We start from the raw sequence: 55,026 nt of genomic DNA, 5'->3' as shown, positions 1-55,026 counted from the left end.
GCGGGCAAGAAGCTGCGGCCCGCCAATCCGCGGCTGCTGCGCCAGCGCCTCTTCGTGTTCGTGGTGGTGACGCTGCTGGTGGCGCTGGTGATCGCGGCGGCGCAGAGCCTCTGACGGGCTCGGTTCAGAGTTCGGGGCGGCCGGTCGCCACCGCGTAGAACGCGACGGCCGCCGCCGCGCCCACGTTGAGCGAGTCGACTCCGTGGGCCATCGGGATGCGGACCCATTCGTCGGCGGCCATCAGGGCCTTGGTGGACAGTCCCTCGCCCTCCGCGCCGAGCAGCAGCGCGACGCGGTCCATGCGGTGCGGGGCCACCTCGTCCAGGGACCTGGCCTTCTCGGCCGGGGTGAGGGCGAGCAGGTTGAACCCGGCCTCGCGGACGGTCTGGAGCGACCTCGGCCAGGCGTCCAGGCGGGCGTAGGGGACGGAGAAGACCGCGCCCATGGAGACCTTCACCGAGCGGCGGTAGAGCGGGTCCGCGCAGTCGGGTGAGAGCAGGACCGCGTCCATGCCGAGGGCGGCGGCCGAGCGGAAGATCGCCCCGATGTTGGTGTGGTCGTTGACCGACTCCATGATCACGATGCGGCGGGCCGTGGTGAGCAGGTCGTCGGCGGTCGGCAGCGGCTTGCGCTGCATGGAGGCGAGGGCGCCGCGGTGCACGTGGTAGCCCGTGACCTGTTCGGCGAGGTCCGGGGCGACGGCGTAGACCGGGGCCGGGACCTCGTCGATGACGTCGCGCATGACGTCGACCCACTTGGCGGAGAGCAGCATCGAGCGCATCTCGTAGCCCGCGAGCTTGGCGCGCCGGATGACCTTCTCACCCTCGGCGATGAAAAGGCCCTCGGCCGGTTCGCGCTTGCGGCGCAGCTCGACGTCGGTCAGGCCCGTGTAGTCGCGCAGGCGCGGGTCGTCGGGGTCCTCGATGGTGATGAGACCTTGGGGTTCAGCCACGGGTCGATACTGCCTTGTCCTGGGAGTGGTGCCAACGGCTCGGAACGCGTTCTGTTACCGCTGGTTACGTGTGGGGCTCTCGTGCACCACGGGGCCGACGACGATGACGGCCGGGGGCTTCACGCCCTCCGCGACCACCTTCGCGGCGACCGTCGCGAGCGTCGCGTCGACCCGGCGCTGGGCGGCGGTGGTGCCTTCCTGGACCAGCGCGACGGGGGTGTCGGGGGCCTTGCCGTGCGCGACCAGCGCCTCGGCGATCTTCCCGATCTTGTCGACGCCCATGAGGATCACGAGGGTGCCGGTCAGCTTGGCGAGCGCGGCCCAGTCGACGAGCGAGCGCTCGTCGTCCGGCGCCACATGGCCGCTGACCACGGTGAACTCGTGCGCGACACCACGGTGGGTGACCGGGATACCGGCGGCGCCCGGTACCGAGATCGAGCTGGAGATGCCGGGGACGACGGTGACCGGGATGCCCTCGGCGGCCAGCGCCTGGGCCTCCTCCATGCCGCGGCCGAACACGAACGGGTCGCCGCCCTTGAGCCGGACGACGGCCTTGCCCTGCTTGGCGTGGTCGATCAACGCGTTGTTGATCGCCTCCTGCGCCATGAACCGGCCGTACGGGATCTTCGCGGCGTCGATGACCTCGACGTGCGGGGGAAGCTCGTCGAGCAGGTCGCGCGGGCCGAGGCGGTCGGCGATGACGACGTCGGCCTCGGCGAGCAGGCGACGGCCGCGCACGGTGATCAGGTCCGGGTCGCCGGGCCCGCCGCCGACCAGGGCGACGCCCGGGGTGTGGGTCCGCTCGGTGCTGACCGTGCCGTCACGCAGCGCCTCCACGAGGGCGTCGCGGACGGCGGCGGTGCGGCGCGGGTCGCGGTCGGCGGCCTCGGTGGACAGGACCGCGACGGTCACGCCCTCGGTGCGGCCGGTGGCCGGGGTCCAGGCCGTCGCCGCCTCGGCGTCGTCGGAGCGCACGCACCAGACGCGGGCCGCTTCGGCCTCGGCGGAGGCCCGCTCGTTGGCGGTGCGGTCGCCGGTGGCGACGAGGACGTACCAGGCGCCTTCGAGGTCACCCTCTTCGTAGCGGCGCCTGACCCAGGTGAGTTCACCGGCGTCCGCCATGGCTTCCACGGAGGGGGTCGCAGAGGGGGAGATCAGGGTGAGGTCCGCGCCGGCCGCTATGAGCGCCGGCAGGCGGCGCTGGGCGACCTGGCCGCCGCCGAGGACGACGGTCTTGCGGCCGGTGAGGCGGAGTCCCACCGGGTAGGCGGGGTGCTGTGCGGCGGGCATGGCTTATGGCTCCTGGGCGGCTGGGCTCTGGGGGCTGCGTCGTTGGAGCCCTGTGACGTGCGGGTTCTGGTGCGGTCAGCTTATTGCCTGGCCCGGTGTAGGGGCTCGCCGGTGCTGTGATGCTGTGCCCACCCGTCCCGCCGTGCGGGACGCCTGCCCACAGCGGCGAGGAGTGGGCAGGCGTCCCGTTGCTTGCTGCTCGGGGGCTACTTCTCGGTGACGCCCGCCGAGTCGAACGTGGCGACCTCGTGCATCGCGCGGGCCGCGCTCTGCACGATCGGCAGGGCGAGCAGGGCGCCGGTGCCCTCGCCGAGCCGCAGGTCCAGGTCGACCAGGGGGCGCAGGCCCAGCTTGTTGAGCGCGGCGACGTGGCCGGGCTCGGCGCTGCGGTGGCCCGCGATGCAGGCGGCCAGGACCTCGGGGGCGACGGCGCGGGCCACCAGGGCGGCGGCTCCGGCGCTGACGCCGTCGAGGATGACGGGCGTACGCAGCGAGGCGCCGCCCAGGAGCAGGCCGACCAGGGCGGCGTGCTCCAGGCCGCCGACGCTCGCGAGGACGCCGATCGGGTCGGCCGGGTCGGGCTGGTGGAGGTCGAGGGCGCGGCGGACGACCTCGACCTTGCGGGCGTGCGTCTCGTCGTTGATGCCGGTGCCGCGGCCGGTGACCTCGGCGGGGTCGGCCTCGGTGTAGACGGAGATCAGCGCGGCGGACGCGGTGGTGTTCGCGATGCCCATCTCGCCGGTGAGGAGCGCCTTGTTGCCGGCCGCGACGAGGTCGCGGGCCGTCTCGATGCCGACCTCGATGGCCGCCTTGACCTCTTCGCGGGTCAGGGCGGGACCGGCCGTCATGTCGGCCGTGCCCGCGCGGACCTTGCGGGGCAACAGGCCAGGTGTCGCGGGGAGTTCGCTCGCCACGCCGACATCGATGACGCAGACCTCGGCGCCGACCTGGTTGGCGAACGCGTTGCACACCGCGCCGCCGCCCAGGAAGTTCGCGACCATCTGGCCGGTGACCTCCTGCGGCCAGGGGGTGACGCCCTGGGCGTGCACACCGTGGTCACCGGCGAAGATCGCGACGGCCGCGGGCTCCGGGATCGGCGGCGGGCACTGCCGGGACAGGCCGGAGAGCTGCGCGGAGATGATCTCCAGCATGCCGAGCGCGCCCGCGGGCTTGGTCATCCGCTTCTGCCGCTCCCACGCCTCGCCGAGCGCCTTGGCATCCAGCGGACGGATGTTGGCGACGGTCTCGGCGAGCAGGTCGTGCGGGTCCTCGCCGGGCAGCGCGCGGCGCCCGTACGTCTCCTCGTGCACGACCCAGGACAGGGGGCGCCGCTTGGACCAGCCCGCCTGCATCAGCTCGGGCTCCTCGGGGAACTCGTCGACGTAGCCCACGCACAGGTACGCGACGACCTCGAGGTGCTCGGGCAGGCCGAGGGCGCGGACCATCTCGCGCTCGTCGAAGAAGCTGACCCAGCCGACGCCGAGACCCTCGGCGCGGGCGGCGAGCCACAGGTTCTCCACGGCGAGGGCGGACGAGTAGGGGGCCATCTGCGGCTGGGTGTGGCGGCCCAGGGTGTGGCGTCCGCCGCGCGTCGGGTCGGCGGTGACCACGATGTTGACCGGGGTGTCGAGGATGGCCTCGATCTTCAGTTCCTTGAACTGCTTCGCGCGGCCCTTGGGAAGCGACTTGGCGTACGCGTCCTTCTGGCGCATCGCCAGTTCGTGCATGCTGCGCCGGGTCTCGGCGGAGCGGATGACGACGAAGTCCCAGGGCTGCGAGTGGCCCACGGACGGCGCCGTGTGGGCGGCCTCCAGGACGCGGAGCAGCACCTCGTGCGGGATGGGGTCGCTGCGGAAGCCGTTGCGGATGTCGCGGCGCTCGCGCATGACGCGCAGGACGGCGTCGCGCTCGGCGTCCTCGTAGCCGGAGGCGGCGGCGACGCCCGGCTGGGGCTCCGCCGCGGGAAGCGGTTCCGGCTCGGCCTGCGGCTGCTCGGCGGCATGCTGCTCGTCGGCGGGCCGCACCGGCTGGGGCGCGGGAATGGGGGCGACCTCGATCAGCTCGGGCTCGTCGGCCTCCTCGAAGGGCGGCTCGAACGGCTCGGCGGATTCGGCGTGGGGGGCGGGTTCGGGCGCGGGCGCGGCGGCGACGACCTCGGGCGCGGCGGGCTCCTCGACGGGGGCCTCGGCGACCGGGGCCTCCATGACGGGCGCCTCGACGGGCGGGGCCTCCTGCGCAGCCTCCTCGGCGACCTGGGCGACCGCGACGGTCTCGACAGGGGCGGCCATGGGCTCGGCCTCGACGACCTGAGGCGGCAGGGGCTCGGCGGGCTGCTCGGCCACCGGCTCGGCGTGGGCCACCGGCTCCGCGACCGGTTCGGCGGCAGGTTCGGCGACGGGTTCCGCGGCGGGTTCCGCCGCGGCGACCGGCTCATCCTCGGCGGCCGGTTCCTGCTGTTGTCCCTGCGCCTGCGCCTGAACCTGCTCCTGCTCCTGCTCCGCGAAGTGCGGTTGCTCGGCGGCGGCCACCGGCTCCTGCGGGGCCTGCGGAAGCTGCTCGGTTCTCTCCGGGGCCGCGGGCTCCTCGGGCGCCGGTTCGGGCAGCGGCGGGACGACCATGGCCTGCGGCGGGGTCGGCGCCAGGTGCGGCGTCGTGGGCACCGTGCCCTCGACGGGCACGAACTGGCCGAGGGGCTGCTCGGGCGCGGGCTCCTGCGGGAAGTCGTGCGGCTGCGGCTCGGGCGCGGCGTACGGGTCCTGCTGCTCGGCCCGGACGGCGTACGCGGCGTCCGGGGCCTGCTCGGCGGCGGGCGCGAACTCCTGGACCGCGCCCGGGAAGTGCGGGGCCTGCTCGGCGTAGTAGGGCGACTGCTCCGCGACGGCCGCCTCCGCGGGCGCCTGCTGCTGCGCGGCAGCGGCGGGCTCCCACGGGGCGCCGCCCTGCGGCGGGATGTCCAGGTACTCGGGACCGGTGGTCGGCGGGCCCGGGCGACGGGTCGGCATGGCGGGCGGCGGGGTCTGCTGCGCGGGGCCGCGGTCGGCCAGCGAGCGCACGGGACCCGCGCCGGTCTCCGGGGTGGGCGGGCCCATGTGCAGCGGGCGGCGCCCCGCGGCCTGCCCGGCCTGGGTGGCCTGCGCGGGGACGGGCGCCTGCATCGCGCCCATGTCGTGGTGACCGCTGTCGCGGCCGGCCATCTCGTGCGGGCCCGGCTCGTGCACGACGGGCGCCTGCGGGTACTCCTGGTACTGCTGCTGCGCGGGCATCGCGGCCGGCGGCTCACCCCAGGCTCCCTGGGAGCCCGGCATGAGGAGCATCTCGTCGTCCTCGACGGGGGCTTCGGGATCGAGGTAGGTGTACGCGCCCGGGGCGGGAGCGCCCGGCTGTCCCACCACACCTGCGTTCTCCGGCAGCCCTTCGCCCGGAACCTGACCGGTGTCGGTCATGCCTACCCCTCGCCCATCGATGAGAACTTCTGGCCGCCCCCGGCCGTCCGCCGGTGATGCGAGCCCCTTGTGCGCCGCCGTCCGGAGTGGCACGTCGTCCGCTCTCCATGAAGAACGAGCCCGCGTGCCACGCGGCACGAACCGCCCCGGACACCACGTATTGTCCCGGCCGGACCGCGACCGTGGCACCTGGATCGGCCACGGGCTTCTGTGGACTGCGCCACGTTGCGCGTCCTCCGGTCGCCGCTGTACCACAAACGCTCCAAGAGTGGTGCGTTTCCCGGACATCGGCCGACGAATCTGCGCATGTCCCGGTGCGGTACAACGATCGGCCAGCCTACCGCGCGCGTTGGGCCGTCAGGGTCACGGGTGGCGGACCGGAAGGTGCCCCGAGAGCAGGAACCCCACGGTCCGCTCCTTCTCCGTCCAGGCACGGGTGTCCAGTTCGACGGATTGCAGCAGGGCGCATTCGACGTCGTACCCGTGCTCCGACAGGTCCCTGCCGACGAGTTCGGCGGCGTCGCGTGTCGCGGCGTGGGTGACGATCCGCGCGGGCCGCCGGTCGGCGACGGCGGAGACGACCGCGGCTCCCCCGCCTCCCACGCGTACGACGTCGGGTTCGGGCAGGTCCTCCAGGACGTGCGGGGCGGTGCCGTGCACGATCTGGGCCTGGACGCCGAAGCGGCGGGCGGTGGCGAGGGTGCGGGCGCAGGCGTCGGCGTCCCGGTCGACGGCGATGACGGCGGCGCCGAAGCGTGCGGCCTCGGCCGTGAAGGCGCCGCTGCCGCAGCCGATGTCCCACACCAGGTCGCCCGCGCGCGGCCCGAGGCGGGCGAGTTGGGCGGCGCGCAGTTGTTCGCTCTCGCCCTCGTTGAAGGGGCCCGCGTACTCGGCGGCGGGCAGCGCCCAGCCGCGCGGCCCGGTGTCGGGGTCGCCGCCGGCCAGCCAGCCCCCGTTCTCCGGGGCGCCGACGGTGACCGGGCCGCCGATGACGATGACGACGTTCGGGTCGCGCCAGGTGTGGTCGGCGGCCTTGTCGGAGGTGACGACGGTGACCTGTTCGCGGTCGGTGCCCAGTTCCTCGCAGATGACGAAGGTGCGGTGGACGCCTTCGAGGAGGAGGCCGAGTTCGGCGGGGCCCGCGCCGGGCGAGGTGAGGACGGCGACCTTGGGGTGGGCGCGGCACACGTTGACCGCCCGGCGCAGGGTGCGCCGGTGGGCGACGACGACCTGGGCGTCGTCCCAGGGCATGCCGGCGCGGGCGAAGGCCTGGGCGACGGCGGAGACGGCGGGCACGACCTCGACCTCCAGGCCGTACTGCGGGGCGCGCAGGGTGCGGACGACGCCGAAGAAGCCGGGGTCGCCGTCGGCGAGGACGACGGCGGTGCCCCGGTGTCCCGCGATGCGGCGGGCGGCGAGCGCCACGCTGCCCAGCCGGATCCGCTCGGCGCGCGGGGGCACCTCGGGCAGTGCCAGGTGGTGGGCGGCTCCGGCCACCAGGGTGGCCGCGGCGAGCGCGGAGCGGGCTGCCTCGGTCGGCGGTGAGCCGTCCCAGCCGATCACCGTGACCCGGTCGGCCATCGTCGTCAGTCTCCAGGGTGTGCTCGGGTGCGTACGCGGGTCGAGCGCGTACACGGGTCAGGGGGAGCCGCCGGGCGGGATGGGGCCGGGCGGGGCACCGAGAGCGTACCCGCTGGGTCTGTCGGCCGCCCGTGGGGTCAGTTCCAGTCGGAGAAGGCCGTGAAGCCGCCGGCCTCGGCGAGCTGCTCGGTGACGCCCTCGATGTCCTCGGGCAGCAGGCTCCACACGATGAAGTCGGTGCGGACCTCGGCGAGGGTGCCGTCCTCGGTGCGCGTGCGCGCTATGCAGGCGTTGCGCAGGACGCCCTCGCTGATGCAGCCGATCTTCTGGGCGACCTGCTGGGAGGCGGTGTTGTCGGCGGCGGTCCGCAGTTCGATGCGCTCCAGGCCCTGGTCGCGGAAGAGCCACTGGGCCATGGCGAGCGCGGCCTCGGACGCGTAGCCCTCGCCGCGGGCCCAGGGGGCGATGATGTACGACAGTTCGGTGGCGCGGACGTGCCAGTTGGTCTTGGTGAGCTGGACGACGCCGACGAGGCGCTGGGTGAGGAACTCGGTGACGGCGAGGTCGAGTCCGGTGCCCGCGGCCCGCTCCCGGGGCGCGTTCTCGGTGATCCAGCGGTGTGCGCCGGCCTCGTCGAAGGGCTGCGGCACGGAGGTCCAGGCGGCGACGAGTTCGTCGTTCATCATGGCGGCCAGAGCGGGGGCGTCGTCCTCGTCGAGCGGGCGCAGCACCAGACGCTCCGTGCTGATGGAGATCTCGGGGAAGGTGTTCGTCATACGCCGCTCCGTAACCTTCGTGGCCGCCTTCACAGCATCGTGCGGGCCGGGTGAAGTGCCCAGCATGCAGCATGCAGGCACGTAACTGCACACAGGGGCCGCCCCCGTCGCCGGGAGTGGCCCCTGTGTGCGGTGCGCGGTTCAGGCCCCGGTGACCGGGAGGACGGAGCCCTTGTAGGTGTCCTCGATGAAGGTCTTCACCTCGGGCGAAGTCAGCAGGTGTGCCAGCTTCTTGACGCGCGGGTCGTCCTCGTCGCCCTTCTTGACGGCGAGGACGTTGTTGTACGGATTGTTCTTCGCGCTCTCCAGGAGGATGGCGTCCTTCTTGGGGCTGAGGCCCGCGTCGAGTGCGAAGTTGTTGTTGACGGCGGCCACGTCGACGTCGTCCAACGAGCGCGGCAACTGGGCCGCTTCGAGCTCCTTGAAGGTGAGGTGCTTCGGGTTCTCTGCGACGTCCTTGGGGGTCGCGTCGACGCCGGCGCCCTTCTTGAGCTCGATCACGCCTTGTGCGGCGAGGAGTTCGAGCGCCCTCGCCTCGTTGGTCGAGTCGTTGGGCAGGGCGACGGTGGCTCCGTCGCGCAGGGCGGTGACGTCGCGGGTCTTCTTGGAGTAGAAGCCCAGCGGCGGCAGGTAGACCTGCGCGACGGCGGTCAGCGTCGTGCCCTTGGACGCGTTGAAGTCGTCCAGGTACGGCTTGTGCTGGAACAGGTTGGCGTCGAGCTCGCCCTGCTGGAGCGCGGTGTTCGGCAGGACGTAGTCCGTGAACTCCTTGATCTCCAGGTCGAGTCCGGCCTTCTTCGCCAGGTTCCGCTGTACGTAGCCGAGGACTTCGCCGGCCGGGGTCGGGGTGGCTCCGACGACGAGCGTGCCGCTCGCGCCGTCACCGGAGCCCGGCCCCGTGCCGCCGGAGCCGCAGGCGGTCAGCGTGAGCGCGAGGGCTCCGGTGACGACCGCGGCGGGAAGCGTGACAGTGCGCATCGGGGTTCCGCGGGCGTCTCAGAAGGAGGGGAGCACGGAGCCGGCGTACTTGTCCTCGATGAACTTCTTCACCTCGGGGGACGTCAGCAGCTTCGCGAGCTTCTTCACGCGCGGGTCGTCCTCGTTGCCCTTGGTCACGGCGAGGACGTTGTTGTACGCGTTGTTCTTCGTGGACTCCAGGGCGAGGGCGTCCTTGGCGGGCTTGAGGCCGGCGCCGATCGCGTAGTTGCCGTTGATCACCGCGGCGTCGACGTCCTGGAGGGATCGGGGCGTCTGGGCCGCCTCGACCTCCTTGAACGTGATGTTCTTGGGGTTCTTCTCGACGTCCTGCGGGGTCGCGTCGCTCTCCGAGCCGGCCTTGAGCGTGATGATCTTGCTGGCGGCCAGGAACCGGAGGGCGCGGCTCTCGTTGTCCGCGTCGTTCGGGAGGGCGATGGTGGCGCCCTTCTTCAGGTCGGCGGTCTTCTTGGCCTTCTCGGAGTAGAGGCCGAGCGGCTCCAGGTGGACGGTGGCGACCGACTGGAGGTGCGTGCCCTTCTTCTCGTTGAAGTCCTCCAGGTAGGGCTGGGTCTGGAAGTAGTTGGCGTCGACGGACCCGTCCTCGGTCGCCGTGTTCGGCGTGACGTAGTCGGTGAACTCCTTGACCTCGAGGTTGAGGCCCGCCTTCTTCGCCAGGTGGTCCTTGACGTACTCGAGGATCTCGGCGTGCGGCACGGGGGTCGCGGCGACGACGAGCGGGTCGGACGCCTTGGCCTTGGTGTCGCCCTTGTCGGAGCCGCAGGCGGTCAGGCCCAGGGTGAGGGCGCCGGTGGCGAGGACGGCTGCGGTGATCTTGGTGGTGTTACGCACGAAAAGTGCCTTTCTCCATGGGTGGCGCAACCCGCCGGGTGGGGCGGGGAGTCAATGGGGTCAGGGGCCTGCGGGGCAGGGGGCCCGTGGGGTCAGGGGTTCTTCGAGAGCTCGGGCTCGGTCGACGGCGCCGTGGCGGGCGTGGCCGCGGCCGGGCCGCCGGGCAGGAAACCGCCGAGGGCGCGGAAGCGGAGCGGTTCGCCGCCCTTGCCCGCGCGGCGGTGCAGGACGCGGGCGCCGCTGTCGCCCAGGAACTGGATGAGGGCGATGACGACCGCGAGGACCGCCACGATGATCCACATCATCTCGGTCTCGAAGCGCTGGTAGCCGTAGCGGATCGCGAGGTCGCCGAGGCCGCCCGCGCCGACCGTGCCGGCCATGGCGGAGTAGCCGATGATGGCGACGATCGTGGTGGTGGTCGCCGAGATCAGCGACGGCAGCGACTCGGGGACGAGTACCTTGCGGACGACGGTCCAGGTGTTGCCGCCCATCGACTGCACGGCCTCCACGAGGCCGCCGTCGACCTCGCGCACGGACGTCTCGACGAGCCGCGCGAAGAACGGTACGGCGCCGACGGCGAGCGGCACGATGGCGGCCTCGCGGCCGATGGTGGTGCCGACGATCCAGCGCGTGAAGGTCATGAGGGCGACCATCAGGATGATGAAGGGCATCGAGCGGACGATGTTCACGATCTGCCCGATGACCTTGTTCGCCACGACGTTCTGGAGCAGTCCGCCGCGGTCGGTGAGGACGAGCAGGACGCCGAGCGGGAGGCCCGCGACGACGGCTATCAGCGTCGACCAGCCGACCATGTAGAAGGTGTCCCAACACGCCTGGGACAGCAGGGGCTGCATCTCCGACCAGGTCACTTGGTGACACCTTCCTTGAGCGGTACGGACGCGCGGTCGCCGTGGCCGTGGAGCTCGACCTGGAGGCCCTGCTCGCGCAGGAAGCCGATCGGGACGACGTTCTCCTCGTAGCGGCCGGGCAGTTCGATGCGCATGCGGCCGACCTGCTTGCCCGCGACGGTGTCCATCGCGGCGCCGAGGATCGAGATGTCGATGTTGTACGTGCGGGAGAGCTGGGAGATGACCGGCTGGGTCGCCGACTCCCCGTGGAAGGTGACGTCGATGACGGTGCGGTCCTCGCCGGAGGCGTCGCCGCTGACCGGGAACAGCGCGGCGGCGAGTTCGGAGCCGGGCGTCGCGAGGAGTTCGCTGACGGTGCCGGACTCGACGATCTGCCCGTGCTCCATCAGGGCGGCGGAGTCGCAGACCGTCTTGACGACGTCCATCTCGTGCGTGATCAGCAGGACGGTGAGCCCGAGGCGGCGGTTGAGGTCGCGCAGGAGCTGGAGGATGGAGCGGGTGGTCTCGGGGTCGAGGGCGCTGGTCGCCTCGTCGGAGAGCAGCACCTTCGGGTCGCCGGCCAGGGCGCGGGCGATGCCGACGCGCTGCTTCTGGCCGCCGGAGAGCTGGGCCGGGTAGGAGCCGGCCTTGTCGGCGAGGCCGACGAGGTCGAGCAGTTCCAGCGCCTTGGTGGAACGTTCCTTCCCCGACTTGCCGAGGATTTCGAGCGGCAGCTCGATGTTGTCCTGGACGGTGCGCGAGGACAGCAGGTTGAAGTGCTGGAAGACCATGCCGATGCGGCTGCGCGCCTGCCGGAGCTCCTTGCCGGCGCGGGGTCCGCGCCCGACGAGAGCGGTGAGGTCCTGTCCGGCGACCGTGACGGTGCCGGAGGTGGGCCGCTCCAGGAGGTTGACGCAGCGGATCAGCGAGGACTTGCCGGCGCCGGACTGGCCGATGACGCCGTACACCTCGCCTTCGCGGACGTGCAGATCGACGCCGTCGAGAGCGGTGATCTCGCGACCGCGCGAGCGGTAGACCTTTGTGAGGCCCTGGGTGGTGATCACGTGGGTTTCCGTCACTGTCGAGTGCGCGGCACGGTTGGCGCCGGGCACGGGGCATTCATCTCGGGAACTTGCGGAGTTTCCGGGCGCGGCAGGCTCTCGCTCCTGAGCGGAGCGGTACTGGTGTCAGTACGGGGAGTCTGTGCGCGGGGCAGGCCCGGTCACGTAGGCGGACTGGCTTCTCCCTGCGGAGTCACTCCCTACGGACGGGCTCGCGGGCACTCGCTTCGGGGCGCGAGTACAGGCAGTGCGGGGGCCCTCAGAAGGCGCACATTCGACACATACAACGAGCACCGGGCGTCATCGTCGCCTCGGTCGCAAGGGTGCGGTTGCTCGTCGTGGTCATGCGGGCAAGTAAAGCAGAAGTGAGGGACGGACCCCACCCCCGTTGTCCGAATAGCGGACAGTGCTGGACGGGTGGGTACGGGTGCCCGCGCCCCGGCGGCGATCACCTCACCGGCCCCGCTGACCAGCGCTGCCACGGCCGACGGGTCCCGCACCCCGGCCTCGGCGGGGGCGCTCGGGTCTCGCGCTTTGTGGCCAACGCCACGGCGGCGGCACCCCGGGGTCGAGCGCGGCGCGTCTTTTGGCCCGTAATAGGGTCGGCCCATGCTTGATGCCCTGACCCTGGTGACGGGTCTCGCCGCGCTCGCGCTCGCCGCGTGGTGCGGTTTCGCCGCCTCCCGCGACCAGCCGACCAAGGACTGGCACTTCATCGGTATGGCCGTGGTCTCGGTCCTCGCGCTGGCGCAGCTCGTGGTCGGGATCGTGCAGCTCGCGCGCGGGGAGAAGCCGGAGCAGGGCACGACGATCTTCGTCGCGTATCTGATCGGGGCGTTCGCCTGTGTGCCGGCGGCCGGGTTCATGTCGCTGGCGGAGCGCACGCGCTGGGGTTCGGTCACGGTCGCCGCGGGCGGCGTGGTCCTCGCCGTCCTCGAGGTACGGCTCTATGACATCTGGGGAGGATGAGGTGACCGTGACCGCAGAGAACACAGAGGACACAGGGAACCCAGAGAACGCGGAGAGCGCGGAGAACGCGGAGAGCGCGGAGAACCGGGTGGGCGCGGAGCGCTCGTCGCGGCGGCTCACGAGCGGTCCCGGCACGTTGCTCGTGTGGTTGTACGGCGTGATGGTCGTCGGCGCCGTGTCGCGCTCGGTGTTCCAGATCGCGACGGACTTCGACAAGGCCCCGCTCGCGTACACGCTCTCCGCCGTGGCGGGTGTCGTCTACGGCTTCATCACGTACTCGCTCGTGCGGGGCGGGGAGACGGCCCGCAAAGCGGCGCGGGTGTGCTGCGCCGCCGAGCTGGTGGGCGTGCTGGCGGTCGGGACCTGGACGCTGGTGGAGCCCTCGGCCTTCGCGGACTCCACCGTCTGGTCGGACTACGGCATGGAGTACCTGTTCATCCCGGTACTCCTGCCGGTCTCCGCCCTGTTCTGGCTACGCCGGACGCGGACCGCTACGCGCTAGCGGCGAGCGCCCCGGCGGGCGCCTTGACCTGGACCTCCTTGGCCAGCGTCACCATGGTCAGCCGGTCGTCCACGCGCTTCGTCGTGACCACCGTGTAGCCGTGCTTGCGGTAGAGGCGCAGGTTGTGCTCGCTGCGGTGGCCCGTGGAGAGTTCGAAGCGCTTTGCGGTGCCCGCCGCGCCGAGCGCGGATTCGACGGCGGACAGCAGCCGCCCGCCGAGGCCGTGGCGCTGCATGCGCGGGTGCACGATGAGTTTCCCGATGCGGACGGTGCCCTCGGCGTCGACCGTGCCGCGCACCGACGCCACCACTTCGTCGCCGAGGCGGGCCACCAGGACGGTGCCGGCGGCCAGTTCGGCCCTGATGGAGTCGAGGGACTGGGTGAGGGGCTCGATCGCGTAGTCGCCGTAGAGCTCGGCCTCGCTCTGGTAGCAGAGGTACTGGAGTTTGAGTATCTGCTCGGTGTCCGCTTCGGTCGCCGCAGAGATGGTCACGCTCATGCCCATGTGTGCATGCCTCCCGCTCACCTGTCCGCTGTTGTCCCCCGACCTTTTCCCCTGCGGGCCACGGGCGCAACCTCGGACGCCAGGATTCTGCGCAGGCATCCCAGACATCTGGAACGTTCCGGCCCAAGGCTGCCCTGTGAGATACCCAACTCGCCTGCGATTTCACGGTAAGTGAGGTCTTTCGGGGACAGCAGCGCACCGATGAGGCGCGGGCAGCGTCCGGGGAGCCGGCGGATCGCGGCGTGCAGCGCGCGGTCGCGTTCCCGGTCCAGGGTGCGGTGTTCGGGGTCCGATCCGGCCGCGCCGTCGGCCGGGTCGGCGGCGTACGGCGTCTCGCGCAGGGCCGGGTCGCGCTGGCGGCTCGCCTCCGCGCGGACCGTCGCGGTGATCCAGGCCGCCGGGTCCTTCGGCGGGCCCAGGGCGGCGAGGTGTTCCAGCAGACGGACCCAGACGGCCTGTTCCAGGTCGCGGGGTTCGGCGGCGCCGGGGAGTTCGGCGCGGACCTCGGCCGCGAGCAGGGGCCGCAGGGTCTCGATCACCGTGTCGTACGTCATGCCCGGCGGGACGCGGTGGCCCTGGCACCCGGTTGCCACGACCGCCGCGTCTCACTCCAAACGGCGCCCGCCCGTCAGCCGTTGACGAAGTCCTCGCGGGCGAGCAGGGCGGTGTCGCAGTTGTCCGAGAAGATCCCGTCGATGCCGGTGGCGAAGTACGCCTTGAAGGCACCGAACGCGTCGCCGTAGGCGCTCGGGTCCGTGCCCTTCCTGAAGTCGGCCGGCAGGAAGGTGTTCTCGTTGCGCATCGTGTACGGGTGGAGGATCAGCCCGGCCGCGTGCGCGTCCTTGACGAGGGTGGTCGGCGTGAGGAGCCTGCCCGACGCGTCCTTGGGGATGACCAGGTCGAGGGTGGGGCCGATGCCCTGCGCGTACGTCGCGATCTCCCTGAGTCCCTTGGGCGTGATCAGGTCGGCGACGGTGCGCGGGTCACCGAGGTCGACGAAGTCCGCCGGGCGGGAGTTCGCCGTGGAGAGCAGGACCACCAGGGGGTTGCCGACCAGCTTGTTCAGCCGCTGGATGCTCGTCGGCTCGAAGGACTGGAGGAAGACGGGCGAGTTCTTCCTGTCGAGCCGGTGGGCGCGCAACAGCTTGGCGAGGCGTTCTTCGAGCCCGAGGCCCAGCTTGCGGAAGTAGGTGGGGTGCTTGGTCTCGACGTGGATCCACACCTGCCGGCCGCGCTTCTTGCTCTGCGCCGCGCGCCACGTGAGGACCTCTTCGAAGGTGGGGATCTCCCAGCGGCCGTCGTAGAGGGTGTTGTGCTGCCGGGTGCCGGGGATGCGCTCCTTGGCGCGCAGCGTCTTCAACTCGGCGAGGGTGAAGTCCTCGGTGAACCAGCCGGTGGTGGAGACCCCGTCGATGATCTTCGTCGTCCTGCGGGACGCGAACTCGGGGTGCGCCGACACGTCGGTGGTGCCGCCGATCTCCGGTTCGTGGCGGCATACGAGGTGGCCGTCCTTGGTGGGGACGATGTCTCCTGCCTCGATGACGTGCGCGCCCATGTCGAGCGCCAACTGGTACGAGCCGAGGGTGTGCTCGGGGCGGTAGCCGCTGGCGCCCCGGTGCGCGACGATCGTCGGCACGGGCAGGCTCCGATAGCCCTGACCGGAGTGATTCCCGCCACTGTCACGGCCGGCGGCTCTCGCCGCGCCCGGCGCGGCGAGGGTCGCCGCGCCCGCGCCCAGCACCGCGGCGCCCAGCAGCGAGCGGCGGCCCAACGCCCCCTCGGCCCGCGTCTGGCGTGCGCCCTGCGCCCTCTGTGACTTCTCGTTTCCCATGAAGCACTCCTCCCACCGAGTCCCGCCCTGCGCCTGGCACGGCGCGTCGATCGTAGGTGGGCGGGAGTGACGAGAGGGAGACCCCGGACGGAACGTCGGGGTGACGGCGGATGACCGCTGGGGGCGCGGTGCGGGTCGAACGGGGCGCACCATCACGTCAATTCCGCGTATCAAGTCCGTGAACCCGATGTGCGTGGGGTACCCGGCCGCGAGTATCGTCCTCACCTGCACAGACCCCATCATCCATTCCTTGACACCGGAGGGCCCGTTGTCCCGCTTCGCGTTCATCAAGGCAGTGCTCGGACCGATCATGCGCCTGATGTTCCGCACGCGTGTGGAAGGCGCCGAGAACATTCCGGGCACCGGCCCCGTCATCCTGGCGGGCAACCATCTGACGTTCATCGACTCGATGATCCTCCCGCTGGTCTGCGACCGGCAGGTGTGCTTCATCGGCAAGGACGAGTACGTCACCGGAAAGAGCCTCAAGGGTCGCCTGATGGCATGGTTCTTCACCGGCGTCGGCATGATCCCGGTCGACCGGGACGGCGCCAACGGCGGTGTGGCCGCGCTGATGACCGGCCGGCGAGTCCTGGAGGACGGCAAGATCTTCGGGATCTACCCGGAGGGCACCCGCTCCCCCGATGGCCGGCTGTACCGGGGCCGCACCGGTATCGCGCGTCTGACCCTCATGACGGGCGCGCCCGTCGTCCCGTTCGCGATGATCGGCACGGACAAGCTCCAGCCGGGCGGCTCGGGGATGCCGCGCCCCGGCCGGGTGACCGTCCGGTTCGGTGAGCCGATGGAGTTCTCCCGCTACGACGGGATGGGCCGCGACCGCTATGTGCTGCGCGCCGTGACCGACTCGGTGATGGCCGAGGTCATGCGGCTGTCGGGTCAGGAGTACGTGGACATGTACGCCACCAAGGCGAAGGCCGCCTGAGCGCGACGACGGGGCCCGGGCCTCGGTCACCGGAGGACTCCGGCGACCGAGGCCCGGGCTTTTTTCCTGCCTACTTCTCCAGGTGCTGCCCCCTGAGCAGGAACCAGGCCGCGACGGCCGTCGCGAGCAGGACGGCAGCGCCGATGCCCGCCGCCACCTGGAGCCCGTCCACGAAGGCGGTCCGCGCCGCGGTCAGCAGTTCGTCCGCCCGCGCGGCCGGGAGCGAGGAGGCCGCCTCGACCGCGCCGCCCAGCGACTCGTGGGCCGCGGAGGCGACGCCCGCCGGGGTGCCGGGCGGCGCCGTGAAGCCCGCGTAGACGCCGGTGACGATCGAGCCGAGCAGGGCGATGCCGAGAGCGGCGCCGAGTTCGTAGGCCGTCTCGGAGACCGCCGACGCGGCGCCCGCCTGTTCCTTGGGGACGCTGGAGAGGATGACGTCCGCCGTGACGGTGAAGGAGAATCCGGCGCCGACACCGACGATGAGGAGCACCGCGCCGAGCAGCGGGTAGCCCGTGTCCTGGCTCAGTGTCGTGAGCGCGGCCAGGGCCAGGCCCACGGCCGCGAGGCCGCCCGCGACGACGGCCCGCACGGAGAAGCGGCGCGCCACCACTCCGGCGATCAGACCGGCCGCCACCGCGCCCACGGCGGCGGGCAGTTCGGCCATGCCCGCCTCGAACGGGCGCCTGCCCTGCACCAGTTGGAGGAACTGCGACAGGAAGAAGACCAGGCCGGACAGGCCGAGGACGGTCAGCAGGTCGGCCAGGACCGCCCCGGAGAAGCCGCGGTTGCTGAACAGGCGCATGTCCAGCAGGGGTGAGGGCAGCGTGAGTTGGCGGCGGACGAACCAGGCGAGCGCGGCGACACCGATGACCGCCGACACCGCCACGTCCCAGCGGAAGCCGTGCGCCGCCGCCTCCTTCACCGCGTAGACGACACCGATCATGCCGAGGAGCGAGAGCACGACACTGATGAGGTCCCAGGGGCCCGGGACCGGGTTCTTCGACTCGGGGATGAGCTTCACGCCCACCACGACGAGGACCGCCATCACGGGCAGGTTGATGAGGAACACCGAGCCCCACCAGAAGTGTTCGAGCAGGAAGCCGCCGACGACCGGGCCGACCGCCGCGCCCGCCGACGCCATGGCGCCCCAGATGCCGACGGCCAGCGAACGCTCGCGCGGATCGTGGAAGATGTTGCGGATCAGGGCCAGCGTCGACGGCATCAGCGTCGCGCCCGCCACGCCCAGCAGGGCGCGGGCCAGGATCATCAGCTCCGGTGTCGTGGCGTAGGCGTTGAGGACGGAGACCGCGCCGAACGCGACGGCGCCCACCAACAGCAGCTTCTTGCGGCCGATGCGGTCGCCGAGGCTGCCCATGGAGACGAGGAGACCGGCGATGACGAAGGAGTAGACGTCGCCGATCCACAGGAGCTGGGTGCCGGAGGGCTTGAGGTCCTCGCTGATGTACGGGGTCGCGAGGCCGAGGACGGTCGCGTCCACGGCCACGAGCAGCACCGCGAGCACGAGGACGGAGAGGGCGAGCCATCGTCCGGGACGCGACACCACCTCCGCCGCCGGGGTCCGCTGCTTTGTGCTGATCATGGTTCCACGCTCCGTCGTGCGCCGCCGAGCAGCAACTCGGCGATCATGTATGAGAAGTCCTTCGCCGCGACGCGGCCGTCCTGCACGGCCCAGGCGCCGCTGCCGATGAGGCCGTAGAGGGCCTCGGTCAGCCAGGCGGGGGTCAGGTCGATCCGGAACTCGCCCGCTGCCTGGCCGCGCCGGAACAGCGCCGCGATCCGTGCGTCCAGGCGGGCCCAGCCCTCGTTCTGCCCCTCGCCCTCGAAGAGCTGGTTCTCGGTGACCAGGAGGGCGAGCAGGGGGGCCGGGCGCTCTATCTCGGCGATGAGGCGGCGCAGCGCGTCCTCGGCCCGGCCGTCGTCGAGGCGGGCCCGGTCGAGTGCCGCCTCGCACTCGCGGATGCCGAGGTCCTCCAGGGCGCGGACGAGGGCGTCGCGGCCCGCGAACTGCCGGTGCAGGGTGGCGCGGCTGATGCCCGCGGCCCGGGCGACCTCGTCCATGGTGGCCGTGGACTTGCGGGTGAGGAGGGCGGCGGCGCTGCGCAGCACCTGTTCACGATCGACAGACATGAGACGAGAGTAAGCCATATGAGACATTGATGTCTCATCGATGATCCGGTGTCAGCACTCAGGTCACTCCGGTGGCGCGGCGCCTCACCCAGGGTTACGACTGTCAGTACGTTCCGGTTCTGGGAGGCACGGGCATGGGGTGTTGCATCTTCGCGGCGATGGCGGCGATCGGGCCGCGGGTCGCGCTCGTCCTCACCTGGCTGTTCACCCACCTCGTCGAGCGGGCCTTCACCGGCACGCTGCTCCCGCTGCTCGGGTTGATCCTGCTGCCCTGGACGACTTTGGGATACGTGCTCGCGTACGCCCCCGTGGTCGGGGTGCGCGGCATCGGCTGGCTCGTGGTGCTCATCGGACTGCTGCTCGACCTGTCGAGCTACGGGGGCGGCGCACGGTCCAGACGCTGAGGGCCCGGTTCATCCACGTACGGATGGACCGGGCCCTGCGGCAGAGGTGCGGCGGTACTACTTCTTCGCGTCGGCCCACTCCCGCTGCGCCGTCAGGTCCTGGCGGACCTCGGCGAGCTGGACGGCGACCGCGCTCGGCGCCGTGCCGCCGCGACCGGAGCGGGAGGCGAGCGCCCCCGGCACGTTCAACACCGTGCGGACCTCGGGCGTGAGGTGCTCGGAGATGTTCGCGAACTGGTCGTCGGTCAGCTCGTCCAGCTCCTTGCCCTCGGACTCGGCGACCTTGACGCACTCGCCCGCGACCTCGTGCGCGACGCGGAACGGCACGCCCTGCTTCACCAGCCACTCGGCGATGTCCGTGGCGAGCGAGAAGCCGGCCGGGGCCAGCTCCTCCATGCGCTCCCTGTTGACCGTGAGCGTGGCCATCATGCCGGTGAACGCCGGGAGCAGGATCTCGAGCTGGTCGCAGGAGTCGAAGACCGGCTCCTTGTCCTCCTGGAGGTCGCGGTTGTACGCGAGCGGCAGCGCCTTCAGGGTCGCCAGCAGCCCCGTGAGATTGCCGATGAGGCGGCCGGACTTGCCGCGCGCCAGCTCGGCGATGTCCGGGTTCTTCTTCTGCGGCATGATCGAGGAGCCGGTGGAGAAGGCGTCGTGCAGGGTGACGAAGGAGAACTCCTTCGTGTTCCAGATGATGACCTCCTCCGCGATCCGGGAGAGGTTGACCCCGATCATCGCCGTGACGAAGGCGAACTCGGCGACGAAGTCACGGGAGGCCGTGCCGTCGATGGAGTTGGCCACGGAGCCGTGCTCGAAGCCGAGGTCCGCCGCGACAGCCTCCGGGTCGAGGCCGAGCGAGGAGCCCGCGAGAGCGCCCGAGCCGTACGGGGAGACCGCCGTCCGCTCGTCCCACTGCCGCAGCCGCTCCGCGTCCCTGGACAGGGACTGGACGTGGGCCAGGACGTGGTGGGCGAAGAGCACCGGCTGGGCGTGCTGGAGGTGCGTACGGCCGGGCATCGCGACGTCGGCGTGGGCCTCGGCGAGGCCGACGAGGGCCTCCTGGAGGTCGGCGACGAGTCCGCCGATGACGCGGGCGTGGTCGCGCAGGTACATCCGGAACAGCGTCGCCACCTGGTCGTTGCGCGAGCGGCCCGCGCGGAGCTTGCCGCCGAGGTCGGGTCCGAGGCGCTCCAGGAGGCCGCGCTCCAGGGCGGTGTGCACGTCCTCGTCGGCGACGGTACCGACGAAGGAACCGTCCGCGACGTCGGCCTCCAGCCGGTCCAGACCGTCGATCATGCGGGTCAGCTCGTCCTCGGTGAGCAGGCCCGCCGCGTGGAGCACGCGCGCGTGGGCCCGGGAGCCCGCGATGTCGTACGGGGCGAGGCGCCAGTCGAAGTGGACGGAGGCGGAGAGTTTCGCCAGGGCCTCGGCGGGACCGTCGGCGAACCGGCCGCCCCAGAGGCGGACATCGCCGGTGTTGCTGCTCACGTGCTCTGCTCCTCATGCCGGATGATGTGCGACCGCGTTCACTGACCACAGTATCGCTGTGCATGATTATGCAGAGTGACGCATGAATCGTCAACGCCGACGCGGGGAGAGGCCATAATCCCGGCATGGGTAAAAGCTACGAACGCATAGACGGCCGCCTGCGCACCTTCATCGAGTCCCAGCCGGTCTTCTTCACCGCCACCGCGCCGCTCGACGGCGACGGCACGGTGAACCTCTCCCCCAAAGGCCTCAAGGGCTCCTTCGCCGTCCTCGACGAACTGACCGTCGCCTACCTGGACTTCGCCGGTTCGACCGCCGAGACCGTCGCCCACCTCCGCGAGAACGGCCGGATCACGCTCATGTGGTGCGCCTTCCAGGGCCCGCCCAACATCGTCCGGGTGCACGGCCGGGGCGAGCCCGTCTTCCGCGACGACCCGCGCTTCACCGAACTGCTCGCCCGCTTCCCCGACACCGACCCGACCCTGCACGGCCTGCGCGCCATCATCGTCGTACGGGCCGAACACGTCCGCGACAGTTGCGGATACGGGGTGCCGTTCATGACGTACGACGAGGACCGCGATCTGCACGCCAGGCGGTTCGCGCGCGAGGACGACGCCTCGCTCGACGCCTACTTCCAGAAGAAGGAGTACATCGGGTCGAGCCTGGACGGGCTGCCCGGGCTGCCGTTGCCGCTGCCGCCCGCTACGTTCTGAACCATGCGCCCCTCACGAGCAGGTATCGCCGGTGCCGTCGCCCTCTGCGCCGCGCTGGGCGCCGTGCCCGGCGCTCCGGCCGCCGCCGTCTCGTCCGTCCCCGTGCCCGCCCGGATGGCGGACACGGGGGGCGGCACCCAACTGATCACCGCTCGGGCGCCCCGGGCGTCGTCGACCCGTGGCACCGTCACCTGGTGGGACCGGCGGGCCGACGGGCGCTGGGCGAAGGCCGGTTCGGCGCCCGCGCGGTTCGGTGCGAAGGGGCTCGTCGAGGGGGCCCGGCGCGTCCAGGGCACGAACACGACGCCGACCGGCCTGTACGGTCTGCCGTTCGCGTTCGGCAACGCGGCGGCGCCGACCGGCACCTCGGTGCCGTACCGGCCGGTGCGCCGCACCTCCTGGTGGTGCCAGGACAACGACTCGCGCTCCTACAACCGCTGGACGCAGCCACGCCCGCGCGACTGCCGGGCCGCCGAGTCCGAGCATCTGGCCGACTACCCCGCGCAGTACGCGCACGCGCTGGTCATCGGCTTCAACTACCACCGGCCGGTGCGCGGCCGGGGCGCCGGGATCTTCCTGCATGTGAACGGGCGCGGGGCGACGGCCGGTTGCGTCTCCGTACCCCGGACGGACATGCGGCGGATCCTGCGATGGGTGCGCCCCGGGCGCTCCCCGCACATCGCGATCGGGACGGACGGCGGCGCCACGGCCCTCACCCGGTACTGACCCCGGTTCCCGCCCGGCACCCAGACGCGTGTAGCGACCACATATCGAGACGCGGTTGCGTCCGCCCGCGGCGGCGGCGTTGCATCACCCGGTGCACAGCGAAACCGAACAGACGCTCCCCGACTCCCCCGAGACCTCGCCCGAGCCGGGCGGGTCGGCCGACCGGACGGCCCGCCTCGCGGTGACCGTGTTCCCCGTACTCGTCCTGGTCGCGGGCGCGCTGGGACTCGCCACCCCGGGCACCTTCGCCGGATGGGGCACCAACGTCCCCTACCTGCTGGGCGTCGTGATGTTCTGCATGGGCCTGACGATGACCCTCGCTGACTTCAAGGGCGTCGCACAGCGCCCCTGGGCCGTGGGGCTCGGACTGGTCGCGCACTACGTGATCATGCCGGGGCTCGGCTGGCTCATCGCCCACGCGCTCGGCCTGTCCCCGCAACTGGCGGCCGGGGTCATCCTCGTCGGCTGCGCGCCGAGCGGCACGGCGTCCAACGTCGTGACCTACCTGGCGCGGGGCGACGTCGCCCTGTCGGTCTCCGTCGCCACCGTCTCCACCGTGCTCGCACCGCTGATCACCCCGCCGCTGACGCTGCTCCTCGCGGGCGCGTATCTGCCGGTGGACGCGGGCTCGATGATGACGGACATCCTCAAGACGGTGCTGCTGCCGGTCCTGGCCGGGCTGGTCGTACGGCTGGTCCTCGGCCGCTACGTGGACCGGGTCCTCGGTGTGCTGCCGTGGCTGTCCGCGCTGACCATCGCCGTGATCGTGGCGGTGGTCGTGGCGGGCAGCGCCGAGGCCATCAGGTCGGCGGCGGCGCTGGTGCTGCTCGCCGTGGTGCTGCACAACGGGCTCGGGCTGGCCCTCGGGTACGGCGCCGGGAAGGTCGCGCGGCTCGGTCCTCCGGCGTCGCGCGCCATGGCGTTCGAGGTCGGCATGCAGAACTCGGGGCTCGCCGCCTCCCTGGCCACGGCCCACTTCAGCCCGCTGGCCGCGCTGCCAGCCGCCGTGTTCTCGGTGTGGCACAACGTCTCGGGCGCGCTGGTCGCGGCCTGGATGTCCTACCGCGCCAGGGCCGCCGAGAAGGGCTGAGACAGGCTGAGCCCCGCCTGGGGCCATCTGGCCTAGTGGTCGTTCTGGGCGAGGCGCAGAAGGTGCTCCGCCAGGGCCTGGCCGCCCGCCGGGTCCCGGCTGATCAGCATCAGGGTGTCGTCACCCGCGATCGTGCCGAGGATGACGTGCAGTTCGGCCTGGTCGATGGCCGAGGCGAGGAACTGGGCGGCGCCCGGCGGCGTACGGAGCACCACGAGGTTGGCCGACGCCTCGGCGGAGATGAGCAGCTCACCGGCGAGGCGGCGCATCCGCTCCTCCTTGGCGGACTCGCCGAGGGGGGCCTGCGGGGTGCGGTAGCCGCCCTCGCTGGGCACGGCGTAGATCAGCTCGCCGCCGGTGTTGCGGATCTTGACCGCGCCCAGCTCGTCCAGGTCACGGGAGAGCGTGGCCTGGGTGACGTTGAGTCCGTCGTCGGCGAGCAGCTTCGCCAACTGGCTCTGGGAGCGCACCGGCTGCCGGTTGAGGATGTCCACGATCCGGCGGTGGCGCGCGGTGCGCGTCTGCGGCACGGCGGGTCCGTGGGGGCCCTGGGCGAGCGCGGCGTTGGTGGCGGCCCGCTCGTCCCTCTCGGCTTTGCTGCTCATCGTCGTCGTCCCATTTCCTCAGGCTCCTGCTTCCCCGTCGGCCGCTGCCGCGTCCAGGACGGCGGGCAGCGCCGCGAGGAACGCGTCCGCCTCGGTGTCGGTCAGGTTCAGCGGGGGCATGAGCCGGACGACGTCGGGTGCGGGCGCGTTCACCAGGAGGCCCGCGTCCTGGGCCGCCTGCTGCACCTGGGGTGCGCGCGGCCCGGTGAGCACGATACCCAGCAGCAGGCCCGCTCCCCGGACGTGGCTGACCAGCGGGTGGCCGAGCGCTTCGATGCCGGCCGTGAGCCTCTCGCCGATCCGCTTGGTGTTGGCGAGCAGGTCCTCGGTGTCGATGGTGTCGAGGACGGCGAGCCCCGCGGCGCAGGCGACGGGGTTGCCGCCGAACGTCGTGCCGTGCCGACCGGGCGTCAGCAGCTTCGCCGTCTCGCCGAACGCCACGGTCGCACCGAGCGGCAGACCGCCGCCGAGGCCCTTGGCGAGGGTGACGACGTCCGGCTCGATGCCTTCCTGCGCCTGGTGGGCGAACCAGTGGCCGGTGCGGCCGACGCCGGTCTGCACCTCGTCGAGGACGAGCAGGGTGCCGGTGGCGCGGGTGATCTCGCGGGCCGCCTTGAGGTAGCCGTCGCCGGGCACCACCACGCCGTTCTCGCCCTGGATCGGCTCGATGATGACGAAGGCCGTGTCCTCGGTGACGGCCGCCCTGAGCGCGTCCACGTCGCCGTACGGGACATGGGTGACGTCACCGGGCAGCGGCGTGAAGCCGTCCTGCTTGCCGGCCTGGCCCGTGAGGGCGAGGGCGCCCATGGTCCGGCCGTGGAACCCGCCGGTCGTGGCGACCATGTGGCGCCGCCCGGTGAGCCGGCCGAGCTTGAAGGCGCCCTCGTTGGCCTCGGCGCCCGAGTTGCAGAAGTAGACGGCGCCGTCCCGGCCGAAGAGCTGGAGCAGCCGCTCGGCGAGGGCGATGGGCGGCTCGGCGATGAAGAGGTTCGAGACGTGGCCGAGGGAGGCGATCTGGGTGCTGACCGCTTCGACGACCGCCGGGTGGGCGTGGCCCAGCGCGTTGACCGCGATGCCGCCGACGAAGTCGAGGTACTGCGTGCCCTCGGCGTCCCACAGCGCGGCGCCCGCGCCCTTGACGAGGGGCAGACGCGGGGTGCCGTAGTTGTTCATCAGGACGCCCTGCCAGCGTGACGTCAACTCCTGGTTGGAGCTCATGTGGTGCCTTCCCCCTCTGCGTCGGGCACGACCATCGTGCCGATGCCCTCGTCGGTGAAGATTTCCAGCAGGATCGAGTGCTGGACGCGTCCGTCGATGACGCGGGCGGTGTGCACGCCGTTGCGTACGGCGTGCAGGCAGCCCTCCATCTTCGGGACCATGCCGCTCGCCAGGTCGGGGAGCAGCTTCTCGAGTTCGGTGGCGGTGAGCCGGCTGATGACCTCGTCGGAGTGGGGCCAGTCCTCGTAGAGGCCCTCGACGTCGGTCAGGACCATCAGCGTCTCGGCGTCCAGCGCAGCAGCGAGTGCCGCAGCCGCCGTATCAGCATTGACGTTGTAGACATGGTGATCGTCCTGGGAGCGTGCGATCGAGGAGACGACCGGGATGCGGCCGTCGGCGAGCAGAGCCTCGATGGCGCCGGTGTCGATCTCGGTGATCTCGCCGACGCGGCCGATGTCGACCAACTCGCCCTCGATGCGGGGCTGATGCTTGGTGGCGGTGATGGTGTGGGCGTCCTCGCCGGTGAGACCGACGGCGAGCGGGCCGTGCTGGTTGAGCAGTCCGACCAGTTCCCGCTGGACCTGTCCGGCGAGCACCATCCGTACGACGTCCATGGCGTCCTCGGTGGTGACGCGCAGGCCTGCCTTGAACTCGCTGACGATGCCGTGCTTGTCGAGCGCCTTGCTGATCTGCGGGCCGCCGCCGTGCACGACGACGGGCTTGAGCCCGGCGTGGTGCAGGAAGACGACGTCCTGGGCGAAGGCGGCTTTCAGCTCCTCGTCCACCATGGCGTTCCCGCCGAACTTGATGACGACGGTCTTGCCGCGGTGGCGGGTGAGCCAGGGCAGCGCCTCGATGAGGGTCCTGGCCTTGGGGAGCGCGGTGTGCTTGCGCGCGGTGGGCTGGCTCATGAGGAGTACGCGCTGTTCTCGTGGACGTAGTCGGCGGTCAGGTCGTTGGTCCAGATGGTCGCCGTCTCGGTGCCCGCGGCGAGGTCGGCGGTGATGACGACTTCCCGGAAGCGCATGTCGACCTTGGAGCGGTCCTCGCCGACGCCCCCGTTCTTGCAGACCCAGACGCCGTTGATCGCGACGTTGAGCCGGTCCGGTTCGAAGGCGGCCTCGGTGGTGCCGATCGCGGAGAGGACGCGGCCCCAGTTGGGGTCCTCGCCGTGGAGGGCGCACTTGAGGAGGTTGTTGCGGGCGATGGAGCGGCCCACCTCGACGGCGTCGTCCTCGCTCGCCGCGTTGACCACCTCGATCTTGATGTCCTTGCTGGCGCCCTCGGCGTCGCCGATGAGCTGGCGGCCGAGGTCGTCGCAGACCGAGCGGACGGCTTCGGCGAACCCGGCGTACTCGGGGGTGACGTGCGAGGCTCCGGAGGCGAGCAGCAGGACGGTGTCGTTGGTGGACATGCAGCCGTCGGAGTCGACCCGGTCGAAGGTGACGCGGGTGGCATCCCGCAGGGCCTTGTCCAGCACCTCGCTGTCGAGGTCGGCGTCGGTGGTGAGGACGACGAGCATGGTGGCGAGGCCGGGGGCGAGCATGCCCGCGCCCTTGGCCATGCCGCCGACGGTCCAGCCATCGCCCTCGTACACGGCGGTCTTGTGCACCGTGTCGGTGGTCTTGATGGCGATGGCGGCCTTCTCGCCACCGTGCTCGGAGAGCTTGCCCGCGGCGGTCTCCACGCCCGGGAGCAGCTTGTCCATGGGGAGCAGGACGCCGATGAGCCCGGTGGAGGCGACCGCGACCTCGCCCGCGTTCAGGTCGAGGACCTCGGCGACCTTCTCGGCGGTGGCGTGCGTGTCCTGGAAGCCCTTGGGCCCCGTGCAGGCATTGGCCCCACCGGAGTTGAGGACGACGGCCGAGACGAGGCCGCCCTTGAGCACCTGCTCGGACCAGAGGACGGGGGCGGCCTTGACGCGGTTGGAGGTGAAGACGCCCGCGGCGGCCAGGCGGGGTCCGCGGTTGACCACGAGGGCCAGGTCCGGGTTGCCGCTCTCCTTGATCCCGGCGGCGATGCCCGCGGCCTGGAATCCCTTGGCTGCCGTCACACTCACGGCGCGACTCCGATCGTCGTGAGCCCCGTCGTCTCGTCGAGACCCAGGGCGATGTTCATGGACTGGAGGGCGCCGCCCGCGGTGCCCTTGGTGAGGTTGTCGATGGCGCTGATGACGATGACGCGTCCGGCGGCCTCGTCGTGGGCGACCTGGATCTGCACGGCGTTCGACCCGTACACGGCGGCCGTGGCGGGCCACTGCCCCTCGGGCAGCAGGTCCACGAACGGCTCGTCGGCGAACGCCTTCTCGTAGGCGGCGCGGACCGTCTCGGCGGTGACGCCGTCCTTGGCCTTGGCGCTGCACGTGGCGAGGATGCCGCGTGGCATCGGGGCGAGCGTCGGGGTGAAGGAGACGGAGATCGCCTCCCCGGCGGCCGCGCTGAGGTTCTGGATCATCTCGGGGGTGTGCCGGTGTCCGCCGCCGACGCCGTACGGCGACATGTTCCCCATGACCTCGCTGCCGAGCAGGTGCGGCTTGGCCGCCTTGCCCGCGCCGGAGGTGCCGGAGGCGGCGACGACGACGGCCTCGCTCTCGACGAGGCCCGCCGCGTACGCGGGGAACAGCGCGAGGGAGACGGCGGTGGGGTAGCAGCCGGGGACCGCGATGCGTTTGGTGCCCGCCAACGCGGCGCGCGCGCCCGGCAGTTCGGGCAGGCCGTAGGGCCAGGTACCGGCGTGCGGGCTGCCGTAGAACTTCTCCCAGTCCCCCGCGTCCTTCAGCCGGAAGTCGGCGCCCATGTCGACGACGAGGACCTCGGGGCCGAGCTGCTCGGCGACGGCGGCGGACTGCCCGTGCGGCAGCGCCAGGAAGACGACGTCGTGCCCGGCGAGCACCTCGGGGGTGGTCGCGTCGAGGACGCGGTCGGCGAGCGGGCGCAGGTGCGGCTGGAGCGCGCCGAGCCGCTGCCCCGCGTTCGCGTTGCCCGTCAGGGCGCCGATCTCGACCCCGGGGTGGGCGAGCAGCAGGCGCAGTACTTCTCCGCCCGCGTATCCACTCGCCCCCGCCACTGCCGCGCGTACCACCATGGAACCCTCCTCCTCGATGGCATGACTATACGTCTGCGTGCACGTTTATGCAATCGTCGGGGAGGGTGCGGGGTTCCGCTTGACCTGGAGCGCGCTCCAGGTCGTAGCGTCGCTCCTACGTTCAGTTTCCCCGCCGTCACAGGAGGCAGCAGCCATGACAGACCTTCCCACGCGCCGCCTCGGCTCGCTCACGGTTTCCGCTCAAGGACTCGGCTGCATGGGCATGAGCCACGGGTACGGCACGGCGGACGACGCCCAGTCCGTCAGTACGCTCCACCGCGCGCTCGACCTGGGTGTGACCCTGCTCGACACGTCCGACTTCTACGGTGCCGGGCACAACGAGGAGCTGGTCGGCCGGGCCCTCGCGGCGCCCGGGCGGCGTGAGCGGGCGGTGGTGGCCACGAAGTTCGGCTTCGCGAGCAGGCTCGGCGAGCAGACCCGCATCCGCGGCGACGCGGCGTACGTGCGCCAGGCGTGCGAGGCCTCGCTCCGCCGCCTCGGCGTGGACCACATCGACCTGTACTACGTGCACCGCGTCGACCGTGAGGTGCCGATCGAGGAGACGGTGGGCGCCCTCGCCGAGCTGGTGGAGGAGGGCAAGGTCCGTCATCTCGGCCTGTCCGAGGCCGGCCCGGAGACGCTGCGGCGCGCGTCCGCGGTGCATCCGATCGCGGCGCTCCAGAGCGAGTACTCGCTGTGGACCCGGGACCTGGAGGCGGAGGTGCTGCCGGTCTGCCGGGAGCTGGGCATCGGTCTCGTGCCGTTCTCGCCGCTGGGCCGGGGCTTCCTCACGGGCCGCTACACATCGACGGCCGGCTTCGAGGAGGGGGACATCCGGCGCACCCAGCCGCGGTTCGCCGAGGAGAACCTGGAGCGCAATCTCGCCATCGTCGCCCGTCTGGAGGAGCTGGCGGCCGAACGCGGCGTCACCGCGGGCCAGTTGGCGCTGGCCTGGGTGCAGCACCAGGGCGACGACGTGGTGCCGATCCCGGGGACGCGGCGCACGAAGTACCTGGAGGAGAACGTCGCGGCCGCCACGCTGGAGCTGTCCGCCGACGACCTCGCGGCGATCGACGCGGCGGCGCCCGCGGACGCGGTGGCGGGCGCCCGCTACGACGACGGCAGCATGAAGCTGGTGAACGGCTGAGAAGCACGCGCGCGCGGGGCGGCCCGGACCCTGCCGGAGGGTCCGGGCCGCCTTGCGCGTGACGGGGTCAGCGCTTCTTGATCCGGAGGAAGGTCACCGAGTTCTCCGGGAACGTGTACGTGAAGGTGTCGGCGACCCCGGTGAAGGTCGAGGTCACCGGTTTCACGGGGGTCCGGGTCGCGGTGTTCTCGGCGTCGGGCGCCGCGGCGAGCGTGGTCACGGCCGCGGACCCGGCGACCTTCGCGCCGCCCAGCCGCACCGTCGTACGGGCCCGGGTGTCCTGGGCGTTGACGACCTTGACGATCAGGTCGCCGGTCTTCTTGTCGCGCGTGACGACCTGACGGAAGGGTTCGGCGGGCTTGTCGTCCTTGAACGAGCCCCACTCCCGCCCGTCGAGGAAGAGGGTCACCTGTCGGCCGCGCACCTTGACGTCGATGTCGTAGGCGCGTCCGGTCTCGATCGAGCCGGCCTTGGCGAGGAGCGTCGACTTGCCGCCGCCGACGGCCTGCTCGACGGCGGACTGGGTGTTGTTCCAGCCGCCGAGGTTCCACCAGTAGTAGGTGCCGGTGTCCTTGACGCCGAACGCGACGAGGAAGCCCTCCTTTCCGGACTTCTTGGTCGCCCTGACGTGCAGGTCGTAGTCGTGCCAGGCCGGGTCGCCCGCGGTGACCAGGGTGTTCTCGGCCGCGTCGTCGGACTGGACGTAGCTCCCGTCCTGGACGCTCCAGTCGCCGCTGCCGGACGGCGTCCACCGCCCGGCGTCGCCGCTGAAGTCGTCGCTCATGAGGCTCGTGCCGTCGGCGGCGGTGACGCGCACGTCGTCGTAGGCGGCGCTGGTCGCCCAGGTCGAGAGGCCGACGGCGCCGGTGATGGGCGCGGTGGTCGAGGGCGTGTTCGTGGCGGTTGACGGGACGACCTGGTCGCCGACGTTGCGCATGAACAGCTTCTGCACCTCGTAGTCGGCGGAGCCCCAGGACTTCTGGTCGTCGAACCAGATCATGTCGGGCCGCCACTGGACGGTGTCCTGGCGGGCGAGCAGCGGCGCGTAGGAGGCGAGCTTGACGACGTCCGCGTTGCGTTCGAGGCCCGTCATGTACGCGGCTTCCGACAGGGCGTTGGCGAAGGTGTTGCCGCCCGAGGCGTACTCGCCGAGGAAGACCTTGGGGCCGCTCCGGTCGTAGGAGTCGTAGCGGTCGTTGTTCTGGAGGAACCACTGCGGGCTGTTGTAGTAGTGCTCGTCGACCATGTCGACGTCGGCGTCCTTGTTGAGCTTCCACGCCCGGTCGAAGATCGGACCGCTGTCGTCGGGGCCCGAGTTGGAGATGACGGTGACGTCGGGGTACTTGGCCGCTATGGCGGCGCGGAACTCCTTGAAGCGGGCGAAGAACTCCTCGGGCAGGTTCTCCTCGTTGCCGACTTCGAGGTGGGTGAGGTGGAAGGACTTCGGGTGGCCCATCCGCGCGCGCACGGCGCCCCACTCGCTCGTCACGGGCCCGTTGGCGAACTCGATGAGGTCGAGGGTGTCCTGGATGTGCCGCTTCAGGAGGGCGTCGTCGTCGACGGCCCGGTTCTGGCCGCAGCCGGTGACGAGGGCGGGTACGACGGGCAGCGGCATCGCGCCGATGTCCTCGGAGAACTGGAAGTACTCGTAGTAGCCGAGGCCGTAGCTCTGGTTGTAGCCCCAGAAGTTCGCGTTGGTGGCGCGCTGCTCGACCGGGCCGATCGTGTCCTTCCACTGGTACGCGCGCGTGCGCTGGTAACCGGAGGTCTCGTCGTAGCCCTCCATGGAGCCGGTGTTGACGAGGCAGCCGCCGGGGAAGCGCACGAATCCGGGTCTCAGTGCGGCGATCTTCTCGGCGAGGTCCTTGCGCAGGCCGCCCGGGCGGCCCTTGTAGGTGTCACGGGGGAAGAGGGAGACCATGTCGAGCGCGGCGGCCCGGGTGGTGGCGACCGAGAGGTGGCCCGTCGTGCTGGTGCGCCGCGCGGTGAACGTCGCCTCGTACTTGGCCCAGCCGCCCTTGGTGGCCACCCGCCGGGGCGCGGCGAGCGCGCCGTCGGCGTCGGCCAGGGTGACGGTCAGCGCGGAGTCGCCGCGGGCCCAGACCGAGAAGTCGTAGCGGGCGCCCTTGCGGACGGTGAGGCCGGTGCCGTAGCCGGAGTTGGTGGCGGAGGATCCGGCGCCGAGCGAGAGGTAGGTGCGGTTGCGCGCGTTGAGCCGGCCCTCGTCGTCGGTGGTGCGGGCCGTGCCGCTGGTCGTCCACGCGGTGAGCGGGGTGTAGGCCTTGTTGTCGGCGGTCGTGTACTCGAAGGAGCGGTTCTGCACCAGCTCGGCGTAGAGCCCGCCGTCGGCGGCCCGGTTGATGTCCTCGAAGAAGACGCCGTACAGGGAGTCGTCGATGGTGGCGCCCGTGCGGCTCGGGTCGACCGTGACCGTGTAATCGGTGGCCTCGGTGACGTCGGCCGCGTCGGCGGCCGATGACGGCAGCACGGCGGTCCCGGCGAGCAGGGAGCCCACCGCGGCCCCGAGCCCGATGCTCCAGCGCCTGCGTCGTCCACGCGTCATACGTACTCCCTCGGTCCGGTCGCCCGGTGTTCGCCGTATCGATGCTCGATATGTTCGATATTTCGTACGTCGTTCTGAACTCCGAACGGCAAGATAGGAAGCGGCGGTACGCGCGTCAACGGTTCGCGCAGAGGTGTACGGGAGTGATGTGCGTGACGAGTGAACTCTGGCCGGTTCCCGACGTGTCGGCGTACTTGGCCGGGAGCTGGCGTGTGGAGCGGACGGTGCGGGACCTCGCGGACGACCTGACCGGCACGTTCACCGGCACCACGCGGTTCACGGCGGCGGACGGCGCGGGGCTGCTGCACGTCGAGTCGGGCACGTTCGAGTGGCGGCAGGTGGCGAGGCCCGCCGAGCGGACCTTGCGCTATCTGCCCGGTGAGGCACCCGGGACGGCCGTCGTCCATTTCGCCGACGGCCGCTTCTTCCACGGCCTCGATCTGCGCACCGGCCACCACGTCGCGGACCACCCCTGCGCGGCCGATCTCTACCGGGGCGAGTTCGAGGTGCGGGGGCCCGACCGCTGGCGGACGGTGTGGCGCGTACGGGGACCGGCGAAGGACCTGGTTCTCACCACGGACTACCGCAGGGCCTGATCCCCCGAGGGCTCGGGCCGCAGTAGGTCACCGGCCGCCCGGAGACGGCGCACCCCCTCGGCGATCTCCGCCGTCCCGGCGACCGCCACGAAGCTCAGCCGCAGGTACGGGGCCGGCGGCTCGGCCGCGAAGTACGGCCGGCCGGGGGCCACCGCGACGCCCGCGCGCAGGGCGCCCGCGACGAGTCGGCGCTCGTCCGTGCCGTCGGGCAGCCGGGCCCACAGGTGGTAGCCGCCCACGGGCACGTACGGCAGGGACAGGGCGGGCAGCCGCAGGGCGAGAGCGGCTGCCAGGGCGTCCCTGCGGGCCCTCAACTCCGCCGCCACCGTGCGCAGATGGCGCGGCCAGGCCGGGGAGCCGACGAGTTCGAGCGTGGCCTCCTGCAAGGGGCGCGACACGAAGAGGTGGTCGACGATCTGGATGGCCCGCAGCCGCTCCAGGACGGGACCGCGGGCGGCGAGGCAGCCGATGCGCAGGCTCGGCGAGGTCGCCTTGGTGAGGGAGCAGACGTGCACGACGACACCGTCCGGGTCGTCGCTCGCCAGGGGACGCGGCAGGGGGCCCGCGTCGTCGTGCGCGAGGCGGCGCACGAAGTCGTCCTCGATCACGAACGCCCCGGCCTCGCGCGCGATGCGCAGGACCTCCGGGCGGCGCTCGGCACTGAGGACGGCGCCGGTCGGGTTCTGGAACAGCGGCTGGCACACGAACAGGCGAGCCCCGGTGGCCCTGAACGCCTGCGCGAGCAGATCGGGGCGGACGCCGTCCCGGTCGACGGGCACCGGTACGGGGCGCAGGCCCGAGGCGCGCGCGATCGCCAGCATGCCCGGGTACGTCGGCGACTCGACCAGCACGGGGGCGCCGGGCGGGGCGAGCGCCCGCAACGCGGTGGCCAGCGCCGACTGGCCGCCCGCCGTGATCAGGACCTCGGCGCCGGTGACGGCGCCGCCGATGCCGCGGGCGAACCACTCGCGCAGTTCGGTCAGCCCTTCGACGGGCGGCCGGTTCCAGGCGCCGGGGCGGCGGCCGGCGCGGGCGAGCGCGGCGGCCATCGCGCCGACGGGCTGGAGCGTCTCGTGCAGATAGCCGCCGTTGAACTCGATGACGCCGGGCGGTGACGCCGCGAGCGACACCAGCACCCCGGAGGCGTCGACCGCGCGCGGCACCGGTTCCGCGGCGGAGTCGGCGCTCAGGGAGACCTCCTGCCAGGACGTGTCCCCGACGGGGGCGGCGGCGCGCGGCGCGGCCCTGAAGGCGCCGGCGCCCGGCCTGGTCACCACGAGCCCTTCCCCCGCGAGCCGGGCGAGCGCGCGGGAGACGGTCACCGGGCTGACCCGGAACCGTTCGACGAGTGCGCGACTGGACGGCAGCTTCTCACCGGGAGAGTAGCGGTCCAGCTCGTCCCTCAACTGTTTCGCCAGCTCGTTCACGCTGCTACGCTCATGCATGAGTACGAAGAGTAGCGCTACTGAAGACGTCACGATAGCGGTCGGCGAGCGGACCGACCCGCGTCCCACCCCGATCGCCGCGCGCGGCCCGGCCGCGCCGGGGACCTTGCTCGCCGCGCTGGGCGTCCTCGCCTTCTCCCTCACCTTCCCCGCCACCGCCTGGGGCCTCGAAGGGTTCGGGCCGTGGTCGCTGGTGAGCGTGCGCAGCGTGCTCGCGGCGGTCGTCGCGGGCACCTGCCTGCTCGCCCTGCGCGTCCCCTTCCCGGGGCGGCGCCACTGGGGCGGGCTCGCGGTCGTCGCGGCGGGCGTGGTCCTGGGCTTCCCGATCCTGACCACCCTCGCCCTGGAGACGGCGACGACGGCGCACTCGGCGGTCGTCGTGGGTCTGCTGCCGCTGACCACGGCCGTGTTCTCCTCGCTGCGCACCGGGGCGCGGCCCTCGCGCGCCTTCTGGATCGCGGCGTGCGCGGGAGCGGCGGCCGTGATCGCGTTCACGGTGCAGCAGAGCGGCGGCGCCCTCACCCGGGCCGACCTGTACCTGTTCGGCGCGCTGCTGATCTGCGCGGCCGGTTACACCGAGGGCGGTCGGCTCGCCGCGGTCATGCCGGGCTGGCAGGTCATCGCGTGGGCCCTGGTGGTGTGCCTGCCGATCGCGGTGGCGGGCGCGGCCCTCGCGCTGCCGCAGGAGCCGGTGCGGCTGACCGGGCACGCCGTCGCGGGCCTGCTGTGGGTGGCGGTCGGCTCGCAATTCCTCGGCCTGGTCGTCTGGTACCGGGGCATGGCTCTGATCGGCGTCCCGAAGGCGAGCCAGCTCCAGCTCGCCCAGCCCCTGCTGACGCTCGTGTGGTCGGTGCTCCTGCTGGGCGAGGAGTTGCCGGTCGCGGCGCCGCTCACCGCGGTCGCGGTCCTCGTGTGCATCGCGGTCACCCAGCGGGCCCGGGGGTGAGGGCCCGCCGGCCCCGCCGCCGGGCCCCGTCGCCCGGGGTCCAACTCCCTTGCCCGGCCGTACACTTGCCGCGTCATCACGGGCACGGCGAGGAGGTCACTCCTGATGCACGCAACCGTTGGCGACCGGCTTCTCATGCGCGGTCGGATCGTCGGTCAGCGCGACCGCGTCGCCCAGATCATCGAGATCCTCGGCAGCGACGGCGGTCCGCCTTTCCGGGTCCGCTTCGAGGACGGCCACGAGGCGATCATGTCGCCGGGCCCGGACGCGGTCGTGCGGCCCGTCGCCGGCCGGCCGGACTGATCAGACCCCGCGTCCCGGGTGATCGCCGTAGTGCTCCGCGACCACCCGGGCCATGGCGCCGATCCGGTCCTGCCCGACCTCCTTCGCGGAGAAGAAGACGTGTCCGCGCGCCTCGGGGAACCGGTCGGCGTAGGTGAGGTGCCGGGACAGCTCGGCGGGGTCCTGCCACGCGGCGGGCTGCGCCGGGTCGCCCGCCTTGTAGAGGGCCTCGCCGATGTAGAGGCGCACCCCGGTACCGCGTGCGGTCTCGGCCCACCAGGTCACGAGCTCGGCGTAGTCGGCGGCGGCGAAGCCGATGTTCCAGTACACCTGCGGCACCACGTAGTCGATCCACCGCTCGCGCACCCACCTGCGGGTGTCCGCGTGCAGGTCGTCGTAGGTCTGCACCCCGGCCGTCGTGTTCGAGCCCCGCGGGTCCTTCGCCCGGTTGCGCCACACCCCGAACGGGCTGATCCCGAACCGGACGCGGGGTCCGATCTCCTTGGCGCGGTGCACCGTCTCCCGCACCAGCCGGTCGATGTTGTCGCGCCGCCAGGCCGCCCGGTCGGGGAAGCCGCCTCCGTGCGCCGCGTACGCCGCGTCGTCGTCGAAGGTCTGGCCCGCGACCGGGTAGGGGTAGAAGTAGTCGTCGAAGTGGACGGCGTCGACGGCGTACTTGCGTACGGCGTCGAGCATCGCGTCCTGCACGAAGCGCCGGACCTCCGGCAGGCCCGGGTTGTAGTACAGCTTCCCGCCGTAGGGGACGACCCAGTCGGGGTGGACGCGTGCCGGGTGGGTGGGGATCAGGCGGCTTGGGTCCGTGTGGTTGGCGACGCGGTACGGGTTGAACCAGGCGTGCAGTTCGAGGCCGCGCCGGTGCGCCTCCGTCACGGCGGTGCCCAGCGGGTCCCAGCCCGGGTCGGCGCCCTGGGCGCCGGTCAGCACCGCGGACCACGGCTCGTACGGGGACGGCCACAGGGCGTCGGCGGTGGGCCGCACCTGGAAGATCACCGCGTTGAGGCGGCGGCGGACCGCGGTGTCGAGGTGGGCGAGCAGCTCGGCCCGCTGCTCGGCGGCGCTGAGCCCGGAACGCGAGGGCCAGTCCCGGTTGGCGACGGTCGCCAACCACATGCCGCGCATCTCGTGGCGGCGGCGGTCGCGGCGGTGGGGGCTGCCCGCGACGGCGTCGCCCGCGGTCATCGAGGCCAGCGCGAGCGCGGCCCCGAGCGTGACGGTGCGACGTGAGATTCGTCCCATGGTTCCCCTTCATGTCGTGTGCCACGGTGGTGGTCCGGATGAACAGGCGTTAACCCGGACTGCACCCCTCCCATGTCTACGGGGTAACGTGCTGATCCGAAAGAACCCGGGAGGGAGCTGGCTGCCGGCGACCCCGGACGAACAGCGAAAGGCACGAGGTGACGGACACCTTGACTGACATCACACGCGTCGGCGTGGTGGGCTGTGGCCAGATGGGCGCCGGGATCGCAGAGGTCTGCGCTCGCAGCGGCCTGGATGTGATGGTGGCCGAGACCACCGGGGAGGCCCTGGAGATCGGCCGTACCCGGCTGCTCAACTCCCTCACCAAGGCGGCCGAACGCGGCAAGATCACCGAGGAGGAGCTGGCGGAGACGCAGGAGCGGCTCACCTTCACCACGGACCTGGGCGAGTTCGCCGACCGTGACCTCGTCATCGAGGCCGTCGTGGAGAACGAGCAGGTCAAGACGGAGATCTTCCAGGTCCTCGACCAGGTCGTCACCCGCGGCGACGCGATCCTGGCCTCGAACACCTCGTCCATCCCGCTGGTGAAGCTGGCCGTCGCGACGTCCCGTCCGGACCACGTGATCGGCATTCACTTCTTCAACCCGGCTCCCGTGCAGAAGCTCGTCGAGCTGATCCCGGCGCTGACCACGTCCGAGGGCACCATCAGCCGCGCCCAGGTCCTGGTGGAGAAGGTCCTCGGCAAGCACGCGATCCGCGCCCAGGACCGCTCGGGCTTCGTGGTCAATGCGCTGCTCGTGCCGTACCTGCTCTCCTCCATCCGGATGTTCGAGTCCGGCATCGCCAGCCGCGAGGACATCGACAACGGCATGGAGCTGGGCTGCGCCCACCCGATGGGCCCGCTCAAGCTCTCGGACCTGATCGGTCTCGACACGATCGCCTCCATCGCGGACTCGATGTACGCCGAGTACAAGGAGCCGCTGTACGCCGCTCCCCCGCTCCTGCAGCGCATGGTCGACGCGGGCCGCCTCGGCCGCAAGACGGGCTCGGGTTTCTACACCTACGTCTGACCCGTACGACCTATGATCACACTCCGTGTTCACCAGTGGGCCCGGCGCTCGGAAGAGCGCCGGGCCCACTGCGTTCGCACGGGGAGTGCGCGGCTGACTCGCATATGCCCTCCGCACACGCTCCCGCCGTACCCACCAGGCGAGTTGACTTTCTGTGCGCACATAAAGGGATGTGGCGACTACAGAAAGGAGCCGTTCAGTGACCACCGACCCGGAGCATCCCGTGGTCCCGGAAGAACTCGCGGAGTTACGCCGCGTCTTCGAGGTGGGTCTGACCCGTATCGACGGCCAACTGGCCCTGCTCGCTCACCGCGACGACCAGACCGTCAAGGACTACGACGACCTCAGCTCGCGGATCAACGCGCTGGAGCACAACCGCTGGCCCTTGCCCGCGGTTGCGGCGTTGACCGCGATCGGAGCACTGGCCGTGACCGTGTGGCAGGCGCTCGGGCGCTAGCGTGCGGGAGACGCTAACCGAGCTTCAGATGGTGCAGGAGCAGTAACGCGGCCGCCATGTTGGCGGCCGGGACCTCTCCACGAGCGATCATGTCGGGAACGAGTTTGAGCGGGACCCACTCCCTGCGGTCCGACTCGAAGTCGTCCTGGGGGTGGCCGACGTACGTTCCCTCTTCGGTCCAGTAGATGTGGTGCCGGGCGTCCGTGAGACCGTTGGACGGTTCGACACTCATCAGGTGCCGTAGCGGTCCCGGCCGCCAGCCGGTCTCCTCCTCCAGTTCCCTGGCCGCCGCGTACGCGATGTCCTCGCCGTCCTCGACGACGCCTGCCGCGAGTTCCCACCCCCAACTGTCGGTGATGAAGCGGTGCCGCCACAGCAGCAGCACCTCGTTCGCCTCGTTGACCACCGTGGCGACCGCGACGGGCCGCAGCTTGATGAGGAAGTGGTCGAGGTGCCGGCCGTCCGGCAGTTCCACGTCCGCCAGGTTGACGGTGAACCACCGGTTCTCATACACAGTTTGTTCGTTTTGTTTCGTCCACTGCACGGTTCTGCCACCTTCCGCCGAGTTGCTGGCAATATCGCAGCAGTGGTGTCCTCGGGCGTCGTGGCAAGGGCTCAGAGCGGTACGCGCAGGGCCCCGTCGATCAGCTCGGCGGCCTCGGCCGTGCCGGCGCAGCCGCTGCGCATCAGGTGCTCACGGACCATCCGGAGTCTGTCGCGCAGGCGCTGCGACTCCATCCCCCGGGCGGCCTCGGCCATCTCCACGGCGGTGGCCACGGCCTGTTCGGTGTTGCCCTGTCTGAGCTGGATCTGGCTGAGCACGGCGAGCCGGTGCACCCGGCCCCTGTCGTGCGCCGGGGTGTGCACGGCCTCGGTGGCGTGCTCCCGGGCCGCCGCGTAGTCGCCGAGGCTCAACAGGGCTTCCGCCACCTGTACGTTGACGAATCCGGGCTGCACGTATCCCGTCTCGTCCGGTTCGTGTCCGCGCCGGATGCGGTCGGCGGCGGACTCGGCACGCCGGATGCACTCCAGGGCGCTCGTCCCGTCGCCGAGGTGGGCGTACGCCTTCGCCTGCATCGCGTACAGGTCGGAGGCGAGCGCCGGGGTGATGTGCCGGCCCGCGGCGCGCAGCGCGGCCTCGGCGAAGGCGACGGCCTGGCGGTACTCGCGCATGTGCAGGGCCTGGTTGACCAGGAGCGCTATGACGTAGGCGCCGAGCCCCCGGTCCCCGCTGGCCTTCGCCAGGCGCAGGGCCTGGTGGAAGTAGCGCTGGGCCAGGCCGTGCGCGTCGGAGTCGTAGGCGCAGATGCCCGCGATGGCGACGAGTCCGCCGGTGGCGCGGTGCAGTTGGCGGCCGGTGGCGTCGGTGTAGCCGCCGCGCAGCAGCGGGGTCGCCTCGGTGTTGAGGAAGCCGACTATCCGGATGCGGGTCGCGATGCCGCCCGCCTTGCGGTACATCTGCTCGTAGTGGGTGCGGGCCGAACGCATCATCTCGATGTCCGCGGGGCTCACCAGATGGCGTCCGCCGCGCGAGACGTCGGTGTCCTCCGGCGGGTTCTCCCACTCCCACACGGGCATCACGGCCGGGGTCCCGGTGACGGCGGGGGCGTCGAGGACGTGCCGCCGCTGCTGTTCGTCGGAGCGCCACAGCGCGGTGGCCCGCTCCACGAAGCCGGAGAGCGTGGAGGTGTGCGCGGTCGCCGGCTCGCCGGGGATGCCGAGACCGATGTCGTCCAGGGTGACGTGCCGCTGGAGGCGGGCCGCGAGCACTTCGCAGATCAGGTCGGGGACCTGGCCGCGGGGTCGCTGGCCCTTCAGCCAGCGGGCGACGGCGGTGTGCTCGTAGCGCAGGGCGAGACCACGGGCCCGGCCCGCGTGGTTCACGTGTGCGGCGAGGCCGGCGTGGGAGATTCCGGCCTCGTCGAGAAGTGCGTCGAGCAGGGTGTTGGGCTGCATGGATGCCCCCTGTTGGCTCGGTCCTCCCAGCGTAGTGCGGGTCGCTTCACACGGGGTGTGATCGGAATGCTCAACTCCGGGGCCCGTGCACTCTGTTGTGGCCGGTTTCCACCCGCTTGACTGAACTGCCTCGCAAGAGGCCGGCCGGGCCGTCGGCTCCCCCTCGTACAGACGGCGGCCCGATCCGCGTCGTCCGCCCGCTCGCCTGCCCACACTCCGCGGCGGGCGGACGACGCCCCCGCGCCACGTGCGCTCAGCGAACCTTGTGCGCGGTGCGGGCGGCGGGCTCACCGTGCTGCACGGGGACGCGCCTGCGGTCGTTGCGCAGCACGAGCAGGGCGGCGTCGTCGCCGGGCGGCCCGTCCATGTGGCCGAGGAGGCGGGCGTACACCGCGCGGACGACGGTCTTGGGCACGACGGTCCGGCGGCGCACGGTCCTGGCGAGTTCCGCCTGGAGGGGAAAGAACCGGCCATGAGCGTCGCGGGCGTCCTCGATGCCGTCGGTGTGCAGCAGCAGCCCCTCACCCGGCAGGATGCGTCCGCACCGCACCGACGCGAGGTCGGCCGGCAGCGGGAACGAGCCGAGCGGCGGCATCGGGTCCCCGCCGGTCATCGGCTCGACGCTGCGCGCCGCTCCCGGCCGCAACAGATAGGGCCAGGGGTGACCGCAGTTGAGGGCGTGCACCGTGCCGTCCTGCCGGATCTCCAGGAGCAGTAAGGTCACGAACTCCTCGGCGAGAGGGGTCGCGGGCTCCTTCCCCGCGACGGCGGGGTGTTCGTCGCGCGAGCGCTGGCGCAGATGCCGTGTGTGGGTCCGCTCCAACCGCCGCAGGACACCGCCGAGTTCGGCCTCGTCGTGGGCGGCCTCGCGAAAGCTGCCGAGGACGGCGCCGACCGTGGCGAGCGCGCCGAGGCCGTGGCCGCGGACGTCCCCCATGACCACCCGCACGCCGTGGTCGGTGGCGACGACGTCGTACAGGTCACCGCCGATGCTCGCGGCCCGGTCGGCGGAGATCTGGTCCGCGGCGAGGGTGAGCCCGTCGAGCCGCGGCGGCAGCGGTCGCAGGAGTACGGACTGGGCGGCGCCCGCGACGGCCTTCATGTCCCGCAGCTCCCGCAGCAGCCCCTGCCGTACGTGCAGGATCAGGCCGGTGCCCACCACGAAGAAGACGGCGCTGCTCACGATCCGCGCGCCGAGGCTGTCCTGCCGGGCGAACGGGCAGGTCAGTTCATAGGCGACGGCGACCGCGCCCCAGCCGGTCGGCAGCCCGAGCATCAGCAGGTGCCGGATACGCCCCGGGTCGGCGCGCACCGCCCGGGGCAGGCGTGCGCGCACGGCGCTGCGGAAGGCCCGGGTGGGCGCCCCGGTCTTGGTACCCCTCATGCCGACGGCCCCCTAGGCCCTGTTCAGCGCGGTCGCCGGCCGGCCCGGCGGCGGATCGATCCTTACGACCTCTGCCCCGATCGGAACGGAACATGGGAGCCCCTCACCCGAACGAGTGAGGGGCGTATCCGGTGGTCCGGATACGCCCCTCAACGGCTTCGCGCGCCGTCCGCCCGCGCCGTTACGCGCCGCGCAACACCGCGCCCGTGCTGCCCCCGGCCTGGGCGACCGCGGCGTCGCGGGCGGCGCTGGCCTCCTCCACCGTCAGGGTGCGGTCGGCGGCACGGAAGCGCAGCGCGTAGGCGAGGGACTTCTTGCCCTCACCGAGCTGCTCCGCGTTCTCGTACACGTCGAACAGGCGGATGGACTCCAGGAGTTCACCGGCGCCCGCCCGCAGCGCGCTCTCCACCGCCGCGGCCGGGACGCCCTGGTCGACGACGAGCGCGACGTCCTGGGTGGCCACGGGGAACGTCGAGATCCGCGGCGCCCGCACGGCACCGGCGCTCGCCCGCTCCACGAGGTCCAGGTCGAGTTCCATGGCGCTGGTGCGGGCCGGCAGACCGAAGGCCTTGACGACGCGCGGGTGCAGCTCACCGGCGTGGCCCACGAGGGTCTTGGCCCCGTCGACCGTGACGTACAGGGCGGCGCACCGGCCGGGGTGCCAGGGGCCGTACTGGCCCTGCTCCACGGTGAGTTCGGTGCCTGCCTCATGGGCGACGGTCCGCGCCGCCTCGACGGCGTCGGCCCAGATCGCCGGGGAACCCTTGCCCCACCAGCCGGTCTGCTCGCGGGCGCCCGCGAGGACGACCGCGGCGTGCCGGGGCTGATGCGGGAGGGCGGCCGTGAGGGACGCGACCTCCTCGGCGGTGGGCCGCCGGTCGACGGGCAGCCGGGTGGCGACCCGCAGCTCGTCCTGGGGCAGGAAGACCAGGCCGGTCTCGAAGAGGGCCAGGTCGTGGCTGCCGCGCCCGTCGTTGCGGCGCAGCGCGGACAGCAGGCCCGGCAGCAGCGTCGTACGGAGGGCGGGCTCCTCGTCGGAGAGCGGGTTGACGAGGGTGACGACGCGGCGCTTGGGATCGTCCTCGTCCAGGCCGAGCTGGTCGAAGACGCCCTCCCCGATGAACGGGTAGCTCAGCGCCTCGACGTAACCGGCCCCGGCCAGGGCGCGGCCGACGCGGCGGTGCGTGCGCTGGCGCTCGGTCAGGCCGAGGCCCGCCGGGGGCTTCGGCAGCGTGGAGGGCAGGTTCTCGTAGCCCTCAAGGCGGATGACCTCTTCGGCCAGGTCGTTCGGGTCGGTCAGGTCGGGGCGCCAGGACGGCACGGTGACGGTGAGGACGTCCTGCCCGTAGACGTCGCAGCCGACCTCCTGGAGGCGGCGGACGACGCTTTCGCGGCCGTACGCGACACCGGCCACCTTGTCCGGGTGGTCGGCCGGGATGGTGATGGTGCGCGGGGCGCCGGGCGCGATGACCTCGGTGACGCCCTGCTCGGCGGTGCCGCCGGCGAGCAGCACCAGCAGGTCGACGGCGCGCTGGGCGGCGGCCGAGGTGGCCGCCGGGTCGACGCCGCGCTCGTACCGCTTGGACGCCTCGGACGACAGCTTGTGCCGGCGGGAGGAGCGGGCGACGGTGAGCGCGTCGAAGTGCGCGGCCTCGATGACGACGTCGGTGGTCCCGGCGTCCCCGGCGCTCTCCGGGTGGTCCGCGATCTCCGTCTCGGCGCCGCCCATCACCCCGGCGAGGCCGATCGGGCCGCGCTCGTCGGTGATGACGAGGTCCTCGGTGTCGAGGGTGCGCACGGTGCCGTCGAGGGTCTTGAGCTGCTCGCCGGGGAGCGCGCGGCGTACGCCGATGGCGCCCTGGACGAGGGAGCGGTCGTAGGCGTGCAGCGGCTGGCCGAGCTCCAGCATCACGTAGTTCGTGACGTCGACGGCGAGCGAGATCGGGCGCATGCCCGCCTTCTGGAGGCGGCGCTGGAGCCAGATCGGCGACCGGGCCTCGGGGCTGAGCCCGCTGACCGTACGGGCCGTGAAGCGGTCGCAGGCCATCGGGTCGGAGACCCGCACGGGGTAGCCGTGCGCGTTGGGCGCGGGCACGTCGAGCAGGGCCGGGTCGCGCAGCGGCAGCCCGTACGCGGTGGCGGTCTCGCGGGCGATGCCGCGCATCGACAGGCAGTAGCCGCGGTCGGGCGTGACGGCGATGTCGAGGACCTCGTCGACGAGTTCGAGCAGCTCGATGGCGTCGGTGCCGACCTCGTGCTCCGGCGGCAGCACGATGATGCCGTGCGTGCCGTCGTCGCCCATGCCCAGCTCGTCGCTGGAGCAGATCATGCCGTGCGAGGTCTTGCCGTACGTCTTGCGCGCGGCGATCGCGAAACCGCCGGGCAGCTCGGCGCCGGGCAGCACGACGACGACCTTGTCGCCGACCTGGAAGTTGCGGGCGCCGCAGACGATCTCCTGCGGCTCGCCCGTGCCGTTGGCGGTGCCGACGTCGACGGTGCAGAACCGGATCGGCTTCTTGAAGCCCTCCAGCTCCTCGATGGTCAGCACCTGGCCCACCACGAGGGGGCCCTTGAGGTCGGCGCCGAGCTGCTCGACGGTCTCGACCTCAAGCCCTACGCCGACCAGCTTGGCCTGCACGTCACGGCCGGTCTCGGTGGCGGGGAGGTCGACGTACTCCCGCAGCCAGGAAAGCGGGACCCGCATCAGATCTCCATCCCGAACGGCCGGGTGAACCGGACGTCACCCTCGACCATGTCTCGCATGTCTTCTACGTTGTGGCGGAACATCAGCATTCGTTCGATACCGAAGCCGAAGGCGAAGCCGCTGTACTTCTCCGGGTCGACGCCGCACGCGGTCAGCACGCGCGGGTTGACCATGCCGCAGCCGCCCAGCTCGATCCAGCCCTCGCTGCCGCAGGTGCGGCAGGGCCGGTCCGGGTTGCCCACGGACTCACCACGGCACACGTAGCAGACCATGTCCATCTCGGCGGACGGCTCGGTGAACGGGAAGTAGGCGGGGCGCAGCCGCGTCGTCATGTCGTCGCCGAAGAGCGCCTTGACCATGTGGTCGAGGGTGCCCTTCAGGTCGGCCATGGTGAGGCCCTCGTCCACGGCGAGCAGCTCGATCTGGTGGAAGACCGGGGTGTGCGTGGCGTCCAGCTCGTCGGTGCGGTACACGCGTCCGGGGCAGACGATGTAGACGGGCGGCTCGCGGTCGAGCATCGCGCGGGCCTGCACCGGGGAGGTGTGCGTGCGCAGTACGACACCGCTCTCGTCGCCGGTCGTGCCCTCGGGGCCCCGGACGAAGAAGGTGTCCTGCATCTGCCGGGCGGGGTGGTCGGGCGTGAAGTTCAGGGCGTCGAAGTTGAACCACTCCGCCTCGACCTCGGGGCCCTCCGCGATCTCGTAGCCCATCGACACGAAGACGTCGGCGACGCGCTCCATCATCGTGGTCAGCGGGTGGCGGGCGCCGGCCGGGGTGCGGTCGTAGGGCAGCGTGACGTCCACGGCCTCCTCGACCAGGACGCGCGCGTCGCGCTCGGCCTCCAGCTCGGCCTGGCGGGCGGCGAGGCCCCGGCCGACGGCGGCGCGGGCCTGGCCCACCAGCTTGCCGGCCGCGGCCTTGGCCTGCGGGGGCAGCGCGCCGATCTCGCGGTTGGCGAGCGACAGCGGCGACGTGCCGCCGGTGTGCGCGACCTTGGCCTCCTGAAGCGCGTCGAGCGAGTCCGCGGCGGCGAAGGCGGCGAGCGCCTCGTCCCGCACGCGCTCGATCTCTTCCGGTTTCAGTGCCTCGACCTCGACAGGGTCGTACGACTTGTTCGGTGCCGACATCTCTTCCCGTACTTCCGATTGGCTGGCGGATGGCCCCGTCCACGACCCGTCCCGACTTCGCTGACGAACCGTCCCTGACGTGGAGACGCAATGTGCCAAAGGACGAGTCTACCGGGGGCTGACGTGTGCGAATGAGCCCGTGGGGCCGACGCTCAGGCGCTGAGGTACGCCGGTGCCGCCACGGGCAACGTAAATCGGAACCTGGCGCCGCCTCCGGGCGCCCGGCCGACGGTGATGGTCCCGCCGTGGGCCTCGACGATGCCCTTGACGATGTAGAGGCCGAGCCCGGTGCCGCCGCGCTTGCTGCCCCGCCAGAAGCGGGTGAAGACGCGGTTCATAGATTCCTCCGGGATGCCTGGGCCCTCGTCGCTGACGGTGACCGAGGTCGATTCCCTGGCCGTCGTGGAGGGCTCCACCTCGATGGTGACGGTTCCCTCGCCGTGGCGCACCGCGTTTTCCAGCAGGTTGCTCAGCACCTGGTCGACCTTGTCCGGGTCGGCCCACAGATCGGGCAGCGGCTGCTCCACGCGGAGCAGGAACCGCTCGGCGGACTGTCCGGCGGCGACGTGCGCCTGGATGTGCCGGGAGACGGCGGCGCCGATGTCGACGGGCTGGCGGCGCAGCTCCAGGCGGCCCGAGTCGATGCGGGAGATGTCGAGGAGTTCGGTGATCAGCCGGGTCACGCGGTTGGCGTCCGCGTCGACGGTCTCCAGCATCAGCCGCTTCTGCTCGTCCGTGAACCGCTCCCACTTGGCGAGCAGGGTCGCGGTGAACCCCTTGACCGAGGTCAGCGGCGAACGCAGCTCGTGGGCGACGATGGCGATCAGCTCGGCGTGGCTGCGCTCGGTGCGGCGCCGGGCCTCCGTGTCGCGGAGCGAGACGACGACGCGGCGTACGGGTCCGGTGGGGCGGCTGCGCACGTAGCGGGCGGTCACGAGGACTTCCCGGCCGCCCGGCAGCAGCAGGTTCCGCTCCGGCTGGCCCACCCGGGTGGCGAGGCCGCCGTAGGGGTCGGTCAGTTGCCACCAGCGCCGGCCTTCGAGGTCCTCCAGGGGCAGTGCGCGCTCCAGGGGCGCCCCGAGGGCGCGGGCGGCGGGCACGGCGGTGATGCGCTCCGCGGCGATGTTGAAGCTGACGACGTGGCCGCTCTCGTCGGCGACGACGAGTCCGTCGGGCAGGTCGTCGGGGTGCAGGCCGGGTCCGGCGGGACCGGGCGCGGCCGCCCCGGGGAGGGCGCTCGCCCCCGGTGTCCTGCTGGTGCGGACCGTCATCTCCCCGTACCCCACCTCTCGAAACGGCACAGTGGGCCCCGAGCCGACCACCCTACTAGCCGTGGGCGACCGACTACCAGTCACCGGTGACGCGGGGAGAGCGCACGCCAGGCGCGTGCGCCGGGGGCGCTTTCGGACGGGTCAGCGGCGGCAGCCGCCGGGGGCGCGCTGGGCGCGGGCGGAGGCGTAGAGGCAGACGGCGGCGGCCGTGGCGAGGTTGAGGCTCTCGGCCTTGCCGTGGATGGGGACGCGGACGACGGCGTCGGCGAGGGCGCGGGTCTCCTCGGGCAGGCCCCAGGCCTCGTTGCCGAAGACCCAGGCGGTGGGGGTGCCCATGGTGCCCTTGTCCAGTTCGTCGTCGAGGTCGTCGTCCCCGGCGCCGTCGGCGGCGAGGACGCGTACGCCGGTCTGCTTCAGCCGGGCGACGGCCTCCTCGACGGGCACGCCCACGGCGACCGGCAGGTGGAACAGCGAGCCGACCGAGGCGCGGACGGCCTTCGGGTTGTACAGGTCGACGGAGGCGTCGGTGAGCACGACGGCCTCGGCGCCCGCGGCGTCGGCGCAGCGCAGTACGGTCCCGGCGTTGCCGGGGTCGCGTACGTGGGCGAGGACGGCGACGAGTTTCGGCCGGGCCGCGAGGATCTCCTCGAACGGCGTGTCCAGGAACCGGCAGACGCCCACGAGCCCCTGGGGTGTCACCGTCGTGGAGATGTCGGCGATGACGTCCTCGTCGGCGAGGTGCACCCGGGCGTCGGCGGCGCGCGCCTCGGCGACGATGTCGGCGTAGCGTTCGGCGGCCTCGACGGTCGTGAACATCTCGGCCAGCGCCCCGTGCGCGGCGGCCTCCCGCACGGCCTGCGGTCCCTCAGCGAGGAACAGCCGCTCCTTGCCCCGGAAGTTCCGCTTGGCGAGCCGCCGGGCGGCAGAGACGCGGGACGACTTGGGGGAGATCAGCTCGGGGGCGGCAACCATCACAACTCGCTTGGGGAAAAGGTGCCTCAGGGGCGCGGGGAACTGCGCGAGCAACCCACCACGACCCGCGCACGACGGGCAACAGGGGACAGCGGACGAGACGCCGAACGAGAACGGACCCGCAGGCAGCAATACCTGCGGGTCCGATTACACCGGCTCAGCGGAGCGTCAGGCCGCAGCCTTGGGGGCGTTGACGTCCGCCGGCAGCGCCTTCTGCGCGACCTCGACCAGCGCGGCGAACGCGTTGGCGTCGTTGACGGCGAGCTCCGCGAGGATCTTGCGGTCCACCTCGATGTTGGCGGCCTTCAGACCCTGGATCAGGCGGTTGTACGTCATGCCGTTCTGGCGGGCAGCGGCGTTGATGCGCTGGATCCAGAGCTGGCGGAAGTCGCCCTTGCGCTTCTTGCGGTCGTTGTAGTTGTAGACCAGGGAGTGGGTGACCTGCTCCTTGGCCTTGCGGTACAGACGCGAACGCTGACCGCGGTAGCCGCTGGCCTGCTCGAGGATCGCCCGACGCTTCTTGTGCGCGTTTACCGCGCGCTTGACGCGTGCCACTTTTTACTCCTTGTAGCGGGGCCGGGGTGGGACTCACCCGGCCCGATTTCGATTAGGTCCCGGTCTGTGACGTGCGAGGCGCCGAGGCGCCCGTACGTCACTTGCCGAGAAGCTTCTTGATCTTCTTGGCGTCGCCCGGGGCCATCTCGGCGTTGCCGGTGAGGCGGCGCGTCAGCCGCGACGACTTGTGCTCGAGCAGGTGGCGCTTGCCGGCACGCTCACGGAGCACCTTGCCGGAGCCGGTGACCTTGAAGCGCTTGCTGGCACCGCTGTGCGACTTGTTCTTCGGCATAGCGCCGTTCTCTCCTCGTCAGTGGCGTTCCCTGCCGGTCCGTGCCATGGGCTCGAACCGGCCGCGGTGGAACGTCAGTTGTGTCGGTGGGTCTCCGGGGCGCACAGGCTGTACGCCGCCGGATCATGCCTCGGCAGGAGCCTCGGCGGGGACTTCGGTGGACGCCTCGGCCGGAGCCTCGGCACCGCCGTCGGAAGACTGGTCCTCGGCGACGTTCTGCGACTTGCCGGGGTTGGCCTTCGCGTCGGCCTTGCGGGCGGCCTGCGCCTCGCGGGCCTCGGCCATAGCCTCGGTCTTCTTCTTGTGCGGACCGAGGACCATGATCATGTTTCGGCCGTCCTGCTTCGGGTTCGACTCGATGAACCCGAGGTCCTCGACGTCGTTCGCGAGACGCTGGAGCAGCCGGTAGCCGAGCTCCGGCCGGGACTGCTCGCGACCACGGAACATGATCGTGATCTTGACCTTGTCGCCCTGCTTGAGGAACCGAACGACGTGACCCTTCTTGGTGTCATAGTCGTGCGGGTCGATCTTCGGCCGGAGCTTCATCTCCTTGATGACCGTGTGCGCCTGGTTCTTGCGCGCCTCACGGGCCTTCATGGCCGACTCGTACTTGAACTTGCCGTAGTCCATGAGCTTGCAGACGGGCGGACGGGCTGTCGCCGCCACCTCGACCAGGTCGAGGTCGTACTCCTGAGCGAGCTCAAGGGCCTTGGCAAGCGGAACAATCCCGACCTGCTCGCCGCTGGGACCGACAAGTCGCACTTCGGGAACGCGAATCCGGTCGTTGATGCGGGGCTCGGCGCTGATGGATCCTCCTCGGTTAGCACCACACGACGGCCTGGCGGGCCGCCGCGTACTTTTCTGATGACTACCAACCGCGCCGGAGCACAAAAAATGCCCCGGACGGTACACGCGCGGGGCTCCAAGGAACTACCGGAGCACCGCCACGGTGGACCGCGGGGCGCAAACTCGGACGGCTCCATCGTCCGTACGGAACGATGGGGGCCGTCTGACCGGTGACCCGCCGCCCGCCAGGGCAGTCAGGTGGGAGATCGGAGCCTCCACTTGTGGGCCGGTTACTCAGGTCACGAGGACGTGGGTCTCCGGCCGGTCGTCACACCAGGTTAGCAGCACTTGGGGGGTGCGCCCAACCTGCTGCGCGGGCGGCATATCGTGGGGCCCATGAGTGACGCCACCCCCGCAGCCCCTGCTCCCGAGACCCCCGACTACGACGCGCTGACCCGCGACATCGCCGAGGTGCCCGCCGTCGAGGTCATCGTGACGGTCGCGGTGAATCTGATGAGCGCCGCCGCGGTGAAGCTGGGCCTGACCGAGGAGGGCGACGCCCACAAGGACCTCGACGAGGCCCGCAAGCTGATCCACGCCCTGGCCGGGCTGCTCGACGGCAGCGCCACCGAGATCAGCTCGTTCCACGCGGCGCCGCTGCGCGACGGCCTGAAGTCGCTCCAGCTCGCGTTCCGCGAGGCGTCGTTCGTGCCGGACGAGCCGGGGCAGGGCCCGGGCGAGAAGTACACGGGCGCCGTGTACGGCTGACGTCCGGCTCAGTCCCGTACGTAGAAGGGCTCGCCAGGTGGCGTCGTCCCGGCCGGCAGGAGTGCCAGGTCGAGGCCGCGTACCAGGCGGGCCCGCAGTGTCTCGTCGGCGGCGATGCGCCCGGCCACGGCCCTGGCGGTGGTCGCCGGGTCGGCGTCGGGGGCGATGACCAGGGCGAGGACACCGTCCGCGGAGCCGGGGCCCAGGTGGGCGCGGAGCACCGCGGGCTCGGCGGCGACGGCGGCCCGGACCGCGCCGGTGACCGCCGGGTCGGCCAGCGGGTCGGTGGTGGTGCGGCCCTCGGCCAGGGCGTAGAGCGCGGCGCCGGTGATCTCGTAGGGGACCGGGCCCGCGAGGTCGAGGACGACGGTGTCGGCCTTCTCGTGGGCGGCGGCCTTCAGCGCCTGGTGGAGCGGGACGGCGACCGGGCGGGCCTCGGGGTCCCACAGGGCCAGCGCGTGCGTCGAGGTGAAGGCGGGCAGCGCGGTGCGGTGGCCCGCCTTCAGCGTCGGGACCGCCATGTCGCTGGTCTTCTCGCGGCGCAGCCCGTTCTCGTCCTCCTCCACCTCGCCGAGCACGGCGACGACCGGGACCAGGAGGCGGGCGCCCTTCAGCGCCTCCAGGACCGGGCCGTGGGCGGTGCGGTCCTGGTCCCAGGCGGTCAGGGCTTCGGCGAGGCGCGGGTCCGCGGTGCCGTCGTCGTCGGAGAAGCCGGGGTCGGGAATGTTCTTGTTCGCCACGTTCACCGACCCTACCGAGGGGCCGGGCCCGGGTTCTCGGCGGACCCCGGGGTGCGTCTCACCCGCCACACAGGAGGACATCGACATGAGGTCTGTGCAGCCGTCCGCTTCGTCTTCCGTGGATCTCGACGCCCGGCTCGCCGGGGCCGTGCGGGCGGTGACCGACGGGCGCGACGGCGAGGTGTCCGTGGCCGTGCTCGACGTCGCGGCGGGGAGGCGCGCGGTGTACGCGCCGGACGGGACCACGTACGACACCGCGAGCATCGTCAAGGTGGACGTGCTGGCCGCCCTGCTGCTGCGGGCGCAGGACGCGGGACGGGCGCTGACCGCGCGGGAGAGGACCCTCGCCGCCGCGATGATCGAGCGCAGTGACAACGCGGCGACGACCGCGCTCTGGGACGCCATCGGCGGCGCGGACGGTCTCGACGCGGCGAACGAGCGGCTCGGGCTGCGGCGGACCAGCGGTGGCGACGGGCCGCTGTGGGGGCTCACACAGACCACCGCCGCCGATCAACTCACCCTGCTCCGGGAGGTGTTCGGGGTCGGCGACAACGTGTTGAGCGCGGCGTCGCGGGCGTACGTGCAGGGGCTGATGGGGAATGTCGAGCGCGACCAGGCGTGGGGCGTCTCCGCGGCGGGACCGGCCGGGGCGGCGGGCGCCGAGCTGAAGAACGGGTGGCTGCGGCGCGGCACCACCGGCCTGTGGGTGATCAACAGCGTCGGGCGGGTGCGCGTCGGCGGCGAGCAGTTCCTGGTGGCGGTGGTCTCTCGCGGGAGCGCCACCATGGAGGGCGGGATCGCGCTCGTGGAGGGTGCGGCGAAGGCGGCGGTACGGCCCCGGAGTCCCGGCCCGGACACCAGGGAACATGTAACCGGGCAGTAGGTTCCGGTGGCTTGCCGTTCACGGGTGTGCGTAGTCGGGGCACAGGGCATCCCGGTGCGAACGATCATGGTCTCGGCGCGAGGGTGCTCACGGGGTGTTAGTCATCGCGGCGGGCTTTGCGCTGGGCCGGGACCGCCGGAGCGCCCGGGCCGCCGTCGAGCGCCTGACAGCGGGCGAGGAGTCGGTGGTGCACGGCCGGGACGGCGGTAGGGCGTCCCACCTGACTTCCGTCTCGCCACCGTCCGGTGGCGAGCGACCAGGTGCGAGGGAAGCGTCCGCCGCATCCAGAAGGACGCCGCCCCGGTTCGCATCGCTGATCGCGGCGGGTGCGCCGCGCTACGAAACGGCCCGCGAGGCGGGCGCCCGGGGCTCGGCCGGGTGTCCGTCCGCGGATGCGCCATCGGAGTGTTCGACGAGTCTCTGGATGCCGTCGAGGAGGCAGGCGAGGCCGAAGGCGAGGGGGTCGTCGTCGGTGCGGGCGAAGCCGCCTTCGGCGAGGACGCGGGTGACGGCGGGGAACCGGTCGGCATGCTCGCTCAGTTGGCGGGCGGTGAGGCGGTCCCACTCCCTGTCGGCCTCCTCGTTCCGGTCGAGCGTCTGCTGGGTGAGGTTGCGGACCAGGCTCAGGACGAGAAGGGCGGCGTCGTGGCGGCGGCGGGCGTCGAGCCCGGTCGGTTCGAGGGCGGCGAGGGCCACGTCCAGCCAGGCCACCTGGTGCGGCCCCATGGCCTGCCGTCGCAGGCCCGTCGCGGTCAGGATCCAGGGGTGGGCGCGGTAGACGTCCCAGCAGGCCCGGGCCCAGATCTCGACGCGGCGGCGCCAGCCACCGGCGACGCGGTCGAGGTCGGGCGGGGCGCCGAGCACGGTGTCGACCATCAGGTCGACGAGGTCGGGCTTGCCGGGGACGTAGCGGTACAGGGCCATCGTGGTGACCCCGAGCAGCCCGGCCACCCGCTGCATCGACAGGGCTTCCAGCCCCTCGGCGTCGGCGATCGCGATGCCTCGGCGGGCCACGTCCACGGGGGTGAACTTCGGTTTCGGCCCTCGCCGGGGGCGGCTGTCGGTCTCCCCCCACAGCAGCGCGAGGCTGGCGCCCGGGTCCCGTTCGCTCTCCTTGTTCGCCGGCACGGTACCGGTCTCCTTTCCCGCGGCCAGGCCGCGAAGGGGTGCCAACAAGTATCGGGGTTGCCCCCCGCCCAGTAACTGTGTATAACATACACAACAATTAACCGTGCATCACGTACACAGTTCTTAGGGGCGTCCATGCTTGTCACTGCCATCACCGCGGCCGGCGCCACCATCGCCGCCTCCGTGACCGCTCTCCTCTCGCACCGCGCGATCGTCCGCTCGGGAAACGCCCGCCGCCTGCGCATCACTGGCGGCCAAGGCGTCGACGAGCAGTACTTCACCCGGATCGGCGGGCTCGACCAGTGGCTCTCCGTCCGGGGCGAGGACCGCGCCCACCCGGTCGTGGTGGAACTCCACGGAGGCCCCGGCTCCTCCAACTCGATCCTCACCCACGTCTCCCGCGACTGGGAGCGGCACGTCACCCTGGTGCGCTGGGACATGCGCGGCACCGGCAAGACCCTGCGCCGCTCCGGCGCCGACGCGCAGGGCGAGATGACGTTCGACCGGCTGGTGCGGGACGCCGTGGAGGTCGTCGAGCACGTACGGGACCGCCTCGGCGCGGACCGGGTCGTCCTGCTGGGCTGCTCCTTCGGCAGCGCCGTCGCGCTGCGTGTCGCCCGCAGCCGCCCCGACCTCGTCGACGCGTACGTCGGGACCGACCAGAAGGTCTTCGACGGCGGCCGGGACTCCTCCGACTACTACGCCGCGCTGGAGCGGCTGGAGAGGGCGGGCAAGAAGAAGGAAGCGGCGGCCGTCCGGGAGATGGGCCCGGACCAGCGGACTTGGAGCGCCGAACAGTTCAGCCACTTCAGCCGCTTCGCCTCCGCCACCGACCCGCACACCTTCGCCGCGATGAAGTCCGTGGTGATGAAGTCGCTGTGGTTCTCGCCGCTGCACTCCATGCGCGAGATCGTCACCTTCTTCAAGAGCTTCATGGTCTCCGCCGCCCTGCTGCCGGGCACCGCCTCCTTCGACGACCGCGCCGACGGCACCCGCTTCGACGTGCCGTTCTTCGTCGTCCAGGGCGCCTGCGACCTCGTGAACACACCCGCCCGCGCCCGCGCCTTCTTCGACGAGGTGCAGGCACCCGTCAAGGAGTTCACTCTGATCGAGGACGCCGGCCACTTCGCCGCCTACCGGCACCCCGAGGTCTTCCTCGACGTCCTGCGGACCCGCGTCCTGCCCGCCCTCGCCGGCAGCCGATAGGGCCGCTTTCCGCACGGCGAGGTGTCCCACCGGAGGGAAACGGTCCCCAGAACCTACTGGCGGGTTACTTGTCCCCCGGTGTCCGGGACAGGACTCCGGGGCCGGTACGGGTTCTCAGCGGCGGCGGCTGAGCCGGTGGCCGCGCCACAGGTGGACGGCGGCGCCGAGCAGCAGCGCGCCGAGGACGTAGGCGACGGGCGCGACCCAGCCGGCGGGGCCGTCGTCGTCCGGGGCGTCCGGGCCCGGGCCGAAGTACTTCTCGCCGTATGCGGCCGAGGTCAGGCTCCGTGGTTCCAGCCGGTCGCCGGCGCGGATCGCGGCGGCCGGGTCGACCATGCCGAAGCCGCGCGAGTCGTCCCGACCACCGCTCGGCGGGTCCTGGGCGGTGTCCTCCATGAGCTGTTTGATCTGGGCCGGGCCGAGGCCCGGGTGTGCGGCGCGGACCAGGGCGACGGCCCCGGAGACGAACGCGGAGGCGGCGCTGGTGCCCCACGCCGAGTAGTACTTGCGGTCGGGGTCGGCGGTGACGATGCCGCGGCCGGGCGCGGCCAGGGTCGCGTACCAGCGGCGGGTGGAGAAGTAGGCGCGGTTGCCCGCGGAGTCGACGGCGGTGGCCGTGATGACGCCCGGGTAGGCGGCCGGGTAGGAGATGTGGTCGCCCTTCTTGCCGCCGTTGCCCGCGGAGGCGACGACGGAGACGCCCTTCTTCAGCGCGTACTGGACGGCCTCGTCCTCGCCCGCCTCGGCGTGGGCGGTCGGGGAGTCGTCGCCGAGGGAGAGGTTGATGACGTCGGCGCCGTGGTCGGCGGCCCAGCGGATGCCTTCGGCGAGGGCGTTGCCCCGGCTCTCGCGGGCCTTGGCGCGGGCGGGGTCGCCGTCCTCCAGGATCACGCGGACGGGCAGGATCTGGGCCTCGGGGGCGATGCCCATGACGCCGTCGCCGCCCGCCGTGCCGTGTCCGTGGCCCGCGATGATGGAGGCTATGGCGGTGCCGTGGCGGGCCCACGGTTCGTCGCCGCGTCCTGCGCCGAAGCCTATGAGGTCCTTGCCCGCGAGGACGTTGCCCGCGAGGTCGGGGTGCTGGTCGTCGACGCCGGTGTCCAGGACGGCGACCGTCACGCCCTTGCCCTTGGTGGTGCGCCACGCCTCCTGGGTGTGCATGGCCGCGAGGCCCCATTGCTGGGCGCGGACCGAGTCGGCGTGCGCGGCGGCGGCCGGGAGCAGGGTGAGGGAGACGGCGCCCGCGAGGGCGGCGATCCGGTGACGGCGGTTCATGAGGGCTGCTCCGTGGAGGTGCTGACGGCCTTGCGCAGCCCTCGTTCGACGCGGTCGGCGATGCCCCGGGCCTCGTGGCCGAGTCCGGCCTGGGCGGGGGCGGCGGTGGCGCCGGCCTTCATCGCCTCGGCGGTGGGCAGGGGGTCGGCGACGGTGCGGCCGTCGGCGAAGCCGGAGACCGCGTAGACGACGACCGGGGCGTCGGTGAGGACGTCGAGGGACCAGGACGCGCGCTGGGCGTCGCCGAAGTGCGCGGC

At 72.0% G+C, this 55,026-nt stretch carries 53 protein-coding genes and 1 pseudogene (2 of these 54 running past the window's edge); 17 read left to right on the top strand and 37 right to left on the bottom strand.

Going from position 1 to position 55,026, the window contains the following annotated elements:
• A protein-coding gene (locus ACIRF8_RS29385) for a serine/threonine-protein kinase (protein WP_404219571.1) crosses the window boundary here: on the top strand, positions 1 to 114 show its final stretch. The gene continues 1,119 nt to the left of window position 1, outside the view; only the last 114 of its 1,233 coding nucleotides appear in the window; its start codon lies off the left edge, out of view; its stop codon occupies positions 112 to 114.
• A 10-nt stretch (positions 115 to 124) separates the two neighbouring features.
• Here the strand turns inward: ACIRF8_RS29385 and ACIRF8_RS29380 are convergent, their stop codons facing one another.
• From ACIRF8_RS29380 to ACIRF8_RS29340, 9 genes are all read right to left on the bottom strand, one after another.
• Complete coding sequence (locus ACIRF8_RS29380; RefSeq protein WP_404219569.1) at positions 125 to 952, bottom strand: TrmH family RNA methyltransferase; 828 nt, start codon at positions 950 to 952, stop codon at positions 125 to 127.
• A gap of 54 nt (positions 953 to 1,006) precedes the next feature.
• Positions 1,007 to 2,242, bottom strand: coding sequence for a uroporphyrinogen-III C-methyltransferase (gene cobA / locus ACIRF8_RS29375; RefSeq protein WP_404219567.1), 1,236 nt, complete (start codon positions 2,240 to 2,242; stop codon positions 1,007 to 1,009).
• A 206-nt stretch (positions 2,243 to 2,448) separates the two neighbouring features.
• Positions 2,449 to 5,685: a nicotinate-nucleotide--dimethylbenzimidazole phosphoribosyltransferase gene (cobT, locus tag ACIRF8_RS29370; RefSeq protein WP_404219565.1), complete on the bottom strand. Its 3,237-nt coding sequence runs from the start codon at positions 5,683 to 5,685 to the stop codon at positions 2,449 to 2,451.
• Positions 5,686 to 6,048: 363 nt separating this feature from the next.
• The gene (gene cbiE / locus ACIRF8_RS29365; protein WP_404219563.1) at positions 6,049 to 7,266 is read right to left on the bottom strand and encodes a precorrin-6y C5,15-methyltransferase (decarboxylating) subunit CbiE; all 1,218 of its coding nucleotides are present in this window, start codon (positions 7,264 to 7,266) and stop codon (positions 6,049 to 6,051) included.
• 137 nt (positions 7,267 to 7,403) lie between these two features.
• Complete coding sequence (locus tag ACIRF8_RS29360) at positions 7,404 to 8,042, bottom strand: GNAT family N-acetyltransferase (RefSeq protein WP_404219561.1); 639 nt, start codon at positions 8,040 to 8,042, stop codon at positions 7,404 to 7,406.
• Between the two features lie 141 nt (positions 8,043 to 8,183).
• Positions 8,184 to 9,020 (bottom strand): MetQ/NlpA family ABC transporter substrate-binding protein, encoded by an 837-nt coding sequence (locus tag ACIRF8_RS29355; protein ID WP_404219559.1) that lies wholly within the window; start codon positions 9,018 to 9,020, stop codon positions 8,184 to 8,186.
• Positions 9,021 to 9,038: 18 nt separating this feature from the next.
• On the bottom strand, positions 9,039 to 9,869 hold the full coding sequence (locus ACIRF8_RS29350; RefSeq protein ID WP_404219557.1) for a MetQ/NlpA family ABC transporter substrate-binding protein: 831 nt from the start codon (positions 9,867 to 9,869) through the stop codon (positions 9,039 to 9,041).
• 92 nt (positions 9,870 to 9,961) lie between these two features.
• A complete protein-coding gene (locus ACIRF8_RS29345) occupies positions 9,962 to 10,738 on the bottom strand; it encodes a methionine ABC transporter permease (RefSeq protein ID WP_404219555.1) in 777 nt (258 codons plus the stop codon).
• Positions 10,735 to 11,781, bottom strand: coding sequence for a methionine ABC transporter ATP-binding protein (locus ACIRF8_RS29340; protein ID WP_404219553.1), 1,047 nt, complete (start codon positions 11,779 to 11,781; stop codon positions 10,735 to 10,737). The genes ACIRF8_RS29345 and ACIRF8_RS29340 overlap by 4 nt, the downstream gene beginning before the upstream one ends.
• 606 nt (positions 11,782 to 12,387) lie before the next feature.
• Here ACIRF8_RS29340 and ACIRF8_RS29335 point away from each other — a divergent pair.
• Positions 12,388 to 12,747: a hypothetical protein gene (locus ACIRF8_RS29335; protein ID WP_404219551.1), complete on the top strand. Its 360-nt coding sequence runs from the start codon at positions 12,388 to 12,390 to the stop codon at positions 12,745 to 12,747.
• A gap of 7 nt (positions 12,748 to 12,754) precedes the next feature.
• A complete protein-coding gene (locus tag ACIRF8_RS29330) occupies positions 12,755 to 13,249 on the top strand; it encodes a hypothetical protein (RefSeq protein ID WP_404219549.1) in 495 nt (164 codons plus the stop codon).
• Here the strand turns inward: ACIRF8_RS29330 and ACIRF8_RS29325 are convergent.
• The 3 genes from ACIRF8_RS29325 to ACIRF8_RS29315 form a co-directional block, all read right to left on the bottom strand.
• On the bottom strand, positions 13,239 to 13,754 hold the full coding sequence (locus tag ACIRF8_RS29325; RefSeq protein WP_404219547.1) for a GNAT family N-acetyltransferase: 516 nt from the start codon (positions 13,752 to 13,754) through the stop codon (positions 13,239 to 13,241). The genes ACIRF8_RS29330 and ACIRF8_RS29325 overlap by 11 nt on opposite strands.
• Before the next feature lie 17 nt (positions 13,755 to 13,771).
• Positions 13,772 to 14,308 (bottom strand): sigma-70 family RNA polymerase sigma factor, encoded by a 537-nt coding sequence (locus tag ACIRF8_RS29320; protein ID WP_404219863.1) that lies wholly within the window; start codon positions 14,306 to 14,308, stop codon positions 13,772 to 13,774.
• A 74-nt stretch (positions 14,309 to 14,382) separates the two neighbouring features.
• Positions 14,383 to 15,585 carry a glycerophosphodiester phosphodiesterase gene (locus tag ACIRF8_RS29315; protein WP_404219545.1) on the bottom strand — a complete coding sequence of 401 codons (1,203 nt, stop codon included), beginning with the start codon at positions 15,583 to 15,585 and terminating at the stop codon, positions 14,383 to 14,385.
• Positions 15,586 to 15,772: 187 nt separating this feature from the next.
• Between ACIRF8_RS29315 and ACIRF8_RS29310 the strand changes: the two genes are divergently transcribed.
• Positions 15,773 to 16,525 (top strand): lysophospholipid acyltransferase family protein, encoded by a 753-nt coding sequence (locus tag ACIRF8_RS29310; protein WP_404219861.1) that lies wholly within the window; start codon positions 15,773 to 15,775, stop codon positions 16,523 to 16,525.
• Positions 16,526 to 16,595: 70 nt separating this feature from the next.
• Here ACIRF8_RS29310 and ACIRF8_RS29305 read toward each other — a convergent pair whose 3' ends face one another.
• Both ACIRF8_RS29305 and ACIRF8_RS29300 read right to left on the bottom strand, forming a co-directional pair.
• Positions 16,596 to 18,125: an MFS transporter gene (locus ACIRF8_RS29305; RefSeq protein WP_404219543.1), complete on the bottom strand. Its 1,530-nt coding sequence runs from the start codon at positions 18,123 to 18,125 to the stop codon at positions 16,596 to 16,598.
• Positions 18,122 to 18,673: a TetR/AcrR family transcriptional regulator gene (locus ACIRF8_RS29300; protein ID WP_404219541.1), complete on the bottom strand. Its 552-nt coding sequence runs from the start codon at positions 18,671 to 18,673 to the stop codon at positions 18,122 to 18,124. The genes ACIRF8_RS29305 and ACIRF8_RS29300 overlap by 4 nt, the downstream gene beginning before the upstream one ends.
• 134 nt (positions 18,674 to 18,807) lie before the next feature.
• On the opposite strand from ACIRF8_RS29300, the gene ACIRF8_RS29295 reads away from it, so the two are divergent.
• Entirely contained in the window at positions 18,808 to 19,077 is a 270-nt protein-coding gene (locus tag ACIRF8_RS29295) for a hypothetical protein (RefSeq protein ID WP_404219539.1), read from the top strand.
• Between the two features lie 57 nt (positions 19,078 to 19,134).
• Here the strand turns inward: ACIRF8_RS29295 and argH are convergent, their stop codons facing one another.
• A complete protein-coding gene (gene argH, locus ACIRF8_RS29290) occupies positions 19,135 to 20,562 on the bottom strand; it encodes an argininosuccinate lyase (RefSeq protein WP_404219537.1) in 1,428 nt (475 codons plus the stop codon).
• 125 nt (positions 20,563 to 20,687) lie between these two features.
• On the opposite strand from argH, the gene ACIRF8_RS29285 reads away from it, so the two are divergent.
• The 3 genes from ACIRF8_RS29285 to ACIRF8_RS29275 all read left to right on the top strand — a co-directional run bounded on the left by ACIRF8_RS29285 (position 20,688) and on the right by ACIRF8_RS29275 (position 23,091).
• Positions 20,688 to 21,275 carry a pyridoxamine 5'-phosphate oxidase family protein gene (locus tag ACIRF8_RS29285; protein WP_404219535.1) on the top strand — a complete coding sequence of 196 codons (588 nt, stop codon included), beginning with the start codon at positions 20,688 to 20,690 and terminating at the stop codon, positions 21,273 to 21,275.
• Positions 21,276 to 21,278: 3 nt separating this feature from the next.
• On the top strand, positions 21,279 to 22,001 hold the full coding sequence (locus ACIRF8_RS29280) for a L,D-transpeptidase (RefSeq protein WP_404219533.1): 723 nt from the start codon (positions 21,279 to 21,281) through the stop codon (positions 21,999 to 22,001).
• Between the two features lie 91 nt (positions 22,002 to 22,092).
• Positions 22,093 to 23,091, top strand: coding sequence for a bile acid:sodium symporter family protein (locus ACIRF8_RS29275; protein WP_404219531.1), 999 nt, complete (start codon positions 22,093 to 22,095; stop codon positions 23,089 to 23,091).
• A 32-nt stretch (positions 23,092 to 23,123) separates the two neighbouring features.
• Here the strand turns inward: ACIRF8_RS29275 and ACIRF8_RS29270 are convergent, their stop codons facing one another.
• From ACIRF8_RS29270 to argC, 5 genes are read right to left on the bottom strand one after another with little or no spacing between them, the layout of a single operon-like run.
• Entirely contained in the window at positions 23,124 to 23,696 is a 573-nt protein-coding gene (locus ACIRF8_RS29270; RefSeq protein WP_404219529.1) for an arginine repressor, read from the bottom strand.
• A gap of 18 nt (positions 23,697 to 23,714) precedes the next feature.
• A complete protein-coding gene (locus ACIRF8_RS29265) occupies positions 23,715 to 24,914 on the bottom strand; it encodes an acetylornithine transaminase (protein WP_404219527.1) in 1,200 nt (399 codons plus the stop codon).
• Positions 24,911 to 25,825, bottom strand: coding sequence for an acetylglutamate kinase (gene argB / locus ACIRF8_RS29260; RefSeq protein ID WP_404219525.1), 915 nt, complete (start codon positions 25,823 to 25,825; stop codon positions 24,911 to 24,913). The genes ACIRF8_RS29265 and argB overlap by 4 nt, the downstream gene beginning before the upstream one ends.
• On the bottom strand, positions 25,822 to 26,973 hold the full coding sequence (argJ, locus tag ACIRF8_RS29255) for a bifunctional glutamate N-acetyltransferase/amino-acid acetyltransferase ArgJ (protein ID WP_404219523.1): 1,152 nt from the start codon (positions 26,971 to 26,973) through the stop codon (positions 25,822 to 25,824). Before argJ ends, argB begins: the two co-directional genes overlap by 4 nt.
• Complete coding sequence (gene argC, locus ACIRF8_RS29250; RefSeq protein ID WP_404219521.1) at positions 26,970 to 27,998, bottom strand: N-acetyl-gamma-glutamyl-phosphate reductase; 1,029 nt, start codon at positions 27,996 to 27,998, stop codon at positions 26,970 to 26,972. The genes argJ and argC overlap by 4 nt, the downstream gene beginning before the upstream one ends.
• Positions 27,999 to 28,152: 154 nt before the next feature.
• On the opposite strand from argC, the gene ACIRF8_RS29245 reads away from it, so the two are divergent.
• A complete protein-coding gene (locus ACIRF8_RS29245) occupies positions 28,153 to 29,145 on the top strand; it encodes an aldo/keto reductase (protein ID WP_404219519.1) in 993 nt (330 codons plus the stop codon).
• A gap of 67 nt (positions 29,146 to 29,212) precedes the next feature.
• Here the strand turns inward: ACIRF8_RS29245 and ACIRF8_RS29240 are convergent, their stop codons facing one another.
• Entirely contained in the window at positions 29,213 to 31,708 is a 2,496-nt protein-coding gene (locus tag ACIRF8_RS29240) for an alpha-L-arabinofuranosidase C-terminal domain-containing protein (RefSeq protein WP_404219517.1), read from the bottom strand.
• A 152-nt stretch (positions 31,709 to 31,860) separates the two neighbouring features.
• On the opposite strand from ACIRF8_RS29240, the gene ACIRF8_RS29235 reads away from it, so the two are divergent.
• A complete protein-coding gene (locus ACIRF8_RS29235) occupies positions 31,861 to 32,304 on the top strand; it encodes a DUF6314 family protein (protein WP_404219515.1) in 444 nt (147 codons plus the stop codon).
• Here the strand turns inward: ACIRF8_RS29235 and ACIRF8_RS29230 are convergent.
• Positions 32,289 to 33,749 (bottom strand): PLP-dependent aminotransferase family protein, encoded by a 1,461-nt coding sequence (locus ACIRF8_RS29230; protein ID WP_404219513.1) that lies wholly within the window; start codon positions 33,747 to 33,749, stop codon positions 32,289 to 32,291. The genes ACIRF8_RS29235 and ACIRF8_RS29230 overlap by 16 nt on opposite strands.
• On the opposite strand from ACIRF8_RS29230, the gene ACIRF8_RS29225 reads away from it, so the two are divergent.
• A complete protein-coding gene (locus ACIRF8_RS29225; RefSeq protein WP_404219511.1) occupies positions 33,748 to 34,695 on the top strand; it encodes a DMT family transporter in 948 nt (315 codons plus the stop codon). The genes ACIRF8_RS29230 and ACIRF8_RS29225 overlap by 2 nt on opposite strands.
• A 105-nt stretch (positions 34,696 to 34,800) precedes the next feature.
• Positions 34,801 to 34,998 (top strand): DUF1918 domain-containing protein, encoded by a 198-nt coding sequence (locus ACIRF8_RS29220; protein WP_404219509.1) that lies wholly within the window; start codon positions 34,801 to 34,803, stop codon positions 34,996 to 34,998.
• On the opposite strand, the gene ACIRF8_RS29215 is transcribed toward ACIRF8_RS29220, so the two are convergent.
• On the bottom strand, positions 34,999 to 36,234 hold the full coding sequence (locus ACIRF8_RS29215; protein ID WP_404219507.1) for a glycoside hydrolase family 10 protein: 1,236 nt from the start codon (positions 36,232 to 36,234) through the stop codon (positions 34,999 to 35,001).
• Positions 36,235 to 36,404: 170 nt separating this feature from the next.
• Between ACIRF8_RS29215 and ACIRF8_RS29210 the strand changes: the two genes are divergently transcribed.
• Complete coding sequence (locus ACIRF8_RS29210) at positions 36,405 to 37,265, top strand: 3-hydroxybutyryl-CoA dehydrogenase (RefSeq protein WP_404219505.1); 861 nt, start codon at positions 36,405 to 36,407, stop codon at positions 37,263 to 37,265.
• A gap of 199 nt (positions 37,266 to 37,464) precedes the next feature.
• A complete protein-coding gene (locus ACIRF8_RS29205) occupies positions 37,465 to 37,722 on the top strand; it encodes a hypothetical protein (protein ID WP_404219503.1) in 258 nt (85 codons plus the stop codon).
• Positions 37,723 to 37,735: 13 nt separating this feature from the next.
• On the opposite strand, the gene ACIRF8_RS29200 is transcribed toward ACIRF8_RS29205, so the two are convergent.
• The 10 genes and pseudogenes from ACIRF8_RS29200 to infC form a co-directional block, all read right to left on the bottom strand.
• Positions 37,736 to 38,266 (bottom strand): NUDIX hydrolase, encoded by a 531-nt coding sequence (locus tag ACIRF8_RS29200; protein WP_404219501.1) that lies wholly within the window; start codon positions 38,264 to 38,266, stop codon positions 37,736 to 37,738.
• 71 nt (positions 38,267 to 38,337) lie between these two features.
• Positions 38,338 to 39,678: a transcriptional regulator gene (locus ACIRF8_RS29195; RefSeq protein ID WP_404219499.1), complete on the bottom strand. Its 1,341-nt coding sequence runs from the start codon at positions 39,676 to 39,678 to the stop codon at positions 38,338 to 38,340.
• A gap of 253 nt (positions 39,679 to 39,931) precedes the next feature.
• Positions 39,932 to 40,954, bottom strand: a complete 1,023-nt coding sequence (locus tag ACIRF8_RS29190; RefSeq protein WP_404219859.1) for a PP2C family protein-serine/threonine phosphatase — start codon at positions 40,952 to 40,954, stop codon at positions 39,932 to 39,934.
• A gap of 289 nt (positions 40,955 to 41,243) precedes the next feature.
• Entirely contained in the window at positions 41,244 to 43,766 is a 2,523-nt protein-coding gene (gene pheT / locus ACIRF8_RS29185; RefSeq protein WP_404219497.1) for a phenylalanine--tRNA ligase subunit beta, read from the bottom strand.
• On the bottom strand, positions 43,766 to 44,893 hold the full coding sequence (pheS, locus tag ACIRF8_RS29180) for a phenylalanine--tRNA ligase subunit alpha (RefSeq protein WP_404219495.1): 1,128 nt from the start codon (positions 44,891 to 44,893) through the stop codon (positions 43,766 to 43,768). Before pheS ends, pheT begins: the two co-directional genes overlap by 1 nt.
• Before the next feature lie 152 nt (positions 44,894 to 45,045).
• Entirely contained in the window at positions 45,046 to 46,164 is a 1,119-nt protein-coding gene (locus tag ACIRF8_RS29175; RefSeq protein ID WP_404219493.1) for an ATP-binding protein, read from the bottom strand.
• Positions 46,165 to 46,305: 141 nt separating this feature from the next.
• The gene (locus ACIRF8_RS29170) at positions 46,306 to 47,136 is read right to left on the bottom strand and encodes a TrmH family RNA methyltransferase (RefSeq protein WP_404219491.1); all 831 of its coding nucleotides are present in this window, start codon (positions 47,134 to 47,136) and stop codon (positions 46,306 to 46,308) included.
• A gap of 168 nt (positions 47,137 to 47,304) precedes the next feature.
• Positions 47,305 to 47,691 carry a 50S ribosomal protein L20 gene (gene rplT / locus ACIRF8_RS29165; RefSeq protein WP_006350245.1) on the bottom strand — a complete coding sequence of 129 codons (387 nt, stop codon included), beginning with the start codon at positions 47,689 to 47,691 and terminating at the stop codon, positions 47,305 to 47,307.
• A gap of 97 nt (positions 47,692 to 47,788) precedes the next feature.
• Complete coding sequence (gene rpmI, locus ACIRF8_RS29160) at positions 47,789 to 47,983, bottom strand: 50S ribosomal protein L35 (RefSeq protein ID WP_007829094.1); 195 nt, start codon at positions 47,981 to 47,983, stop codon at positions 47,789 to 47,791.
• A gap of 123 nt (positions 47,984 to 48,106) precedes the next feature.
• A pseudogene (gene infC / locus ACIRF8_RS29155) lies at positions 48,107 to 48,815 on the bottom strand (translation initiation factor IF-3).
• A 350-nt stretch (positions 48,816 to 49,165) separates the two neighbouring features.
• Here infC and ACIRF8_RS29150 point away from each other — a divergent pair.
• Positions 49,166 to 49,537, top strand: coding sequence for a DUF1844 domain-containing protein (locus ACIRF8_RS29150; protein ID WP_404219488.1), 372 nt, complete (start codon positions 49,166 to 49,168; stop codon positions 49,535 to 49,537).
• Between the two features lie 8 nt (positions 49,538 to 49,545).
• Here the strand turns inward: ACIRF8_RS29150 and ACIRF8_RS29145 are convergent, their stop codons facing one another.
• Positions 49,546 to 50,277 carry an SseB family protein gene (locus ACIRF8_RS29145; protein ID WP_404219486.1) on the bottom strand — a complete coding sequence of 244 codons (732 nt, stop codon included), beginning with the start codon at positions 50,275 to 50,277 and terminating at the stop codon, positions 49,546 to 49,548.
• Between the two features lie 85 nt (positions 50,278 to 50,362).
• Here ACIRF8_RS29145 and ACIRF8_RS29140 point away from each other — a divergent pair, with 85 nt between their 5' ends.
• Complete coding sequence (locus ACIRF8_RS29140; protein ID WP_404219484.1) at positions 50,363 to 51,160, top strand: serine hydrolase; 798 nt, start codon at positions 50,363 to 50,365, stop codon at positions 51,158 to 51,160.
• 336 nt (positions 51,161 to 51,496) lie between these two features.
• Here the strand turns inward: ACIRF8_RS29140 and ACIRF8_RS29135 are convergent, their stop codons facing one another.
• Complete coding sequence (locus tag ACIRF8_RS29135) at positions 51,497 to 52,288, bottom strand: TetR/AcrR family transcriptional regulator (protein ID WP_404219482.1); 792 nt, start codon at positions 52,286 to 52,288, stop codon at positions 51,497 to 51,499.
• Between the two features lie 135 nt (positions 52,289 to 52,423).
• On the opposite strand from ACIRF8_RS29135, the gene ACIRF8_RS29130 reads away from it, so the two are divergent.
• Positions 52,424 to 53,494, top strand: coding sequence for an alpha/beta fold hydrolase (locus ACIRF8_RS29130; RefSeq protein WP_404219480.1), 1,071 nt, complete (start codon positions 52,424 to 52,426; stop codon positions 53,492 to 53,494).
• A gap of 114 nt (positions 53,495 to 53,608) precedes the next feature.
• Here the strand turns inward: ACIRF8_RS29130 and mycP are convergent, their stop codons facing one another.
• Together mycP and ACIRF8_RS29120 are read right to left on the bottom strand one after the other, a co-directional pair.
• Positions 53,609 to 54,769 (bottom strand): type VII secretion-associated serine protease mycosin, encoded by a 1,161-nt coding sequence (mycP, locus tag ACIRF8_RS29125; RefSeq protein ID WP_404219478.1) that lies wholly within the window; start codon positions 54,767 to 54,769, stop codon positions 53,609 to 53,611.
• A protein-coding gene (locus tag ACIRF8_RS29120) for a hypothetical protein (RefSeq protein WP_404219476.1) crosses the window boundary here: on the bottom strand, positions 54,766 to 55,026 show its 3' portion. 945 nt of this gene lie beyond the right edge of the window; only the last 261 of its 1,206 coding nucleotides appear in the window; its start codon lies off the right edge, out of view — the gene reads right to left on this strand; its stop codon occupies positions 54,766 to 54,768. Before ACIRF8_RS29120 ends, mycP begins: the two co-directional genes overlap by 4 nt.

Origin of the sequence: Streptomyces sp. NPDC102406 (assembly GCF_044765725.1) — a bacterium.
GTDB lineage: Bacteria > Actinomycetota > Actinomycetes > Streptomycetales > Streptomycetaceae > Streptomyces.
Note: the sequence above shows the minus strand (reverse complement) of the source record. Positions and strands in the feature narration are given on the sequence as shown.

What these genes read in the sequence shown, in the direction of transcription:
- cobA (WP_404219567.1), bottom strand. Translation starts at nt 2,242, where the DNA reads ATGCCCGCCGCACAGCACCCCGCCTACCCGGTGGGACTCCGCCTCACC.
- cobT (WP_404219565.1), bottom strand. Translation starts at nt 5,685, where the DNA reads ATGACCGACACCGGTCAGGTTCCGGGCGAAGGGCTGCCGGAGAACGCA.
- cbiE (WP_404219563.1), bottom strand. Translation starts at nt 7,266, where the DNA reads ATGGCCGACCGGGTCACGGTGATCGGCTGGGACGGCTCACCGCCGACC.
- ACIRF8_RS29360 (WP_404219561.1), bottom strand. Translation starts at nt 8,042, where the DNA reads ATGACGAACACCTTCCCCGAGATCTCCATCAGCACGGAGCGTCTGGTG.
- ACIRF8_RS29355 (WP_404219559.1), bottom strand. Translation starts at nt 9,020, where the DNA reads ATGCGCACTGTCACGCTTCCCGCCGCGGTCGTCACCGGAGCCCTCGCG.
- ACIRF8_RS29335 (WP_404219551.1), top strand. Translation starts at nt 12,388, where the DNA reads ATGCTTGATGCCCTGACCCTGGTGACGGGTCTCGCCGCGCTCGCGCTC.
- ACIRF8_RS29325 (WP_404219547.1), bottom strand. Translation starts at nt 13,754, where the DNA reads ATGGGCATGAGCGTGACCATCTCTGCGGCGACCGAAGCGGACACCGAG.
- ACIRF8_RS29320 (WP_404219863.1), bottom strand. Translation starts at nt 14,308, where the DNA reads ATGACGTACGACACGGTGATCGAGACCCTGCGGCCCCTGCTCGCGGCC.
- ACIRF8_RS29315 (WP_404219545.1), bottom strand. Translation starts at nt 15,585, where the DNA reads ATGGGAAACGAGAAGTCACAGAGGGCGCAGGGCGCACGCCAGACGCGG.
- ACIRF8_RS29310 (WP_404219861.1), top strand. Translation starts at nt 15,773, where the DNA reads ATGTGCGTGGGGTACCCGGCCGCGAGTATCGTCCTCACCTGCACAGAC.
- ACIRF8_RS29305 (WP_404219543.1), bottom strand. Translation starts at nt 18,125, where the DNA reads ATGATCAGCACAAAGCAGCGGACCCCGGCGGCGGAGGTGGTGTCGCGT.
- ACIRF8_RS29300 (WP_404219541.1), bottom strand. Translation starts at nt 18,673, where the DNA reads ATGTCTGTCGATCGTGAACAGGTGCTGCGCAGCGCCGCCGCCCTCCTC.
- ACIRF8_RS29295 (WP_404219539.1), top strand. Translation starts at nt 18,808, where the DNA reads ATGGGGTGTTGCATCTTCGCGGCGATGGCGGCGATCGGGCCGCGGGTC.
- ACIRF8_RS29285 (WP_404219535.1), top strand. Translation starts at nt 20,688, where the DNA reads ATGGGTAAAAGCTACGAACGCATAGACGGCCGCCTGCGCACCTTCATC.
- ACIRF8_RS29280 (WP_404219533.1), top strand. Translation starts at nt 21,279, where the DNA reads ATGCGCCCCTCACGAGCAGGTATCGCCGGTGCCGTCGCCCTCTGCGCC.
- ACIRF8_RS29270 (WP_404219529.1), bottom strand. Translation starts at nt 23,696, where the DNA reads ATGAGCAGCAAAGCCGAGAGGGACGAGCGGGCCGCCACCAACGCCGCG.
- ACIRF8_RS29265 (WP_404219527.1), bottom strand. Translation starts at nt 24,914, where the DNA reads ATGAGCTCCAACCAGGAGTTGACGTCACGCTGGCAGGGCGTCCTGATG.
- argB (WP_404219525.1), bottom strand. Translation starts at nt 25,825, where the DNA reads ATGAGCCAGCCCACCGCGCGCAAGCACACCGCGCTCCCCAAGGCCAGG.
- argC (WP_404219521.1), bottom strand. Translation starts at nt 27,998, where the DNA reads ATGGTGGTACGCGCGGCAGTGGCGGGGGCGAGTGGATACGCGGGCGGA.
- ACIRF8_RS29245 (WP_404219519.1), top strand. Translation starts at nt 28,153, where the DNA reads ATGACAGACCTTCCCACGCGCCGCCTCGGCTCGCTCACGGTTTCCGCT.
- ACIRF8_RS29240 (WP_404219517.1), bottom strand. Translation starts at nt 31,708, where the DNA reads ATGACGCGTGGACGACGCAGGCGCTGGAGCATCGGGCTCGGGGCCGCG.
- ACIRF8_RS29225 (WP_404219511.1), top strand. Translation starts at nt 33,748, where the DNA reads ATGAGTACGAAGAGTAGCGCTACTGAAGACGTCACGATAGCGGTCGGC.
- ACIRF8_RS29230 (WP_404219513.1), bottom strand. Translation starts at nt 33,749, where the DNA reads ATGCATGAGCGTAGCAGCGTGAACGAGCTGGCGAAACAGTTGAGGGAC.
- ACIRF8_RS29220 (WP_404219509.1), top strand. Translation starts at nt 34,801, where the DNA reads ATGCACGCAACCGTTGGCGACCGGCTTCTCATGCGCGGTCGGATCGTC.
- ACIRF8_RS29215 (WP_404219507.1), bottom strand. Translation starts at nt 36,234, where the DNA reads ATGGGACGAATCTCACGTCGCACCGTCACGCTCGGGGCCGCGCTCGCG.
- ACIRF8_RS29195 (WP_404219499.1), bottom strand. Translation starts at nt 39,678, where the DNA reads ATGCAGCCCAACACCCTGCTCGACGCACTTCTCGACGAGGCCGGAATC.
- ACIRF8_RS29190 (WP_404219859.1), bottom strand. Translation starts at nt 40,954, where the DNA reads ATGCTCGGGCTGCCGACCGGCTGGGGCGCGGTCGCCGTCGCCTATGAA.
- pheT (WP_404219497.1), bottom strand. Translation starts at nt 43,766, where the DNA reads ATGCGGGTCCCGCTTTCCTGGCTGCGGGAGTACGTCGACCTCCCCGCC.
- pheS (WP_404219495.1), bottom strand. Translation starts at nt 44,893, where the DNA reads ATGTCGGCACCGAACAAGTCGTACGACCCTGTCGAGGTCGAGGCACTG.
- ACIRF8_RS29175 (WP_404219493.1), bottom strand. Translation starts at nt 46,164, where the DNA reads ATGACGGTCCGCACCAGCAGGACACCGGGGGCGAGCGCCCTCCCCGGG.
- ACIRF8_RS29170 (WP_404219491.1), bottom strand. Translation starts at nt 47,136, where the DNA reads ATGGTTGCCGCCCCCGAGCTGATCTCCCCCAAGTCGTCCCGCGTCTCT.
- rpmI (WP_007829094.1), bottom strand. Translation starts at nt 47,983, where the DNA reads ATGCCGAAGAACAAGTCGCACAGCGGTGCCAGCAAGCGCTTCAAGGTC.
- ACIRF8_RS29150 (WP_404219488.1), top strand. Translation starts at nt 49,166, where the DNA reads ATGAGTGACGCCACCCCCGCAGCCCCTGCTCCCGAGACCCCCGACTAC.
- ACIRF8_RS29140 (WP_404219484.1), top strand. Translation starts at nt 50,363, where the DNA reads ATGAGGTCTGTGCAGCCGTCCGCTTCGTCTTCCGTGGATCTCGACGCC.
- ACIRF8_RS29130 (WP_404219480.1), top strand. Translation starts at nt 52,424, where the DNA reads ATGCTTGTCACTGCCATCACCGCGGCCGGCGCCACCATCGCCGCCTCC.
- mycP (WP_404219478.1), bottom strand. Translation starts at nt 54,769, where the DNA reads ATGAACCGCCGTCACCGGATCGCCGCCCTCGCGGGCGCCGTCTCCCTC.